Here is a 57,671-nt window from a genome sequence, read left to right as displayed (position 1 = left end):
TATTGATAAATACAGCCGTTACCACAAGAATGACGACGGTACCTATGCTATCAAGAATAAAATGGGCAACCACTGCTGGCGTTTATGGCATTCCCCGGTAATTACCTGGGATGGACTGGTAGTACCTTGTTGTTTTGATAAAGATGCGCAGCATAAACTGGGGGATCTCAAAAAGGAATCATTGAAGGAGTTGTGGCATAACGATAATTATATCCGGTTCAGGACACAGATCCAGCAGGGCCGTAAACATATTGATATCTGTGCGAACTGTAGTGAGGGAACAAAGGTTTGGGGATAACAACGCCTTAATCTTCTTCTTTTTCGGCTGCAGCTTTAGCTTTCTTCTTTTTGCTGCGACCTTTCCGGAACTTGTCAAAGAGATTGATACCCAGCCGAACACCGGCGAATTCCAGTGCTGTCATCAGCGCACTGGTACTTAATGATTTGAACTTACCGCTCTGCCAGGCCACTTTTGCAACGCGCCCCAATACCCCCAAAACAGCGCTATTTTTAGCACTGCCGGGAAGCACAGAGTTCAGGGCCATTTTTCCATAGTTCCCTTTTAAATATTGCACCCGGTCACCTAATTCATGTTCCAATGCACGGGAGCGTTTTTTCAGCCGGTTTATCTCTTTCTGTAACAGGTCTCCGTTGGTTACTTTCACCTTGGGCATGTGTAAAGGTTTATCACTACTCTTTCAATGATTATAATTGTTCGTATAATTCTTCATCTTCTTCCACTCCTTTTCTCTCGTATTCCCTTTCTTCCTCCTTTTTTGGGGCGCTTTCTTCTTCGTCTTTCCCCCCTTCTATATCCATTTCACTCATTAGTTCCCTGATCAGCATATTGGATAAGGGAACCTGGATCAGTGGTTTGCGGAAGATAAGCAGAATGCCCAGCAGCACAATAAACAGGGCAGCCGAGCAGGAGAAGCCAATGGTAAAACTATTGGTCATCTCTCCTATCCAGAACCCGAGTACCATACCCAGAAATACAATGACGAAAAAGAACAGCAGGAAAGCCAGTATCAATGAGAAGAATAGCCCTAAGGCTTTTGATAGCTTTCCTGCTGCCTGGAGTTTGATCAGATCCAAACGGGTTTCCAGGTATTCCCTGGCAACCTTGCCAGTCTGATTGAAGTAATTGCTGAAATTATCTTCCATGCAAATATTTTTTTTGCCACAAGGTGTTACGCCATTTCGTTTTCCAGCGCATCTTCGAAGTGTTCTTTCCTTTTCTTGAACTTGTCTTTCAATTTATCCGCCTGATATTTCAGCTTTTCCACGAGTTCGTCCTTTTTGTCAGAATTCAGGAAATAACCAACGGCTACACCTACTGCGGCACCAACAATGAATGACACAACTGCTTTTGAACTGTTGTTCGCCATAAAATTAAAGTTTTAAAAGATGAACAATGGTTTTATAATTCGTATTATACAGATTACAAACACTATTCCAATAATTTTAATCTTTGTGTAATCACTATTAATAAAATACTACCTTGTATTGGAGCGAGCCCGTTAACCTGTTCTGATTAAACACTTTATGCGGATGATTGGTTTACTTATACCAGCCGGTACTATTGCAGGGAACGGTATTCTTTTTGCACGATCCATTATCATTTACTGACAGAATAACCTCTCAACCTTATGAGCGTAATAGACAACGAGCGTATCAAACAGGTCAGCTTTCTGTTGATCATTGTACTGCTGGCATATGTACTCTTCTCTGAACTGTATACATTTTTCCCCGGATTTCTCGGTGCCATTACCATGTATATTCTTAGCAGAAAATATATGTTCCGGCTGGTGGAAGGACGTAGGTGGCGCAAAAGCCTCGCCGCGGCACTACTGATGTTCATGTCATTCATTATCATACTACTGCCTTTCGGTATGCTCATCAACATGCTGACCAATAAGGTCGGTTATGCAGTCACCCATTCTTCTGAGCTGATTGGCGGCCTTAAAACAGTGAATGACCGGATACAGGCGGCTACCAAAATAGATATCCTATCGCAGGTGAGACTGGAGCGGCTACAGGAATATATAACTTCTGTGTTGCCAGGACTGCTGGGAGCCACATTTAATATCCTAACTGCCATCGCTATACTTTATTTTATCCTGTATTTTATGCTGGTGAACGGCAGAGAAATGGAGGCCTGGCTGTATGAATATATTCCCCTGAAAGATGAAAACGTATTACGGCTCGGGACTGAATTCCATAAACTGGTGATCGCCAATGCGGTCGGAATTCCCCTGATTGCGGTGATACAAGGTATTGTATCATTACCCGGTTATTTCATTTTCCAGGTTCCCCAGCCCTTCTTCTGGTTTGCCGTGACCTGTTTTACGGCCATGCTGCCTGTTGTTGGTGCGGCGGCAGTATATGTGCCTATGGGTGTTTACCTCCTTGCCATCAATATGACATGGCAGGGCATCGGTGTACTGGTATATGGTTTTGCGATAGTAGGCACTTCGGATAATTTATTCCGCCTTATCCTGGCCAAGAAGATAGGTGACGTGCATCCACTGATCACCGTTTTCGGAGTACTGATAGGTGTGAATCTTTTTGGGTTTATCGGGCTCATTTTCGGTCCGCTGCTCATCTCTATGTTCATCCTCCTGCTGGATATCTATTCAAACGAGTTCCTGACCAAAAAACGTGAGGTAAGGATACAGCGGTGATTTACTTATAATAATTATTCTCAGCGATGTATGCCACCACATTGTCGGGCACCAGGTAACGTATTGATTTTCCTTCCTGGATCCATTTACGTATGTCTGTAGACGAAATATCCAGCATCGGCGCCTTCATGATCTCCACCTTTGCGCCATGTGTTTCCGTTACTTCGTGCCCTGGACGCAGGTACACATAAATAGGATAGTTTTTGATGATCTGCTGGTAATTACGCCAGCGGGTGATATTCTGGAAACTATCGCTACCCATAATAATCGTGAATTCTTGCGTGGGAAACTTCTCTGTCAGATAGGTGAGTGTATCAATGGTGAAGGAGGGTCTTGGCAGGGAAAACTCAATGTTGCTGGCCCTGAGCTTGGGTTCATCTTTAATAGCCAGTTCTACCAGGTGAAAGCGGTTATGTTCATTCAGTAATGATCCTGCCGGTTTTAAAGGGTTTTGAGGTGATACCACCAGCCATACTTTATCGAGGTCCGAATTGTATGCCACATAGTTAGCTATAATCAGATGCCCGGTATGTATAGGATTAAAGGACCCAAAATACAAGCCTATCTTCATGCCCCTGTTTTTTGAGCGTGAATGTAATCAATAATAGGGATATGTGATATATGTGGCTACGAGAGTGGCTTAAACTGCTCGAACATCATACCGCATTGCTTACAGAAATGCATGGCTCTGCAGAGGGTAGACCCAAAGGGCGAACGCAGATAAGTGTTTTCACTGCCACAATGCGGGCAGTTCACTTTTACCAGCATATCCAGATTAACATCTCCTTCATGCCTGCCGGGAGGCGCGATACCGAAATCACGAAGTTTCTCTTTGGCCTCAGCTGTCAGCCGGTTGCTGTTCCAGTTCACTTCCTTGTCTACACTTACAAATGCCGGCATTTGAAGGTCTTTCTCAACGGCATTTTTAATGTTTTCCTTAATGAGGTCTATTGCAGGACAGGCCGCAAAGGTAGGGATCATCTTAATGTGCACGCCTTCTATATCCACTTTAACATCTGTGATCATGCCCAGTTCCAGTACGTTCAATACAGGAATTTCCGGATCCATCAACTGCTCCAGCGAATGATATACGGCCTGCAGTGTTGTTATTGTTTGCATAGTTGTTTATTTCTACCAGGTTGCTTCAGGGTCGAGACGGAACACTTCTCCCATTTCATTCAGTAATTGCTGTAGATACGGGGTATGTTTGCCGGTACGGCCACCATATACCGGTGCTGTCATTTCCGGTAATACCAATCCCGCTTTTTCCATAACCGGGGATATGTGACTTAGCCACTGTTTGTATAAAGCCGATTCTCCGGGATAGATCTCTTCTGCTATCAGCAGCTCCTCTGCCGGTCCCGGTTCAAAGATGCCTCCTGCCAGCTGGAAGCTATTATCCAATGCCGCCTGCATACGCTCCCGGCTATCCTTGCCCGCGGTACAGAGTTGTATGATCCAGGCATCAGCATGTAGTGTATGATACTTCAGTTCCCCTTTTGCTTTTCCGGCCAGATGCTGAAAAGGTGCAAACTTGCTTAGTGCAAGGGCCTGATATCGTACTGTTTCGGCATGATCAAAAAGAAAATGCCGCATCAGGCTGAACTCATAAGAACCTATAGGCATTTCCACAAAGTGGCAACACCTGAAGTCTGCTGCATTCCGGAGAAATGCAAACTGGTCAGGATCTGTGCCGCCGAAGTGCTCTTCCAACAGGCGGTAAAGTGCCAATGCATGGCCTATCTTGTCCTGCGCCATGGAAGAAAAGGCAATGTCTTCTTCCATGACAGGGCCTAAGCCAGTCCATTCAGAATTGCGATGTCCGATCACCAGTTCATCATCTGCCATTTTTGTGATCAGTTCCTGTAGTGCTTGTTGTATCTGCATTGGGATGTGGGGACTATTTTGTGTGTGCTTTAAACTTGTTGATCTTTTCCATCACTTTGAAACCGCTGGCATCCCGGTATGTTTTGTCCGGATTGTTGGCAAACATGTCTTCATCTTCCAGGTCGAACGCGAGAATATCCGCGCTACGTACTACCCATAGATTCACACATTTCTTGCGGCGTCCAAATTGTTCCTTGGCAAAGATCAATGCCAGATTGGCGTCAGGGGCATGTACGCAACCTACATGTTCATGGTGCGCCCCTCTTTTTTCCTGGTGGAATACTTCGAATACATTCCAGTTCTCTCCTTCTTCTACTTTGAAGGAGCCGTCATTCTTATCTAACCTGAGCCGGTTAACACGTGGATCTAGTGAGTCATTCATAAAATCGTGGTACTACTATTATAATAATTACGTGGAGGGGCTTTTATGCCACCGGGAGCGCACTGCGTTCCATTTCTTCAGGACGCATGAGCGCCTTTCTGATCCAGCGGCCATGTTCTTCCGCCCATTTCCTTACATCCAGTCTCTCTTTATTGCAGGGACCATTTCCTTTGATCACTTCAAAAAAGAGGTCCCAGTCAGGATCGGAGTATTCCCATTTACCTGTATCGGGGTTCTTTCTCAACAGCGGATCCGGAAGTGTCAACCCCAATTCCCATATCTTGGGGACGTATGCATCCAGGAACTGGTTACGCATATCGTCGTTGCTGGCCATTTTCACCTTCCATTGCATCAGCTTTTCACTGTGGCTGGAGGTTTTATCCGGCGGACCAAAGAAATGCATGATCGGTTGCCACCAGCGGTTCAGCGCATCCTGCAACATCTCTTTCTGGGCCGGCGTACCGGTAGCCAGTTCGATGAAAGCATCATGCCCCTGTTTCAGGTGGAAGCTTTCTTCATAACAGATCCTTTCCAGGGCCCGGCAGTAGGGTCCGTAAGAGCCTTTTGAATTAGCTACCTGGTTCACAATGGCCGCCGCATCGATCAGGAACCCGATCACGGTAACGTCTGCCCAGGTTTTGGCCGGATAGTTAAAGACGTTGGAATACTTTGACTTCCCACTCAGCAGATCATTGATCATTGCTTCCCGGGATTTGCCCAGTGTTTCTGCGGCGTTGTACAACAGTTGTCCATGCCCTACTTCATCCTGCACCTTGGCAATAAGCGCCAGTTTGCGTTTAAAACCCGGCGCCCGGGTGATCCAGGTTCCTTCCGGCAGTGCGCCAATTATTTCGGAATGTGCGTGTTGTTCGATCAGTCGTATGAGCTGTCTGCGATATTCCGCCGGCATCCAGTCGCCCGGTTCAATTTTTTCTCCTCTGGCTATACGCGCTTCAAACGCGGCCAGTTTTACAGGATCATCATGCAGTTGTTCTTCCCGCTGCTGTTTCCTGTTGGGTTCGTCGAAAATGTATCCGCCACCGTACATAGTGCGATTGTTTTGGTAGGTTGTAAGTTACGAAAAAATGTACCTTTAACTCTTAGGAGGTACTATGTTTTTATTCCTTCAGCTCATATGTTGTTGTTTCCTGCATCCTGTCACGCCCCTGAAGGACATGCCCCCGACTACGGTTATAAAAGTCGTCTTCTCGCCAGACAGGCGACCCGAAAATCCCAACTCCGACAGCCTGTTCTACCAGCCTCACCGCAAGCTGCGCTGGTCCGACTTCAAAGCAACGGCTCCCCTACGCGGGCCAAGTGGTGCGGTATCTTACACGAGCTTCGCCTATGAGGGCAGCAGCCTTCAGCGGAAAGATACCCTGCAGATCAATCTCACATTACAGGTGTTCTTTGTCAAGAGCGCTTCCTGGGTCAAATCCTTTGCAAAAGACGAATTTGCCCTGGAGCATGAACAACTGCATTTCGATATTACCTGGCTGGTGGCGCTCAGGTTCCAGCAACGCATTAAAAATATGGAACTGACTGCTGACGATTTCGACAGCATCATTCAGTATCAATATATTGAAGCCTTCCGGGAAATGAACAAGTTGCAGGAAGCCTACGACCGGGATACCAACCACGGACAGGACCCCGCCGCCCAGAAAAACTGGAAACGCTCTATAGGAGAAGCCTTGGCAGCGTTAACACTGGAAGGCGCCCTTACCCCTCATTTTACACCCTTATCTGCAGATTCCAGAACGGTCAGCACTTTTAAAACAGCCTGGTAATAGAAAGATGGCAAGATACCCTTGAACTCATCCGATACCTGGTGATAATCGGGATGGTCTTCCACTCCGAAATAAAGCATGGGGATCTTTAACTTATAAAATTCATAATGGTCGCTCTGGTTGATCCAGTTATTGGAACCTTCCTCTTTTTTATCATGACCGGAGAGCAATTTTACCGGTCCGCCTGTATTGACTGCCTCATCCACATAATTCTTCAACTCGGGGAACTGGGTTAATCCGCAGACATACAATTCGTTCTTCTCATTTCGGCCAATCATATCCATATTAATATTCAACACCATCTGCGTAACCGGTACCGGTGGTTGCTTCACAAAAGCCTTTGCCCCCTGCAATCCTTCCTCCTCTCCATCAAATGCTACAAAGATCATGGTGTGTTCCGGTTGGTGTTTCTTATAATAAGCCATCAGCGCTAATAAGCCCCCTGTTCCGGAGGCATTGTCATCCGCACCATTGTAGATGCTGTCTTTGTCTGGCGCAGTGCCACTCCGTATGCCCAAATGGTCATAATGCGCGCTAACCACAATAATGGATTCAGATTTACCCTTGATGTATCCGAACAGGTTGGTGCCCATGATCTGCTTCTCTCCCTGGTCGAAATAAAAGGGATACTCGTATGTGTTGTGGAATGGCGTCAGCCCCACCTGCTTAAAGCGCCCGATAAGATAGAACTGGGCCTGCCGGCTGCCGCGGGTACCGACTTTCCGGCCTTCATATTTATCAGAAGAAAGGGTCTGTATATCTTTTATTAACTGGGTAGAATCTATTAATGACTGTGCATGTGTACTAACAGCCAATAAAAGCAGCAAGCTGTGGATGACTATTTTCATACCTTATTGTGGTTATAGTGCAATATAAGGTATTTCACTGCGTGCTGTCTGCCAGCCACTTATTTCAACAATTGAAAAGCAAGCAGGCCAAAAAGATATGCCAGTGCGGTCATATACACAAACTGGACAGCCGGGAACTTCCAGGATTTCGTTTCCCTTTTTACAATAGCCAGGGTACTCATACACTGCATGGCAAAGGCGTAAAACAACATCAGGGAGATACCGCTGGCCAGGGTATATACCGGCCGGCCATCCCGCCAGGTGGCATTGCTCATCTTTTCCCGCAGTGTAGCGTCGTCATCCTCCGGAGACTCCCCTACACTGTACAACGTTGCCATGGTCCCTACAAACACTTCACGGGCAGCAAAAGAGGTGATCAGCGCTATCCCGATCTTCCAGTCATATCCCAGCGGACGGATAGCTGGTTCAATGGCATGCCCTAATACACCGGCATAGGAATTCGCCAGTTTATCAGATTGCATTTCCATATCCAGCTTTTCCTTTTGTTCCGGATGGGCAGCCTTTAGCTGTTCATAGTGGGCGGTCACCTGGTGCATCTTCTCTTTAGGGCCATAAGAAGCCAGGAACCATAGTATAATAGAGATCACCATGATCACCTTACCGGCGTCTGTGATAAAGATCTTGGCCTTCTGTACCATGGTAGTACCCACATTCGCCCAACGGGGCGCCCTGTATACCGGCAGCTCCATGATGAAATAGCTCTTTTCCTTTATAGAGATGAACAGCTTTAGTATAGCAGCGATGATCAGCGCCATGACGAAACCCAGTAGGTATAATCCCATCATCACTACTCCCTGAAGGTTCAGGAAGCCCAGTATGGGTTTATTGGGAATCACCAGGGCAATCATCACCGTATAAATGGGCAAACGGGCGGAGCAACTCATAAGCGGTGTGATCAGGATAGTGATCAGGCGTTCCTTCCGGTTTTCAATATTACGGGTGGCCATGATGGCGGGTACGGCACAGGCTACGCCACTGATCAGCGGCATGACCGATTTTCCGTTCAGGCCTACTTGCCTCATCAGCCTGTCAGTCAGGAAGCTGATCCTGGCCATATAGCCGGTATCTTCCAGTACAGTAATGAAGGCAAACAGGATCATGATCTGTGGAACGAATACAGCGATCCCTCCCAAACCAGCAATAATACCGTTCACCAGGATATCCGTCAGCCAGTTGGCCGGCAACACATCCTTCAGCCAGCCGCTTAATGCACCAAAGCCGGCCTCTATCCAATCCATTGGGAAAGACGCCAGCCAGAAGATGCTCTGGAACATGAAGAACATGATCCCCAGCAGGATCACATATCCCCAGAAACGGTGCAGCAGCAGATTGTCAAGTTTTTCTGTTTGCAGCTGTTTCTGCAAAGGATCGGCTTCCACCACGGTATTCTTCATGATGTGTTTGATCCTCGCATAACGCTGCATGATCTCTTCCGCCTGTACTTTGGTCTTATTGAAATGATATGTTTGAAGAATATTTGTAATAGCCAGTTTCTGTCCGCCGTTCAGGAACGGCAGTTCGTGGTGATTCACCGCTACGTGCAGGGCTGCATAATCGCTTTTTACCTGTACATACTTCCTGATTTCCGTCACCACTTCCGGCGCCAGCGCCTGGCTGTCTATAAAGTCGCGGGGTTGCACAGATTGTTTGTCCCTCGCCATCAGGTCAATCATCTTCTTCAGCTCGGGGATTCCCTTATTTTTCCGGGGATTGATGGTCACCACCGGTACGCCCAATTCTCTTTCCAGGCCCGCCTCATCGATCTCTACACCCTTTTTCCGGGCAATGTCCATCATGGTAAGGCCGATAATGACAGGAATTTTCAGGTCCATGATCTGGGAACAGAAGAGCAGGTTCCGCTTCAGGTTAGCGGCATCGGCTATAATGAGGATCATGTCAGGCTGTTCGTCGGCGGAGGGATTTACGAGTACATCGTAGGTAACAAACTCGTCTGCGCTTTTAGGATAGAGGCTGTAAGTACCGGGCAGATCTATGATATTAGCCTGCAGATGGGCAGAAATAGTAGCAGCCCCTGTCTTTTTGTCAACAGTAACGCCTGGAAAGTTGCTAACTTTCTGATTCAGACCTGTCAACGCATTAAAGAGCGAACTTTTCCCACTATTTGGATTCCCTACCAGCGCAATATTGACCGTTGCTTTTTTTGTTGCCTGCATTCCTTAGCCTTATCCTGATAAACGTTTAAAAACGCAAAACTATGAATTAATACGGCAGGGCTGATATCGGATCGGGAAAAAGATCGGACATAAAAAAACCACGGTAAAAACCGTGGTAATGTTTCTTTAACTATTGAACTTATTGTGATGACAAAGTTTTCTCCAGATTCACAGTCCCATCACTTAATCAGTTTATAAAAGCTGTAGGCGATCACGCTCATGCCATCCATAGCTACTGCGCTATGCTGTGCAGCCGGGGCTTTATCTGATCCGCTATCTTCTACAGGTGTTTTGTTTTCCTGTTTTCCTCCCTTGTAGCGATAATTCCTTTCCAGGGAATCGGTCTTGTTGCCGGGAGTGCTGTTATTGTCGGAGTCGTCGTTATCGTCGGAGTCATTTTTATGCTCCGGGTTAAGATCTTCCGGGTAACCGTTATCATTCATTTTGAACTCAACCTGGCCTTTTTGATGGTAGTGTCCCCACTCATCCCAGTCATCATCATTGTCCCAGTGACTATTATAATAGTTCAGGCTTTTGTCCATCACTACGTGTTTATTGGCTGGTACTTTCACAATGAGCCTCACATGTTGTCCTCTGAATTTTGAATTGGTCGGGATGGATATTCCACTGGGTACATACAAAATGGAATCCTTCTGAACGATCTGGTATTGTATTTCTCTGGCCAGTTCCCTCGCCTGGGACACTCTTCTACCACGGGAATAGCGCTCAACATACACTTCAAAGCTGTCTGTGTCGCTCTTTTCCACTTTTATCCTGGCTGTATTGATGATAACGGTGTCTTCGGCTACGCGTAAAATATCATCGAAAAATTCTATTTCGTCGATTCCGGTATAATCGTCCGACTGTTTAATGACTAACTTTCCACCAGAAGGTTGCACGAGCGCAAATTTTTCTTTTATAGGAGTGCTGCCGGTCCGGAAGTCTTTTATTACAGAAACTACCAATATGATGGCGGAAATCAATCCTGCAAACCAGAGCAGGCTGAGGGTATATCCTACATAGCGGTTGGCTTCTTTTATGCCGGTCGCCTTGCGGACAAAGAATATGATCAGTGCCACGATAGGAATACCGATCAGGAACAGAATAGATATCCACAACAGCAGGTTCTGTACAGGCCCTGCCAGTATCAGGTTCTTAAGTGGGAAGAGGGCCGCAGAAGATGCGGTGATGGCAATCCCTACGCCGATGAGGGCAAGCAGGATCACTACCGCAAGAAAATAAAAGAATCCCTTGGTGAGTAACAGCAGGACTTTTCCCAATCCTTCAAAGAGGTTACGGAAAATCCTTTCTATATCACTTCCAAATTGTCTTCCGCGGCCCTGGGAAAAATTTCTCACGTCATTTCCGAAGTTCTTCAGATGACTTTTGGCCGCGTTGATCTCGTCCTGTACGGTGGCCCTGATGTTATTCACATCAACCTTCTCCCCCCGCATCTGCAGCTTTTCAGCTACAGTGTTGGCTTCAGGGGTTACCACCCAAAGGATGAAATATACCAGGATGCCGGAACCGAAGCCACCAATGGCCAGCAGGGCAAATATGATACGGAATACTACAGGATCTACGTTCAGGTAAGCACCCAGGCCACCACATACACCACCCAGTACTTTACTGTCCGGGTCGCGGTACAGCCGCTTGCGGGGACGTATGCTGTCATATGCCGGGTCGTTTGCCGGCTGTTGTTTCTGATTGCTTTCTCCCGCTTCGTCAAACTGTTCAGGAGTACCCATGGCTGCTTTCACAGATTGTACATCCTCATCAGTGATGCAATGGGTCGTTTTTAATTTATTCAGGAACAGTTCGGCTATGCGGCTCTCGATATCACTCACAATTTCATCCCCACCCTCTTCGCGGGCGAAATACCGCGTCAGACTGTCCAGGTATTGCCGCAAAATCTCATACGCGCTATCTTCTATAGCTATGAGGCGGCCTGCCAGGTTTATGTTAATAATCTTTTTCATTTCGAGTCTCTATTTTAGGTTTTGGTTATTGGATGGTATTTGTTGTTATTTACTTGTGAGCTGTGTGACCGCATTTGCCAGCTCGTTCCAGGTTGCTTCCAGTTCCTTGTAGAACAGTTCTCCCTTTTCGGTCATGGAAAAATATTTCCTCGGCGGCCCTGAACTGCTTTCAACCCATCGGTAAGACAGCAATTCTGCGTTTTTAAGTCGTGTGAGTAGCGGGTAAAGGGTGCCCTCCAGGATGTCCAGCTTCGCTTCTTTCATTTTTTCTATAATGTCTGAAGGATAAGCTTCTCCTTGCTTGATGACTGAGAGAATGCAGAATTCCAGCACCCCTTTTCTCATCTGTGACTGTGTGTTATCTATATTCATGGCAAGTGAGCTTTATGAATAAAATGATACTTAAACATTTCTAATGGTGGTTTTTGATGATTACAGTGTAAAGATAGGAACTTTATACTACTATGCAATACACAATACCATAGAAAACAAAATAATTGGCTTTAGATATTACCGCAGTAAGCCGCCGCTTACAGCCATGGTATTGCATTACAGACTCATTTTATCTTGATTTTAAATTTTCCCTTTTGTGATGAATGGTATTAGGCCGGTATGAACGTATCCGGGAAGGATTTACCACCGGAAGATGCGGCTCCTGGAATTCTAAATTCCCCGCTGGTCAAAAGGATCCGCTTAAACGCCCATTAAGAATGCTTATGGGTTCGATCTTTTCCCGTTTCTTCCATATCACTTTGCCGTCATTTCCATATCATTTCACCGACATTTGTATATCGATGGGATATAGATATGACGGTGAAGTGATATCCAGATGACGGTATAGCGATATGGAGATATAGGTATCAGACCATAACCAGAACGGGCTTACATTATAAAGGATCGGTTACAACCATCCATCATAAAAGGCGATTTAACATTTTTTTAAATGGTATATTTACAAAGTCGGCCTCGGCTTACCTATTTTTGTGCGGAACGATGAAAAGAATTATTGGCATATTCCTCCTGGCACTGATGTGCACACAGCTCCTTCCAATAAAGGAGATGGGGAGGCTATTGTTCAATAACCAGATCGTTGAAGAGCATCCGGTTGAAGATGGCGGTTGCTGCGATCTCGTAAAACTGGGTAAGGAATTAAAGTTCCTGAACAACGACAACTCCATTCAGTTCGAACCTTCATTATTGGTAAAAAGTCTTCATTATAACTTCTTTGCAGAAATTCCTCAGAGTCCTGCCCGCGAAATTCACTGTCCCCCACCCAACTGTTAATTATGTTGTGTTTAGGACCTGTCATATGCCTGAAAGGGCATTCCTGACATGTTACTAATACATATGCTGCACTTTCCGGCGCATTCCTCCGCGCTTCACTTACCATTATCCATTTTATTATTCACAGAACAGGAGTACCGTCACTATGCCTTGTAGTACTAAGGCATTCGTATTCCCTGTTTTCAACGCATTGCGTTCTTTAAATCCTTCCGACTATGAGCAGGCAATCTATATTTTCCAACCTGAAAGGTGATTTCTCGGCCGGTCTCGTTGTATTTCTAATAGCGGTACCTCTTTGCCTGGGTATTGCCCTGGCATCAGGCGCTCCGTTATTTGCCGGTATGATTTCCGGTATAGTAGGCGGTTTGGTGATCGGTTCACTGAGTGGTTCCCAACTGAGCGTAAGTGGCCCAGCGGCTGGTCTTACGGCAGTGGTGCTGACAGCCATTACCAAGTTCGGCGTATTTGACGTCTTCCTGCTGGCGGTTGTTGTTGGCGGTATCATACAGTTAGCACTTGGCCTGTTAAAGGCCGGTGTTGTGGCTAACTACTTCCCTTCCAACGTCATCAAGGGGATGCTGACCGCTATTGGTATTATCATTATACTGAAGCAGCTACCACATGCGTTCGGTTATGACGCCGATTCCGAAGGAGATTTCGCATTTATCCAGATAGATGGGGATAATAGCATCACTGCTTTACTCTCCACACTTAATCATATTCATCTTGGGGCAACATTAATCACCCTGGTTTCCATAGCGATCATTCTCTACTGGAATAAGATCCCGAAACTGGGTGTGATCCCTGCACCACTGGTAGCAGTGCTTGTTGGCGTAGGTCTGAATACCCTGTTTATTGCAACCGGCAGCGTATTGGCAGTTGCTCCCAGCCACCTGGTAAGTCTGCCTGTGGCTAAAGACTTCAATTCATTTATCGGCCAGTTCAGCCTACCTGACTTCAGCGCCATTACCAACAAGGACGTATGGATCGTAGGGGCTACCATCGCTGTTGTGGCTTCCATAGAAACATTGCTGAACCTGGAGGCTACTGATAAACTGGATCCGCAGAAAAGGTACTCCTCCCCTAACCGGGAGCTGCAGGCACAGGGTATTGGTAACATCGTAAGTGGTATGTTGGGTGGTTTGCCTGTTACATCAGTGATAGTGCGTTCCTCTGCCAATATCAATGCCGGCGCCCGTAGCAGGCTTTCCACTATCGTACATGGCTCCCTGCTGCTGGTCTGTGCTGCACTAATACCATCCTTACTGAATAAGATCCCGCTGGCAACACTGGCAGCAGTACTGCTGGTAACCGGTTACAAGCTGTGTAAGATCTCCATCTTTAAAGACATGTTCAAGAATGGTAAGTACCAGTGGATCCCATTCCTGGTAACAGTAGTCGCCATCGTATTTACAGACCTGCTGATTGGTATCGCCCTTGGTATGGCAGTAAGTGTCATCGCCATTTTACGTGGTAACATCCGCAGCTCTTATTTCTTCCGCAAGGAAAAATACAGAACCGGCGATAGCATCATCCTGGAACTGGCACAGGAAGTCTCTTTCCTGAACAAGGCCAGCATCCTGCTGACGCTCGACCATATGCCGGAAAACACCACAGTAGTAATAGACGCGAGCAAAACAACTTATATAGACTTCGATGTATTGGAAACAATCCGTGAGTTTAAAGATGTAAAGGCCGTTGAGAAGAATATTACTGTGATCCTGACCGGATTCAGGGAGCAATACAAGCTTCCGAATACGGAAAATATCTCTCCTGAACATCAGGAAAAAATTGCCAGTGGCCATGTGCATACCATCACCGGCAATCATGAACAATTGTTGAAAGAGCTGCAATTGAATTAAAAACAGTCGCAGCAGGAACGGATTAATTCTTAAAACAGTAAAAGTTGAAAAAAATGAAAACATTAAATAAAGCATCTCAGTCCAATATCACTCCCGCTCAGGCTTATGAACTTCTCAGGAATGGTAATGAGCGTTTTGTAGACAATCTACGCCTGCATCGTAACCTGCTGGAGCAGGTAAATGAAACCCGTGATGGTCAGTGGCCAATGGCGGCTATTGTAAGCTGCATGGACTCCCGTACTTCTGCAGAACTCATCTTTGACCAGGGTCTGGGCGACATCTTCAGTATCCGTCTGGCAGGAGCAGTGATCTCTGAAAACGTGCTGGGTAGTCTTGAATATGCGTGTAAAGTGGCTGGCTCAAAATTTATCGTGGTACTCGGTCACACGAAATGTGGTGCTATCAAAGGTGCTTGTGACAAAGTGGAAATGGGTAACCTGACAGGATTGCTGGGTAAGATCACGCCGGCTGTGTATGCAGAAAAGACGATCAAAGAAAACAGAACATCTTCAAACCCTGAATTTGTGGATGCAGTAACAGACCTTCATACGAAGCGTTCCGTACAGGCCATTATGGAGCAGAGCCATATTCTGCGCGACATGATCCTGAACGGCGAGATCGGTATTATCGGTGCTGTGTATAATGTGGAAACAGGTGTGGTAACCTTCCATGAAGACACCCTGGTGATTGGCAGTGAGGCGTACCAAGAGGCTCCTGAGGCGGTAACCGTCTAAGGACCAACAACTGTTGACAAGCCATGCTTGTAGTCATATACAAAGGAAAAGCCGCTCTTCTCCAGGAGTGGCTTTTTTCTTTATACCATGTTTATATCTTTCTGAGTCGTTCTGCCGCCTGTTCCAATGTCTCCTTCTTCTTTGCAAAGCAGAACCGCACTACATGATCGTCTTTCCCGTTTTCATAAAATGCAGATACCGGAATACTGGCCACGCCAAGTTCCTTTGTAATACGGGTGGCAAAATCCTTATCTCCCTCATCAGAGATACGGTCATAGCGCATCAGCTGGAAATAACTTCCTTTTGAGTAGAGTGGCGTAAAGCGGGTATCCTTCATCAGCTCAAGGAAATAATCTCTTTTCTGCTGGTAAAAGCCCGGCAGGGAAAGATAGTGTTCGGGTGTTTGAAGGTAGCGGGAAAGGCCATACTGCATGGGTGTATTCACGGAGAAGCAGAGGTACTGATGTACTTTCCGGTATTCTGACATCAGATGTGCTGGCGCAATACAGTAGCCCATTTTCCAACCGGTGTTGTGGAATACCTTACCGAAGGAGAATGTGACAAAACTGTTCCGCAGCAATTCCGAATAACGCAAGATGCTGAGGTGTTCCTGGCCATCATATATCAGGTGCTCATACACTTCATCGGACAATACAAGCAAGTTATGTGCTGTCACGATCTTTTGCAGTTCTTCCAGGTCTTCCCGGCTGATGATACTGGCGGTAGGATTGTGTGGGGTATTGATCATGATCATCTTGGTACGTGGTGTGATCTTACTACGCACCAGGTTCCAGTCAATGCTATAATCAGGAAAAGACAGTGGGATCAATACGGGCACACCACCATTTACCAGTACATTGGGAATGTAGCTATCGTAAGCGGGTTCAAATATAATGACCTCGTCACCAGGACCAATACACGTAGCAATAGCTGTAAAGATCGCATATGTACCTCCGGGTGTGATCGTAATTTCTGTATCCGGATTTACCTGTTGGCCATACAGGCTTTCTATCTTCTGAGCAATCACTTCCCTTAATGGCATAATACCTGGCATCGGGGCATATTGATTATGCCCTTCCTCCATGGCATCATTTACCAGTCTTTTCAGTAATTCGTCACAATCAAAATCGGGGAAACCCTGTGAGAGATTAATGGCTTTGTGTTGCGCGGCAAGCGCAGACATCACAGAGAATATGGTGGTGCCTACCTTAGGAAGTTTTGACATAAAAAACGGATGATCAATTGCGAATCAATGTCTGAAATTAAAACATGTAATCCGTAATTGATCATCCGTTCCTGGTTTTATTCTTTAAAGGAATTTTTCTCCCTTGTTTCTTTTTACTTCGGCCACATATTCCTTGATCTGTTGTTCGTTCTCCTTTTTACAGATCAGCAATACATCAGAAGTGTCTACCACGATGAATTCATCAAGGCCCTGTATGACCAGCAGCTTTTCCTGGGGCGCCTTCACCATACAATTAGTAGCATCGACCAGCATTACATTCTTGCCCTGTACAGCATTGCCATCTTCATCTCTTTCCAGGTTCTCGTATGCGGATGCCCAGGTACCCAGATCACTCCATCCGAAGTTGGACGGTATCACATATACGTTATCCGCTTTTTCCATGATGGCATAATCAATGGAAATATTGGTACACTGCGGATAGATGCTCTCTATCATTTTCTTCTCTTCTGGTGTATTCAACTTGCTTGTGCCCTGCACGAACAGTTCGTCTATTTCCGGAAGGTATTTATTAAAGGCAGCGAGTATTGTCTTTACGTTCCACACAAAGATCCCGGCATTCCAGAGGAAGTCTCCGCTTTGCAGGAACGTCTTTGCCAGTTCCAGGTTGGGCTTTTCTGTAAACGTCTTTACGGGGTATACGTTATCTGCCACCTGTTGTGTTTCAAACTGGATATAGCCATAACCGGTGTCGGGACGGGTAGGTTTGATACCCAGTGTCACGAGCGCGCTGTGTTTCTGTACGAACATCAGTGCGTTCAGGCAGGTACTGGCGAAAGCGATAGGATCCATGATCAAATGATCCGCGGGAGCGCAGATAATATTTGCTTTAGGGTCCTGTCTGTTTATCTTATGGGAAATATAAGCGATACACGGAGCTGTATTCTTCCGGGAGGGTTCACTGACGATGTTTTCCACCAGCAATTCGGGAAGCTGTTCCCTCACCTTTGCTGCATAGTGATGGTGTGTAACGATAAAGATATTCTCATGTGGAATAAATTGCGCAAACCTCTCGAAGGTCCATTGTAACAGCGTCTTCCCGGTATTCAGAATATCCAGGAACTGCTTGGGGTGATCAGTACGACTATAGGGCCAGAAACGACTACCTATTCCCCCGGCCATAATGGCCACGTAAAAATGCCTGTTCACAGCTGTCATCTTATATAATTCCTTCCCTGATTAAATCATGTAAATGAATGATACCAATATATTGTTTGTCTCTCAAAACCAGTAGTTGTGTAATATCATGTTCTCTCATCTTCTCCAGGGCATTGATGGCTAATTCATCTTCCTGGATCGTTTTCGGGTACTTTGACATGATATTCTCTGCAGTAACGCTTTCTGCCGGTATATTCTTTTCGAGCATACGGCGAAGGTCTCCGTCAGTAATAATTCCTCCCAATGTTCCATCCGGCTCCAGCACGGCCGTTACGCCCAACATGCCGGAAGAGATCGTAACAATGATCTCTTTTAAAGAGCTGTTTCTCTGCACCTGCGGGGCCTTATGAAGGCGGCTCAGATCTCCCACCTTGAGATATAACTTTTTACCAAGTGTGCCTCCCGGATGAAACTTCGCAAAGTCTGCAGCCGTAAATCCGTGCCATTCTATGAGGCAGACAGCCAGCGCATCTCCCATAGCCAGTTGGGCGGTCGTGCTGGTGGTAGGTGCCAGGTTATTAGGACAGGCCTCTTCTCTGACGGTGGTATTCAATACCAGGTCTGATTCCCTGGCCAAAAAAGAGTCCATATTCCCCACCATGCCGATGAGCTTATTCCCAAAGTTCTTCACTAGTGGGACCAATACTTTTATCTCAGGTGAGTTACCGCTCTTTGAAATACATAAGATAATATCGTCCTCCTGGATCATGCCCAGATCTCCGTGGATAGCATCCGCAGCATGCATAAAAATCGCAGGAGTGCCAGTGGAATTTAATGTCGCTACAATTTTCTGACCGATAATTGCACTTTTACCGATACCGGAAACTACCAGTCGTCCGGCACAATGTGCAATCAATTCTACAGCCTGTTCAAAATCACTATTGATGTATTGCCTGAGTTCGGAGATAGCTGCAGCCTCGAGGCTCAGTGTCCGGTTCGCCACTTCGGCAATATTAATAACCGTTCTATTTTTCATGGGCAGCCACAAAGTTAACTAGGATTCAGCAGATTAAACCGATGATATTGTCTTATTTTGTAATAAGGCGCCATTCCAGGCAGATTTTTCCCGATCTCTCATTTTAGCCCTCCTGACGGGACGCTTGCGGGGCAGTTAAATACAGGTTGATCAGCCATTTAGGTAAGTCGCAACTGGCTGAAGCGCATAAAATAATTGCCGGTCAGCGCATTTTTAGTTAACTTCGTGTCCCCTAAAAAACACATAAACAATATCCATAATTTGTTACTTTCTTTAGAGTTTATTTGTTTTAAATTTGAATGCAATGGCTGTTGTAAAGGTAAGTTTGATAGATGCATTACGGGAACACTTTGGGTTTGATTCCTTCAAAGGGAACCAGGAAATCATCATCAAAAGCATCCTAGCCGGTAAAGATACATTTGTTATTATGCCAACCGGCGGAGGGAAATCTTTATGTTATCAATTACCGGCTCTTATGAGTCCGGGTTGCGCGCTGATAGTATCTCCTCTTATTGCTTTAATGAAAAACCAGGTGGACCTGGTCCGCTCATACAGCAGTAAAGATAATGTGGCGCACTTTCTCAATTCTACCCTGTCAAAAGCACAGATAAAAAAAGTAAGGACGGATCTGCTTTCCGGCAAGACCAAAATGCTCTATGTAGCACCGGAAACGCTGACCAAGCAGGAAAACCTGGAGTTCTTCAAGGAACTGGAGATCTCTTTCATCGCTGTAGATGAGGCGCACTGTATCTCGGAATGGGGGCATGACTTCCGTCCGGAGTACCGCCGTCTGAAGGAGATGATAGAACAGATCAATGGTAACCTTCCTATTATAGCGCTGACCGCTACTGCTACTCCTAAAGTACAGAGTGACATCGTAAAGAATCTGGGCTTACGCGATCCGCAGGTGTACCTTTCTTCTTTTAACAGGCCGAACCTCTATTATGAGATCCGTCCTAAACGGAAAAAGGACCAGACCATCCGGGAGATCGTTAAGTTCATCCACCTACATAAAGGGAAAAGCGGTATCATATATACGCTTAATCGTAAAACCACCGAAGAACTGGCAGACATGCTGGTAGCTAACAACATTAAAGCTGTTGCCTACCACGCCGGCCTGGATGCAGGTACCCGTGCCCAGCGTCAGGACATGTTCCTGCATGAAGATGTGGATGTGATCGTGGCGACCATCGCCTTTGGTATGGGAATCGATAAACCTGATGTCCGTTTCGTTATTCACTACAATATTCCGAAGAGCCTGGAAAACTATTACCAGGAAACGGGTCGTGCCGGTCGTGATGGACTGGAAGGTATCTGCGTCTGTTTTTACTCCTATAAGGATGTACAGAAGCTGGAACACCTTATGCGCGATAAACCATTGAGTGAGCGGGAAATGGGTGCACAGCTCATTAATGAAACTGTAGCATATGCAGAAAGCTCTGCCTGCCGCAGGAAGGTAATTCTTCACTACTTTGGTGAAAAGTACGAGGAATCACAGTGTAATAATGCCTGCGACAACTGCCGGAATCCGAAAGAAAAGATCGAGGTGAAGAACCGGGTGGTGATTGTACTCAACGCCATCAAAGCATTGGAAGAGCGCTTTGGTAGTGACTATGTCGTGAACATCATTACAGGAAAAGTGAATCCGCAGATCACCACTTATCAGCATAATCAGCTGGAAGTATTTGGCCAGGGCAAGGAATTTGACGCTCACTTCTGGAATTCCCTCATCCGCCAGATGATGCTGGAAGACCTGATAGAAAAGGATATAGAAGAATACGGCCTGCTGAAGATCACAGAAAAAGGACACAAATTCCTGAAAGAGCCATATTCTATCATGGTATCCCTCAACCATCAGTTTGAAGAAGACGGTGGAGAGGATGACGATGTAGCCACTGAGGCACAGGCATCTGCAGATACTGTGCTGTTCGAAATGCTGAAGGAACTGCGTAAAAAGGTTGCAAAAGAAAAGAACCTGCCTCCTTTCGTGATCTTCCTGGAAACATCCCTTGAAGATATGGCCACCCAATATCCTACTACTGTACAGGAACTCGAAAAGATCCAGGGTGTAAGTAAGGGTAAAGCCATCCGCTATGGTAAGCAATTTGTGGACGTTATCTCCAAATATGTGGAAGAGAACGACATCGTAAAGCCTGACGACTTTGTGATGAAGAGCGTGGTGAATAAGAGTGGTCTCAAAGTATTTATCATACAGAATATCGATAAAAAGATGCCATTGGAAACCATTGCCCGCAATAAGGAATTAACCATTCCGCAGTTGCTGGATGAAATGGAAACCATTGTAGCAAGCGGTACTAAACTGAACCTGGATTATTGTCTGGACGAAGAACTGGACGATTATGCACAGGATGAGATCATGGAATATTTCAAAGGCTGCGAGACCTCGAGTCTGGCGCTGGCACGCGAGGAACTGATAGAAAGCGATTACACCATCGAACAACTGAAACTCATGCGTATCAAGTTCCTGGTGGAATATGGAAACTAATAGCTGAATCTTAACTGTACATGACTGGCATACCACATATTAAAGAAACCATCGCTCCTGTCAGGGAGACTATTATACAGCATCCACTATATTCCGAAATGCAGCGCATAGAAGATATCCGTTCTTTTATGCAGTATCATGTGTTTGCAGTATGGGATTTCATGTCATTGCTGAAGTCTTTACAAAAGCATCTTACCTGTACAGATATTCCATGGGTACCGAAAGGCAGCGCTGCCACCCGTTATCTCATCAACGAGATCGTGACGGGAGAAGAAAGTGATGTGGATCCTGATGGCACACGTGTCAGTCATTTTGAATTGTACCTGCAGGCGATGGCGCAGGCAGGCGCGGATGTTTCGGGTATTACAGATTGCCTGCAGCAATTACAGAACGGTAAACCAATTGCATCGGTATTAGATACATTACCTCACGCAGTACGTTCTTTTGTAAAATACACATTCGACCTGATCACCACTGCCCCTGTACATGTGCAGGCAGCGGTATTCACCTTTGGCCGTGAGGATCTTATTCCTGATATGTTCCTGGCGCTGGTGACAGATCTGGACAGGCAATTCCCCGGGCAGATCAGTCTCTTCAAATATTATCTGGAAAGGCATATAGAAGTCGATGGCGATCATCATAGTCATTTAGGCATGGAAATGGTGCAGGAACTTTGTGGTAATGATCCGGTAAAATGGGAGCAGGCTGCACAGGCATCGAAGGCGGCGTTGGAACAACGAAACATGCTGTGGAGTGGGATACTGGAAGAAATTAAAAGTTTTGTTGCATAAAAATTTGGAAGTTAATTTCTAATTTGCTTATCTTTGCAATCCCTTCACGAGAAGGACACAAAAAAAAGTTGGTGCGGTAGCTCAGTCGGTAGAGCAAAGGACTGAAAATCCTTGTGTCGGCGGTTCGATCCCGCCTCACACCACGAAACAGAAAAGGGTTTGACGCGATAAACGTCAAGCCCTTTTTCTTTGGATAAAACAAGGGAATCACAATTCGCTTCTCCACTTCCAAATAAATGTTTTCGGATCAAGTTACTTTACGGTATGCCAGACAGGCTGCGGATCAAGATCCTTACGGTATTTTAATACTTGTCTTCAAACCAATAACCCCTACCAGGATCAATCCCATGAAAAACAATTGAGACACCTGCCAGGATTGTTTCAGCAGCAGCACTTCCAAAAGAAAAGTCCCTACCAGTACAATACCCATCCATACAGCCAGTGCCACTGACATTGGGATCTGCTTCAAAGACAATGAAAAGAAATACACATTACTCAGACCAAATACAATGTAACCCAGCAGTGGCAACAGCAAAAGAACAGACTCTCCGTCGCTGAAAAAGCGGCTCCACCTGATCGCTCCTATCTTTTTAATGTCCATGAACTTTACACAGAATGTCCAGGCAATTTCCATTATCGTGGCAATAAATATGTAGACCCATGCCATTGTTAGTCTGTTTTAACTTTTCGCCGCATCCATTTCATCAGATTGGGACGCAGGTAATAATACTTGCTGAAAAGGCCGTTTTCCAGCAGTTTCTTTTCATCTACCTTTTTGACAGCATGCCAGTGCTGTAAAAAATAATCTTTGGGATATACATACGGTAATCCAAAGCGAAGGGGTTTGGTATCCGGCAGATAAGCCGTTCCGAAAAGCCAATCCCATATAGCGAGTTTGGTAGAGAAGTTGGAGTAATATACTTCTTTGTGTTCAGCGTGATGCCACTGATGCATTTCCGGTCCGTTAATCCAATATTGAAGTTTTCCGCTCTTAACATTGATGTTCGAATGGATATACATACCCCAGACGGCATCTATCAGCGCCTTGATAGGTACTACAATCGGGTTGGCGCCCAGCAGAATGATTGGTGCAAATTCAATGGTTTGGTTGATCAGGATCTCCAGACTATGCGATCTGGAGCCAGACAACCAATCTACTTCTGTTCCTGAATGATGCGCTTCGTGCGTACGCCATAGCCATTTGGAATGGTGTTGCCACCGATGAAACCAATAAATATAAAAATCATGGGTCACCAGGAAAAACAATACCTGTGCCGCAATTGGCCAATGAGTGATCAATTGAAGCGATGACAGGTGATAATGCTGGTCAATAGGCAGAATAATATAATCGAAGATCAGGATCTTCAGAAAATAACTCTGAATAAGGGTGTACCATACCAGGTCAATCCAAAAGCCATCTCTGAAAAGGGGCAACCCTTTTGTATAAGGATATTTTCGCTCCAGCATCACCAGTATTACCACGCTGAGTAACAGAATGGGAGTGGTATAATAAACTATCTTGTCCATATGGTGATATTACAGCCTGCGCAGCTACACATTCTGCTCAAAAGAAACAACTCTGCGCAATCTCTTTAAAGCGCCCATTTCACTTTCATATACACGCTTAATACCATCGCCAGTCGCTGCTTCCACATCGCGGATGTCACGTACCAGCCTATGCATACCCTGTGGCTCAACGGAAGCTGCCTGGTCAGAGCCCCACATAGCCCTGTCTAATGTGAAATGTCTTTCCACAAAGCAGGCGCCCATAGCTACTGCGGCAACGGTAGTAGCAAGCCCGGTTTCATGACCTGAATAACCAACAGGCACTCCAGGATACAGCTGTTGCAGCGTATGGATCATTTTCAGATTCAGCTCTGCCGGTGGGCATGGATAAGCAGAAGTAGAATGTGCAACGATCAGATTATCCATACCAAATTTGTTCACCGTACTCTCTATCTCGTTCATGGTAGACATCCCTGTAGACAAAATATACGGCCTGCCGGTGGCTTTTACTTTGGCAATCAATGCGTGATCGGTTAATGAGGCTGACGCAAATTTGTATACGCCAGGATTAAACTGTTCCATAAAATCAACAGATGGCTCATCCCAGCAGGAAACAAACCAGTCAACATTATGCTTATTGCAATGCTTGTCGATGGAGGCATATTCTTCGTATCCGAATTCTACCTTGTGGCGGTAGTTGATATACGTAATACGACCCCAGGGAGTGTCCCTCTGCAGGTGCCATTGATCGCGGGGCGTGCACAGTTCAGGTGTACGCTTTTGAAATTTGACAGCGTCGCAGCCTGCAGCGGCAGCTTCTTCTATCAGTTTTTTAGCTAATTCCAGTGAGCCATTGTGATTAATGCCTATTTCAGCAATAATATAGGCGGGCTGGTCATGACCGATGCTTTTGCGGTCGCTTACCCTGATTGTTTGCATATGATATGTGTTTTTAGGCCAATGTTATTTACATCCGGCAACTGATCAGCCATTCCGCAAAATCACGGAATGCCCCGTCGCCGCCTTTTTCGCGGCAGCGGTAATCGGCTACAGCTGTTACCTGTGACATGGCATTTGAGGGACAGGCGGTTAAACCTACTTTACTCATAATACCAAGGTCGTTTACATCATCTCCTATAAATGCGACTTCCTCTGCTTTCAGGTTCTTTTCGGCCAGTATGCTTTCCAGCAGGGCTTCCTTATCCTTAATACCCAGGTGAAGAGAAGTGATATTCAGCTTTTCAGCACGTTTGGCAACGGAGGGCGAACGTTCGCCGGTAACAATACCGGTTTCTATACCGCATAGTTTGCGTAAGCGCTCCACTCCCATTCCATCTCTGATGGAAAAGCGTTTCATTACTTCACCTGCTTCAGAATAATACACGCCATTGTCTGTCAACACACCGTCTACATCAGTTAATAACAATTTGATCTTTATCGCTTTTTGTCGCAGGAGATCCGTCATAGCATTTATCGTTTTTACAAAGCCTCATTATATCGCTGTCCAGCCGCCGTCTACAACCAGGTTAGCACCTGTCGTGTACGCAGAGGCATCACTCGCCAGAAAAATGACAGCGCCTTTATAATCCGTCGCAGCTGCCATTCTTCCCAACAGGGTTTTAGCAGCATAGTTCTGTTGAAAATATGCGTCCTGGTTGTTTTCAACCCCACCTGGAGAAAGTGCATTCACCCGTACATTTTTATTCCCCCAATAGGCAGCCAAATAACGCGTGAATCCTAATACCGCCGCTTTGGTAACAGGGTAGGCTGGTGATTTATAGAAAGTCTGCTCACCGGCTTCATTTCTGTAAATACTTTGGTCGGGGGCAACTATCCCATAGGTAGAAGAGATATTGATGATACTACCGCTTTGCTGGCCGGCCATGACAGTACCCAGTACCTGCGAACAAAGAAACATACCGGTAACATTCACCTGCCACGAACGGTCCCATTGCTCCAGCGGGTAATGCTCAAACATCGATTTTTCTTTAGCCGTCAGCGGGTTTTCGAACATATCGTTAATAGCAGCATTGTTCACCAATACATCAATATGGCCGTATCTGGCCAGTATGGCATCCCGCCCTGCTTCCAGAGATGCGCGACTGGTTACATCCAGCGAAAGCGCCATGTGCTGCGGGCCTAAAGCGGCTGCCAGTTCTTTACAGGCGCCTTCATTCAAATCAGCCACGACTACACTGGCACCCGCTTCTGCCAAGGCCCGGCAATGCTGCACACCCAATAAGCCACAGGCGCCGGTCACTACCGCTACTTTATCGTGCAGAGAAAAGAGAGAATGATCTGCCATATTATACCTTTGAAACCGGCTTGGTGTTGAAATTGCTTACTTTACGAAATACAGCTTCTACAGGTTTACCCTTTAAAGAAGCGCTTACATTGTTATCTGTCACGGCGGCTGCAAGCAATTGCAATACCTCTTTATAAGCCGCCAGCGTATGTTCAATATCAGCGTCTGTATGGCTGAAGCTCATATTATGGAAACCAGACCATAGAATGCCCCTCCTGAACAACTCCTGCTGTACAAATGATTTTACTTCCAATGGGTTACCTGCTACGGCATCAAATACCACCAGCGAGCGGCAATCATAACCCGTGCAGCGTGTATAATTGTCTATACCCAATTCCCTCGCGATATTATTATATCCGTCTTTCAGCAACTTCCCTTTGGCCGCCAGCCATGCAGGCACCTGCTGATCGCGCATTTCATGAATAGTAGCAACAGCTGCTGCTAATGACAGCGCTTCGCCGCCAAAAGTGGTAAAGAAGAATACGTCTTCATTGAATAACTGCATAATATCCTTTCTACCTGTTAACAGGGAAATAGGCATACCGTTGGCACAGGCCTTGGAAAAACAGGCCAGATCAGCTTTTACATTGAAATACTCCTGTGCACCACCGAGTGCGATACGAAAGCCTGTCCACATTTCATCAAAAATGAGCAACGTACCATTGGCTTCGCAAAGCGCCTTTAACTCGTGCAGAAAATTATCTTTCGGTGCCTCAAATACAAATGGTTCCAGGATAACGCAGGCAGTATCCTCGTCCAGGGCTTCCTTAACCGAGTCGATATTATTGTAATCGAAGGTTGCGGTGAGGTTGGCTACTTCTTCCGGAATTCCGCTATTGCGGCTGGTAACAGAAATGTACCAGTCATGCCAGCCATGATAACCACAGCAAAGTACCTTCTTACGACCGGTAAATGCACGTGCAACACGAATAGCAGCGCTGGTAACATCAGCGCCGGTTTTACTGATACGCAGTGCTTCTGCATTGGGTATTACTTCGTGTATCAGTTCTGCCAATACCACCTCCAGCTCATGCATCATAGAAAAGGTGATGCCCTCTTTCAGTTGCGCAACAATGGCCTCATCTACTTTATCATAGCAATAGCCCAGTGACAATGGCCCGATCGCCATATTATAGTCAATGTATTCATTGCCGTCTACATCCCATACACGCGCTCCTTTGCCCCTTTTCAAATACTTGGGAGCTACACCGTTGATGTACTGCCCCGGACCTTTGGCCAATGTTTGAGTTACCGGTGTCATAATGCTTGCAGCACGGGCATACAGCGCATCAGATGCGGCGATAACAGGATAATTATCGTTAAATGAAACAGTATTAGGCATATATTTTATGGTTAAATCATTTGTAATTGTAGCATCACTTTTTCTGCAATGGCATTGGCGGTAAACCCTTCGTATTCCAGCACTTCGCTGAGCAATCCCGGTCTGAACCAACGTTCAGTCAATGCCAGTGGAAATACACGTGACCTGTGCTTGTGCTGTAGCAATATTTCTGCTACAATGGAATAAAGCCCCCCTGTTTGTAAATGATCTTCCAGCGTTACCAATAAGTGCGATTGATTAGCTGCCTGTATAATGGCGTCGGTATCTACGGGCTTCAGAGAACGAAGGTTAATCAAACCAACAGACAAGCCTTTTTCTTCCAGCAGGGATTTTGCGATCAGAGCCTGCTCAAACAGAAAGCCATAAACCAATATGGTGATATCGTCTCCCCTACTGATGATCTCAGCTTTCCCGGGGTCGTATGGTGCATGTGTATAACTGCCTTTTTTATGATTAATGCGAACATACGCTGGCTCAGGCGACTGCCAAACAAATGGCATCATGCGCAAGAGGTCATCTTCATCCGCCGGACAGTAGACCTCCATACCAGGTATGGTTCGCATGATAGATACGTCTTCAATAGCCTGGTGAGTAGGCCCGTTACCATCGGATAAGAATCCGGGAATAAAGCCACTCAGTTTTACAGGCAAATGAGCGATGCCTACATCGGTTCTTATAAATTCAAACGCCCGCATGGTTAAAAAAGGCGCCAGCGCATGTACAACAGGAATACGTCCACGCAGGGCCAGACCAGCAGCCATACCTATCATGGTTTGCTCTGTAATACCGGTATCAATAAAACGATTCCCCAGCTTTTGCGGCATGGAACGCACCAGTGCTCTGTTTTCTGCCGTCATTACGATATAACGTTCATCGGATAATGCTGTTTGCAGCAATAATTCTTCGTAGTTCATTAGCGTACAATTAAACTTTCTGATTCAATCCGGGCTTCTTTATTGCCATGCAGCTCTTCGAGCAACTGGCTGATTTCTGTAGCAGAGAACGCGCAGAACCAACGGTCAGCACGCGCCTCAATACTCGGCAGTCCTTTGCCTCTTACCGTATCAGCAATGATAACATTCACACGGTCACTTGTGAATGGAATGCCCAGAAACGCCTCTTCCAGCGCATCAAAATCATGGCCGTTGATCCTTTTAACTGCACAGCCAAAAGCCGTAAACTTATCTACCAGCGGTTCCAGCGGAATCAGTTCTTCTGTTCTGATATTCGCCTGGAACTGGTTTCTGTCAACAAGTATGGTCAGATTATTCAAGCCGTAAGCGTTGGCCACCAGCAGGCTTTCCCACACCGAACCTTCATTCAGCTCACCATCGCCGGTAATGACTACCACCCGATTCTGCAGCCCTTTCAGTTTGCAGTCCATCGCCACACCCGCCGCCACGGCAGGCAGATGTCCAAGTGAGCCAGAATGGAATTCCACTCCCGGGATAGCCCTGTTCGGATGCCAATAAATACTGTCAGATGCCAGCAGATGCTGTTTTAGGCGCGCTTTTTCTATAAAGCCCAGTTCTGCAAGCGTACCATAAAGAGCCGGCACATCATGCCCCTTGGACAGAAAAAGATAGTCCCGCTCAGGATGTTGCAGGTTACTGCTGTCGATATTCAGATATTCTGCATAGAGATACACCATTAGTTCCACGCAGGAAAGCGAGGCTCCGATAAAACAGCCGCCGCCGGCCGTCATTTCAATGATATGTTCTCTTACTTTCAGGGCAAGGTCCTGTAGGCCGGATAGTTTATCCTTTGTCATATTCGTTGGAAAGCTGTTTGGTTTGATTAGCGGAAATAGTGGTGAGTTCGTCAAGATGATGCCTGTACCAGTTTACGCCTGCAAAAGCCGCATTGATGGCATAGATGTCAGGGCGTTGCTCCAGCAACGTAATGATATCTGATACAGTGAATGACGGATTAATATTATACAGCGCATCATATACAGCCTGTATAAAGTGATAATCTTCTTTATAATCTATAGTAAACCGGTAGCGCATGGAGTAATCATTTCCCCCCGGCATACTTACATTACCTATGCGGAATAACTGTGGATTTTCCCAAAAATAAGGGGTGGTATGCTCCCGCTCCATTGGTTTGCGGGCCTCCTGCCAGGCCTTTGTCAACGCCGCCATTGACATGATCTCCACATCATTGCCGTCGGGCCAGGAAGCAGGATGCAGGTTGCTTACAAAGTCGAAATCATCTGCATGCTCCAGGTAATAACTGAGCACCTCATCTATCACTGCCGGATCAATCAGCGGACAATCGCTTGGCATTTTAATAACCACGTCGGCATTATACTGCAATGCTGCCTGAAAGTGCCTGTCTAACAGATCAGTTGCATGCCCGCGGTAACATAGCAGATTTTCGTGCATACAGGTGGTCTCAATAATCTCATCAGCCGTATCGGTACTGGTAGCCACTACAATGGTTTGCAGGAACCGGGAAGCTTTCATCCGTGATGCCTGCTGCACAAACAACGGCTTGCCGGCAAGAGGCAATAAGGCTTTGCCAGGCAAACGGGTAGACCCCATGCGGGTTTGCATAACCGTTACAATATGTAGATCTTTCGTCTGCATTTATACCTTTTGAAGTCCTGGTAACTGGTATTGACTTAAAAATGATTCTCTGCTTCCCTTATGTTCTACATAGCGGCGGCAGATGTCGGCAATAGTTGTGGCGGATGTTCCATCATTTTGTAAAGGCGCCAGACGTTTCAGTTCATCTACATCAAAATATGAGTGTACTTTTTTGCCCAGTGCAATACCTATATATACTACGGTAGAATATTGTGTGATCAATTCATCGCAATTGGCGATCATTTCACCTGTATTGCCCTCTGTGTAAATAAGGGTATTAGGGGGCGTCAGCGCCTTGATTTCATCAACAGCCCGCTTTTTGTCTTCATTGGGATGAAGCTTAAAAAGCAGCTGCCGGCCGTTGGCAATAGCAACGCAGTTCTGGATAAATGCCTTCCTGTTTTCACTTTTGAAAGTTTCCCTTATATCGGAAGTGGCGACCATTACATAGTCACTATGCGGAAAGTTATTATTGCAGAACGCCCGTATGTTATCGTAATTAGGAATACCGGTAACCAGTATTCGCTTCGCATCAGTGCCGTACCTTATAAACTGTTGCTTATATCCTTCGGAGGCCACACAATATATATCACATTTATTGCCACTGCCATTGAACGCTGTGTTCATAGCTGTCAGGGCTGGCAGCTTCAGAAAATGAACTATTTTGGCCCATAGCGTTACGGGATCAGTCATACCCTCCTGAACAAATACTGTTTTAGTTGTGCAAATGGATCGATCTACCAGCAAGTCTGAGCAACAAACAACCAAGTCATAAGTATTATTATAAATACTAGCTGCATAGTCATTCATCAGTCCATTCTCTCTAAGATACTGGTCAGATTGTTGCTTAAACCTTCCTCCAAGTATCGTATTGTCTAAAAAACCCTTTTTCAGCACCCATTTGACAAAGGGATGAGTACTGTATAGCTGACTAAAAAAACAGTCATAGTCGCGTAATGCAATAGCTATTTGATGCATCTGCGTAGTCTGGTTGGAAGAGCCCACCAGAAAAAGAATTTTCTTTTTCTGCATACGTGTCATTTAAAATACAGAAGTAGTTGTATTTCAATTATTTATAAACTCAGCAGCGCAAATCGGAAGAAAAAATAGACTCTTTTTTAGAAAAATATGCCTGGGGCTCAATTAAGTTACAATATGGTAACATAGCGTAAACGTCGATATTGTAATACATTCTAGTTATTATTCACAACATCAATACCTTAGGCAATATAAATAAATCAAACGGAAAAAATCAACGCATCCCCTACTCTGATCGCAAAAACATTTCTGGTACACAAAAACTCTATTGTTTTATAGCAATTCAGGGTTGACTTTACAAGTCCTTCTAAATAAGATTGGAATAGTCGGAAACTGTGACGCTATCCTTTACCCTTACTCAGCAGGGAACAGGCACCGAAGAAGAAGACATTCTCCAGCACCTGTGTTCCCTATGAGTAGTGGTTAAATGGTTAACTGGTTGTGCTAACAGTAAACCAGCATGAAAAATACCGGTCACTCTTCACAGGCATTCATAGGTATAGGTATGGGACATTTTATAACAGTAAATACGCTTGAAAAATGGTTAGAGTCATGTTTACGTTTACTTGTTTCTCTTAGAATATAATAGGTTTAAAAAGCAGGTACAGTCATGTTTTGCTTACTTTGTTCACGCTCCCTCTTCATAACAATGTTTCATTCACATCATAATGGAAAATTAGATAGAATTCACGAGACGTCACTACCTGCGAAAGACTGTCTTAAAGACACTTTTTAAAATCAAAAATACTGGAACGTAGACACAGTGCGGCCTGGGAGGTTTTCCTCTGGTGAACAATCCCACTTATAAGGACTGTTTTTTTGACATATATCAAAAATTATTTTATGGCGTTTTCTTCCGGGCAGATGTTTTAGCCCGTACCCGGCTTAATGTTTCAATGGTTATTCCTAAAAAAGAGGCTACATAGGTAAGTTGTACACGGTTGACAAGCTGGGGATAAAACTCCTGAAAAAGTGCATACTTCCTTTCCGCATCATGCAGCCTGGTAATATACGCCCTGTTCTCAGCCGAGGTGTAATGGAATTCTGTTATTTTCCGGCCAGTAATATTAAACGAAGGATACTTCTCGTATATTTTATTAAGATCTGCATAACTAATAGCGAACAGCTCACTATCCTCTACAGCCTGTATATTTTCCACCGTCTCTACCTGCAGCAAAAAGCTGCGAATGCCCGATACCATTTCATTTTCCATGGCAAACCAGGTAGTAATCTCTTTATTCTCTTCCTTAATAAAGCCTCGCATTAATCCTTTTCTTATAAAATAAAGACTATCAGAAACTTCGCCATTCCGCAGCAGGTATTTTCCTTTCGGAATACTGCTACAATAAATACTTTTCAACAAATGCAGTTCAATTCCCTTGCCTATAGGATGAAAGGAGTTTAACATTTGCCATAATGGTATGAGGTCTTCTCTTGCGGGTTGTTTTTTTGGGTTCATGTGTGTTCACTTATTCTAAAGTTACAAACATTTGTGTCATTTTTATTATATGTTTGCCCCGTTTATTTTAACTCATATCTTTGGTCATATTCCAACTTTAAAAGCATACTCATGAACAATCCTGTTGTGCTTTCCAAAGGCTGTTACGTGGGATCGAAGGTGAGGGAACATAACATCGGATATATCACCACCAGTGAAACCATCTTCCCTGAGAATCTCATCTCTGACTGGCATTGCCACGAAAATCCTCATTTCTCCCATATTCTTTCCGGCGGCAGCCAGGAAATAAGAGAAAAAAAGGCGGAGCAGCAAATGGCCGGAACAGGGCTGTATTACTATCCCGGAGTGATCCATCAGAACGTACATTACCGTCCCGGAACTCGCATATTCAATCTTGAAATAGATGAACGTTTTTTTAAAACGTTCAACCTGGCTATTCCTCCGGAATCTTTGATGTTTGAAGGGAATGCTGTTATCAATGCCGGTGGATTGATCCGGTTGTTGAAAGAACACTACTATAATGACGAATGCAGCCAGCTCTCAATGGAGCAGCTGTGTATTGATCTGATTAGCACCAACCTCACTACAGAAAAGCATTATCCAGAATGGACCAGACAGATTATCACCGTATTGAATGATGCCTGGAATGAACCCCTCTCCCTCCGGACGCTTGCCGACCAGATAGGAATCCATCCTGTGACCCTGTCAAAATACTTTACCCGATACTTTTCCTGTACGCTGGGAGAATATTTCAGAAGACTCAAAATTGAACGGGCGCTTGTGTTAGTCCGGTCGGCAAAGTACTCCCTCACAGAAATCGCCTACATGTGTGGTTTTACTGATCAGGCGCATTTCACCAAAACCTTCCAACAGGTTACCTCCATGCTTCCTAAAGAGTACAGGAAACTCTGATTTTCCCGCCTACGCTAATACGATACAATTTTGCCGGCAAAGAGCCTTTTACCTTTGTATTACAAGGGTAAAAACGTGCCCGGTGCTTTTATGAAACGACTTTCTTTTACAATCAGCTGCTTCTCCTTTTTATGCTGCTCCGCATTCATTACCACAGCTTACGGCCAGGAGCGCAACACCCGGCTACATCAGCTTTTTGAGAACTACTACCAGGAAAGCCTCCGGCTGGATCCTATCAGTGCAACATTTGCCGGCGATCATCATTATGACGACCAGTTGGCAAATGATATATCCGCGTCCTATATAAAACAGAAAGACCTGTTTGACAAAAAATACCTGCGCCTGCTTTCGGAATATGATAGACGCACTCTGAATAGCGCAGACCAGATTTCTTATGACGTGTTGAAGGAGATCCTTAACATGGATATCGAAAGAATGAAATACCATACGGAGTACCTGCCCATCAATCAGTTCAATTCCCTTCCGCTATTAGTAGGGCAATTAGGATCCGGACAATCAGCGCAACCCTTTGCTACAGTAAAAGATTACGAAAACTGGTTCAAACGCGTTGCTGCATTTGCAGTATGGACAAACACTGCTATCAGCAATATGCGGAAAGGTGCTTCCACGGGATTTGTACTGCCTAAAGTGCTGGTTATGAAAATGATCCCTCAAATGGAAAGCCTCGTCGAAAAAGACACCACAAAGAATTCGCTGTTTCAGCCATTGAATAACCTCCCTCCTGCTATATCCGGTCAAGAAAGGGAACGGTTGAAACGGTCTTTCCTACAGGTTCTAACCACACAACTGCTTCCGGCATACCAGCGTCTTGCAGATTATCTGAAGAACGACTATCTCCCCCATGCCACTGAGGCTGCAGGGCTCTCCGGTATTCCCGGCGGCAAGGAGTTATACAGGTATTATGTTCGGTATTTCACCACCACCGACCGCTCTCCGGAGGAGATTTATGAAACAGGCATAAAAGAAGTAACACGGATCACCGCTGCTATGGAGGAACTAAAAAAACAGAGTGGCTTCACCGGTACCTTACAGGAGTACTTCGTTTTCCTCAGAACTGACCGGCAGTTCATGCCATTTAAGACGCCGGAGGAAGTTATACAGGCTTACCAGCAGATCTATGACAAGATAAAACCACGGCTGCAGACAATGCTTAGCGTGGCTCCCAAAGCCAGATTTGAGATCAGAAGAGTGGAAGCTTTCAGGGAAGCATCACAGAACGGTCCCTCCTATATGATTGGCGCCATGGACGGCAGCCGCCCCGGCATCTTCTATGTACCGGTTCCGGATGCAACAAAGATCAACGTTACATTCCTCGGCATGGAAGCCACCTTCATACATGAAGCCATTCCGGGGCATCATTACCAGATCTCCTTACAACAGGAAAATATGTCTTTGCCTACCTTCAGAAGGCAGATCAACTTCAGCGCTTTCACGGAAGGATGGGCGTTATATTGCGAGTCTCTCGGCAAGGAACTGGGCTGTTATACCGATATACCTCAGCAGATGGGCGCCCTTAATAATGAAATTCACCGGGCCATCAGACTGGTAACAGATGTCGGCATACATACCGGCAGAATGACAAGGGAAGAGGCAATCAGCTATATGTTAAGCCATGAATCCATCAGTGAGGAAGAAGCCGTTACATCGGCAGAGCGTTACATGGCGATGCCCGGACAAGCACTCACTTATAAGATCGGGGAACTGGAAATGCTGCGTTTACGTGAGAAATACAAGAAGCTGTCAGGTAACAACTTCAATATCATCAAATTCCATGATGCCTTACTTGCACAGGGGGATATGCCGCTGAAGGTACTTGAGCATTATATGGACGACTGGGCCGCCAATCACTGATCATAAAAAAGGCCTCTGCAATGATGCAGAGGCCTTGCTATTTTTCTAAAGATTTATGCTCCTATCGCAACAGGTCTCCCTGGATCAGTGATCCACTCACTCCAGGACCCCGCATATAGCTTCGGCGAAGGATATCCTGCATACGCTGATAACAACACATTGAATGCCGCTGTTACCCCTGATCCACAATAAAAGATCACGTCTTCTTTCGCGAAATCAGCTGCAAAATAGCCCCTGACTGCCTCCTGCCCTGCCACTATTCCTTCGGGCGTAATATTCGCATTAAACGGCCTGGAAATAGCCTCAGGGATATGTCCTGCTACCGGATCGATCGTTTCATTCTGACCGGCATACCTGTCGGCGGTTCTGGAATCTATCACACAACTGCCATGTTTTTCCGTTGCCTTCATTACTTCTTCCGCAGTAGCAAGCAGGGAGTCATTAAAATGTGCAGTGAATGTCGCCGCCTCAGGCGTAACTACACCGCTTTCCAATGGGAACCCTTTTTCTGCCCATACCTTTTTCCCTCCATCTAATACGGCTACCTGCTCATGCCCTGCCCATTTCAGCAACCACCACAATCTGGCGGCTGCCATAAATCCGGCGCCCGCATCATAGGCTACTACCTGAGTAGTAGGCGCAATACCCCATGCCGAGAATGTTGCCTCAAGATCTCGTTTCTCCGGAAGAGGATGACGTCCCGTTACGCCTGCTATGATCGCTCCGGAAAGATCCTTATCCAGATCGGCATATAATGCACCCGGTATATGTGATTTTTCATATTCTTTTCTGCCCCATTCCTTATCATTCAGTGCAAAACTGCAATCAATAAAAAGAACATCCGGGGTGTTGATAAGCACCTGTGCTTCCGCCGCTTTTACAAAATTTGTATAGCTCATAGTCTGTCTTTTATGATATGTAATTAGATCCTGCTATCAATAGATAAATGGTATTAACCGCCATGTTCTTTTCCTATAGTCAATATACGCCTGCCCGAAGTTTGATACCAACAGTTCCTCTTCTATTTTCATTCTGTAGAGCACTGCTCCCAGCACCGGCAGAAACCCGATCAGCACTACAATCCAGTTGTTAAATGCCAATGCGTTGCCAAAGAAAGAGATCAGCATTCCCAGATAAGACGGATGCCGCAGATACCGATAGACGCCCGCCTTCACTATTTTATGATCTGTCCGAATAGCTACATCCACAGTGAAATAACGTCCCAATGTGTATATAGCAGTAAACCGGAATAACATACCCGCCACAATCAACCCCAGGCCGACATTAGGTAAAACGGTTGAAGTACTGATCGGCCAGTTCAATTGCCGTGACAACAAATGCGCCAACGGCAATGCGATCATAATCGTGATCCAGATAATACGCAGGGACTGCTTATCAGCCCTTGTTTTATCTGACTGTGATGATCTGAGCAAACGGCTTAGCAGGATCTCTGACGTAACCCAGATAAGAGCAATAAACAGATGGAGGTTTGGGTGCATGGAGAAAGACTGTTATACTATTAAATCGTCTTCACATCACCATTTTCGTAGGCGATGATGACTGTTGGTTGCATGTTGATGAACAGTCCTGTTTCAACAACACCGGTGATCGCCTTCAGTTGATGATGCAGTTGTTCCGGATTTTCAATCGCACCAAAGGCACAATCAAGAATATAATTCCCGTTGTCAGTGATATAAGGTTTATCATCTTTCGTTCTCAGTGTAGGCGCTCCCTGAAGGGACTGTACTGCTCTGAACACCAGCTCCCAACCAAATGGGATGATCTCTATCGGCAAAGGAAATTTACCGAGGGTCTTTACATACTTACGCTCATCCGCCACAATCACCTTCCTTCTGCTGGCCATGGCCACTATCTTCTCACGCAGCAGCGCTCCACCACCACCTTTGATGATCTGCAGGTCGTGGCTAACCTCGTCTGCACCATCTATATCAATGTCCAGTTGTTGAATTTCACTGAAAGAGGTAATAGGAATACCCAGTTCTCTTGCCTGTTTTTCAGATGCAAGAGAGGTGGCTACCGCACGGATATTCAATCCGCCTTTGACCATTTCACCAATCTTTTCTATGGCCCAATAGGCTGTTGACCCTGTTCCTAATCCAACCAGCATACCCGGCTGTACCAACGCTGCAGCCTTCTCTCCCGCTGCTTTCTTTGCTTGTGTGATCGCGTCCATGATTATCCTGTTAATTGTTTAGCAATATAATACTATTGCCCCGATTGTATTATTTTTGAAATCTACCCTCTCATTTCTATAATGAACAATTATCAAAAAAAAGATACTGTCCACCGCATAAAAGCCATCTTCACCGGCTCCATCGGCAACCTAGTTGAATGGTACGATTGGTATGCCTATGCGGCCTTTGCCCTGTACTTTGCACCGGTCTTCTTTCCCAAGGGAAATCCTACCGCCCAGTTGCTGGATACCGCCGCCATCTTTGCCGTAGGCTTCCTTATGCGCCCTATCGGTGGATGGCTGTTTGGCAGTATTGCCGACCGCAAAGGAAGAAAGGCGTCCATGACCCTATCCGTTTTACTGATGTCTCTCGGTAGTATGATGATTGCGCTGGCTCCTTCCTATAAAACCGCTGGCATCCTTTCTCCTGCCATTCTGTTGATGGCCAGGCTCCTGCAGGGGCTTAGTGTAGGAGGCGAATATGGTACATCTGCTACCTATCTCAGTGAGATCTCCACACCGGGAAAGAGGGGTTTCTATTCCAGCTTTCAATATGTAACGCTTATCGGCGGACAACTAACCGCACTGGGTATACAATTGTTGCTTCAAAAAGTCTTCCTTACTCCGGAACAGCTGCATGAATGGGGCTGGCGTATTCCTTTTGCAATAGGCGCCGGGCTATCTCTTTTCGCCCTGGTGATCCGCCAACATATGCAGGAAACAATTGCCACTGAGAAAGAGAACAAAAAACGGGGCTCTGTGCTGATCCTGCTGAAAGAACATCCAAAAGCAGTGCTGATAGTCGTAGGCTTAACCATGGGCGGAACACTTGCCTTTTATACGTATACCACCTACATGCAGAAGTTCCTGGTAAATACCGTACATCTTACCAAAGAAAAATCTACCGTGCTTACCTTCTTCCTCATGCTTATCTATGCCTGCCTGCAGCCACTGTTTGGCATGTTGAGTGATAAGATAGGTCGTAAGCCATTACTACTTGCCTTCGGAATATTAGGTACCTTGCTCACCGTTCCTATTCTGACGGCTATCAGTCATGCAACGGCTGAATGGACGGCCTTTTTCCTTATTCTGGCGGCACTGATTATCGTGAGCGGATATACTTCCATTAACGCAGTTGTGAAAGCAGAGCTGTTCCCTGCCGAGATACGGGCACTGGGTGTTGGTCTTCCCTATGCACTCACGGTAGCACTGTTTGGCGGTACCGCGGAGTACATTGCCCTGTACTTTAAAAAAGTAAATCACGAATCGCTGTATTACTGGTATGTCACCGGTTGTATCTTTATATCCCTGACCGTTTATACCCTTGTAAGAGACACAAAACAGACCTCTTATATGGATAAGGAACAATAAAAATCCCTGGTATGTTACCTTATGCAAATATGCCTTATGGCTTCCCTCCTGCTTTCTGTTATCCGATTACAGAATCCTGCATGATCCTGTTGTTCCTGCTTTCGTTATTACACGCATGGAAAAGAGGAACAGGGCATGTCGCTTATCTGTTGGGAGGGCTGGGCTTTGGATTGCTGCTGGAATATGTCAATGTCATGTCCAACGCCGGTTATAAATATGGCCAGTTCTGGCTGATGCTCGGACATGCTCCGGATAACATTCCTGTTTGCATCGGTATGGGATGGGGTATTATCATTTACACATCCCGGCTCGTTTCTGACAGCCGGGGTCTGCCACTCATCGCTGCCGCAGCGTTTGATGCCTTGCTGGCATTGAGTATTGATCTGAGCATGGATGTAGTGGCTTATCGTCTGCATATGTGGCATTGGGACTGGGAAACCCGCGGACCGGGGCTCTCCCCTCTTACGGCGCAATGGTTTGGTATTCCCTATGGTAACTTCTTCGGATGGCTGTGTGTGGTATTCTTCTATTCCACATTTGCCCGTGCACTTGAAAAGGTACACTTCCGTGGCCGCGTTATTACACGGATCTGGCAGGCAATTACACCGCTGTTATCCATTCTCATTTCTCAGCTGGCATTATGGATCACACTCTTTCCTATGTCAACCTGGTTGCATGAAAAGTTCAATATTGCAAGCAGGGAAAAACTGATCTTCCTGCTTGTCTTATTTCCGATACTCAGCATCTGGGGATTCAAAAAAAGGCACCGCCAGCAGACGGCTAAATTACCAGCCATTACATGGCTGGTACCAGGCTGGTTTCATCTCTACTTTTTCGCCTGGTTATTCATAGGTGATTTTGCCGGTGAAAACCCTTGGATGACCTTCTTTTGTGTGTTGAACCTGCTCCTGGGCATATTTGTTCACTGGTGGACGCACCTCCGCAAACCGGCAATAGGTTCCTAATATTTTAATCCCGAACTTAGCACCCGGATGTTATTTTAAAATCTTGAAGAAGCTATGCAACAACAGGAAAGCAAAGGCCATAAAATCAGTAAAATTGCGGCAAAGACAGCCCTGAGGATCTTTATTATCATTCTCGCCATGGGATTACTGCCGCTCATCGCCGGACAAGGTGAGTCATGGGAAGCTAAAATGGTAAATGCCCATCTGGTGATCCCCAATAAGTGGACATTAGTATTTCCGGCTATTCTATTTATTGGTTTTCTTACACTCGCCATCCTCTGCGTGAAAAATAAATACAAGCAAACAGATATAAACTGGCTGCTTGTCTTAAATTCACTTATCCTGATCACTTACCTGGTGATGTTATATAACAGGATTTATCATGCGCTGCTGGCGTAACATTGTTTGTATACAATACTTTTTAAACATTATATCCATTGCGCCTATCAGAAGAACAGGTGCTTGCATTGGCACCAGATGAACCTTCCAGGAAAGCCGGAAAGGCATTGGCCGGTACTGCCAAATGGGTAAGTAAAGGAGCCGATGAACAAGCCTTATGGGGAGAATGCCAGGGCAGTGGCAGCAAGCCTTATCAAACCCAGATAGCTCTTTCTGATAATCTTGCTTTCAAATGCAGTTGCCCCAGCCGTAAATTTCCCTGTAAACATGGTATAGGACTGATGCTGTTGTATGCACGGCAGCCGGAACTATTTACAGACAAGGTTCCACCCGACTGGGTGAACGAGTGGATACAGAAGCGGACTCAAAAGGAAACAAAACAATCAGATAAGGAAGAAAAATCTGTAGATGAAACTGCCCAGGCCAAAAGGCAACAGGCCCGCCAACAAAAAGTAGAAGACGGCATTTATGAGCTGTTACTGTGGATGAAAGACATCGTGCGTAACGGCCTGCTCCAGTTACCCGAAAAAGGCACCTCCTACTGGGAAACCATGGCCCGCCGGATGGTGGATGCACAGGCGCCCGGACTGGCCGGTATGGTACGCGGACTGTCAGAAATTAACTTTTACGGAGAAGGCTGGCAGCATGAATTCATGGACCAGTTCCTCCGTATTTACCTGGTCGCCCAGGGCTTCCTGCAGGGCGAGACACTTTCTTCTTCCATGCAACAGGAGCTTCGCTCGCTGGTTGGCTTTACACAAAGCCAGGAAATGCTGCGACAACAGACAGGCACAAAAGATACCTGGCTGATCCTCAATAAACAAACGACAGAAGAAGATAATCTCACGACAGAAAAATACTGGTTGTACGGCCTTCACTCCTTTCAGCCGGCATTGGTATTACAGTTCTATGCCAGGGGCATGTCAAGACCGCAGTTGTTATTAACACCAGGCATGTCTATAGAGGCTGAACTAGTCTACTTTCACTCTAATGTCCCTTTGAGAGCTATCATCAAAGAACCTGTCACCAACAATTCGCTACAGGACACTTATGGATTGCCTGGATGGCAGGAACTCGTGGCAGCAGAAACCGGGCTTTCGGAAAAGATGCCTGTCCGCAGTGAAAGGCCGTATATTGTACAACAGCTCACCCCTGTTCAGCACAATATGAAATGGTGGCTGAAAGACCAGCGTGACCAGATCATGCCATTGAAAAATGGCTTTCGGAACATCTGGAAACTATTGTCATTGAGCGGCGGTCATCCTTTGGACATGGCATTACTCGGGAAAGAACAGGAATACGAACCACTGGGCGTATGGCATAACGGGACCTATAAATTATTATAGCAGGACATGTGGAATAATATTATCAACACCGCTTTACTGGGTACTGGAAAAAAACAGTTAACTCCTGCCGATCTTCCGGCAGACCTGGCCACTGTAGCTGAAAAGATAATGAAGGACAAAAGCCTTGATGGAGAAACACAGTTTCTTCACATAGCTGCAGTCATGCTGAACTACAGGCAAAGTGGTGTGAATCCTGTTAACAACAGTGGTGTTCCTCTACAACCCGCTCCTGCAGAAGAGCGTCCCTACTGTAGCACGCAGGCTATATATGCATTGCAGGATGCGCTCGATATGGATCTCCTGCCTCTCGTTACTTACTGGCTGGAAGCCTGTCATGATAAAGGACAGGTCGTAGTGCCGGAATATATTCCTGTACTACTGGATACGGCCGTTTCCCAGAAACGCATACGACATCTCGCTATGACGGTATGTGGAAAACGTGGACAATGGTTGAGCAGTATGAACCCTGACTGGCAATTCCCTTTTGCTGCAAGCAATGAGGACCGCTGGCAAACAGGAAGTGCTGAAGACCGCAGACAGGTATTGCAGGATATCAGGCAATCCTATCCGGGTATGGCGCGCGACTGGTTACAACAGACCTGGGCACAGGAAAACATTTCCACCAGAACAGAGTTCCTGAAGATCATGCGCACCAATATCTCTGATGATGATCTTCCCTGGCTGGAAGCACTACAGGAGAAAAACCAGAAGGTAAAAGATGAGGTCTGGGCACTGTTAAAACAAATCCCATCCTCCTTCATTGTGCAGTCGTACTGGCAGATATTGCAAAGTGCAATATCCCGTGGGCCCGGTCAGTCACTGCATATCTCTTTGCAACTCCCTCTGGACAAAAGGATTATTGACTCTGGTATCGCTACGCTAAGCAACGAAAAGAATATCAGTGAAGAAGCCTACATTCTCTTTCAGTTAATGGGTAGTGTTCCTCCCTCATGGTGGGAATCTCTTTTTAAAGCAGATAAAGAGGAAGTCTTCACACTTTTTGAAAAAGATGATCTTGGCAAGCGTTTCATACCTGCACTGATACTTGCAGCAGGCCGGTTTAAGGATGCGGTATGGTTAAGATTATTGCTTGAAAAAAGCACCGCTTTTTATCCTGATGTGATTCCCTTATTGCCCGCGGCGGAACAGGAAGCATATGCTTTACGCCTGTTCAGTAATTATCCGCAGGATGTGATTAATTACCTGAGCAACCGCACAGATGAATGGGGACTTGAAATTGCCAATGAGGTATTAAGATGGATGGCTCGTAATCCTTACCAGTATACCCGGAATTTCTTTGACAAACATGTATTACAACTCCCTCCGGTCATAACAGAAGAACTGGAAAAACTTGCGCCGGAGGAACCAGCATACCAGGCCACCTGGAGAAATACCAGCGAGCATATACGAAGGCTTTTATCCTGTAAGGTACAGATCAGTAAAGCCTTCAAATAATTTATACATTCAAACGATCACTTTCAAGCATATAAAGATGTCAAACGTACTACGTCAACATGCCGAACAATTGTTCCTGGAAGAACTGGAAGAACTGAAAAAGCAGGATACTGAGAAGCGTCCTTACACCTGGCAGTTATCCCCACAGGCGGTAGTAACTTATCTGATGGGAGGACAACTAAAGAATGGATTTGAAGTACAACCAAAATATATCGGCAACCGCAGACTTATAGAGATCGCTGTTGCTACATTGACTACCGATAGGGCCTTACTTTTATACGGACTGCCAGGCACTGCCAAAAGCTGGGTAAGTGAACACCTGGCTGCTGCCATCAGCGGAGATTCTACCCTGATAGTGCAAGGCACCGCCGGTACTGGTGAAGAAGCCATTCGTTATGGCTGGAACTATGCGCGACTGCTGGCAGAAGGTCCTTCGGAAAAAGCATTGGTAGAAACCCCGGTGATGCGGGCTATGCAGACCGGTAAGATAGCGAGAATAGAAGAGCTGACCCGTATCAGCGCTGATGTACAGGACACACTGATCACAATATTATCTGAAAAGATCCTACCTGTGCCTGAGCTGAATACCGCTGTGATGGCGCAAAAGGGTTTCAATATCATCGCTACTGCCAATAACAGGGATAAAGGTGTGAACGATCTTTCCAGCGCCTTGAAGCGCCGGTTCAACACCGTGATACTCCCCGTGCCAGACTCTATCGAAGAAGAAATAGACATCGTAAAACGACGTGTGGAAAGCTATGAGAAGGTAATGGAGCTTCCTGCTGAAAAGCCTGCGGTAGAAGAAATACGCCGCATCGTGACCATCTTCCGCGAGTTAAGAAATGGTGTTACTACAGACGGCAAGACCAAAATAAAGGCGCCAAGCGGCACCCTAAGCACAGCAGAGGCCATCTCTGTTGTGAACAACGGATTGGCCATGGCTGCTTACTTTGGCGATGGACAACTAAAAGCAACAGATCTTGCTGCCGGCATCATCGGTGCGGTATTAAAAGACCCTGTGCAGGATAAACTGGTTTGGCAGGAATACCTGGAAACAGTGGTGAAAACCCGCGAGGACTGGAAAGATATTTACCGCGCCTGCCGCGACCTATAAACAGATCTTATGTCAATACACATATTAGGCATACGACACCATGGGCCCGGCTCTGCCAGAAATGTGAAAGAGTACCTGGAAAAGACGAGACCAGACATTGTGCTGGTGGAAGGTCCACCTGAAGCAGATGGCATACTGGATTGGGTGGGCAATGAACACCTGGTTCCACCAGTGGCCATTCTCGCCTATCAACCTGATGCGCCTCAAAAAGCGGTATTCTATCCTTTTGCTGAATTCTCTCCGGAATGGCAGGCTATCTTATATGCCCGTAAAAACAAGATACCGGTGCGTTTCATGGATTTACCCATGGCGCATCAGTTTGAACTAAAGGCCAAAAGAGGACCAAAGGTGGACGTCGAAGAAGCGCCTTCTCTGAATAGCACACTCACGCCTCATATACCAGATGCCCGTACTGTAAAATATAATCCTATCGCTTATCTGGCCGGTGCTGCCGGTTTTGCAGATGAAGAGAAATGGTGGGAACATATGTTTGAATACAGACAGGACCCTGAAGAAGTATTTACGGCGATTGCGGAAGGTATACACGCATTACGTCAGGACCTTCGCCTTCCTTACGACAGGGAGGAACAGTTGCGTGAAGCACATATGCGTAAAACCATCCGGCAGGCAGAGAGGGAAATGTTCACAGAGATTGCCGTTGTGTGTGGTGCCTGGCATGCCCCTGCACTCATCCATATGCCGAAAGCAAAGGATGACAACGACCTGTTAAAAGGACTTCCAAAAGTAAAGGTTGCCACCACCTGGATCCCGTGGACATACAACCGCCTCAGTTATAGCAGCGGTTATGGCGCCGGTATCAATTCACCGGGATGGTATGAACATAACTGGTGCTTCCCCGCTGATGACGGCACCCGCTGGATGTCGCGCGTAGCAAGGCTATTCAGGGAACAACAAAAAGATATCTCCGTTGCTCATGTACTGGAAGCCGTTCGTCTTTCTGCTGCTTTAACTGCCATCAGAGGCTTACCGAAGCCTGGCCTGGAAGAACTGAATGACGCTACGCTCAGTGTGCTCTGTAATGGAGAAGACTTTATGCTCCAACTCATCAGGGAGGAGTTAATTGTCAGTGATAAGATAGGAGAAGTTCCTTCAGATATTCCTCGTCCTCCGTTACAGACGGATATTGAGAAGCAACAGAAGAGATTACGCCTGCCACAAACGGCCGACTTTAAAGATTACGTACTCGACCTCCGTAAGGAAACAGATCTTGAGCGTAGTATTCTCTTACACCGCCTTGAAATGCTGGGCATTCAATGGGGGCAGCGGTATGGTACGAATGGTAAAGGAACCTTTAAAGAACAGTGGCGCCTGCAATGGGATCCTGGTTTTTCAATTGACATCATTGAAAAAGGAAGCTGGGGTAATACAGTAGAAGAAGCCACTTCCCAATACGTACAACATCAGGCACGTACCACCACCTCTCTGAAAGAAGTGTGTACCTTACTCGAAACGGCTATCCCTGCTGAATTGCATGCTGCTGTCGAAGTATTGGTTCAGCAGGTGAACAATCTTGCTGCTGCTACTGGAGATGTAATGCAACTGATGACTGTCATTCCAGGCCTTGTACAGATCAGCCGTTATGGTAACGTAAGAAAAACGGATGCTTCTCTAGTTGAAAATATTGTTGCCGGAATGATCACACGTATCTGCATCAGCCTACCCAGTGCCTGTGTTTCCATTGCTGATGATGCTGCAACAGAATTACTGGAACTCATCTATGGTATGAATGATGCCATTCTGATATTGCAGGAACAGGATCTCACTACACAATGGCATCAAACACTCTTCCAGATAGCAGGCAATGATAGTACAGCCCCTATCATCGGAGGTTATGCTACCAGACTATTGACAGACCATCGGCAGATTGCAGACAACGAACTGGTAAAAACATTCAGCTATGCCATGTCTTCAGCTGTGCCACCTGCAATATCTGCCGCCTGGCTGGAAGGATTTCTCAAAGGTAGCGGTACGCTACTGCTTGTTGATAATGATCTCTGGACAGTTGTATACAATTGGATGCATCAGCTGGAAGAAGATGCCTTCAAACAATTACTCCCTTTGCTGCGCAGAACCTTCTCCAATTTCAGTAAAGCTGAAAGAAGGAAGCTGGGCGAAAAAGCAAAAGGCGGTACCTCTGGAACAGGAGGGCTGCATCAACAGAACATAGACAACATAGATGCCGCAAGAGCCATGCAAGGTGTTCCTGTGGTATTACAAATGTTAGGTATTAAATAATATTGTATGGATGATCTGAATAAATGGCGCCTCGTATTGGGAGGTAGTGATGCAGACGGTACGGGGTTTTCTCTCGGCGGACAGGAACTGCAAATGGACAAAACATTGGAGGCGCTTTATGATAGTGAGAAGAAAGGCGGTCTTGGTCCCTCCTCTCCTAACGTGAGTCGCTGGCTGGGAGATATCCGTACCTTCTTCCCTGCTTCTGTTGTACAGGTTATGCAACGTGACGCGATACAACGCCTGAACATTACGCAGCTCTTACTTGAAAAAGAAATGCTGGAGAATGTAGAACCTGATGTACATCTCGTGGCTACATTACTAACATTACGTCATGCCATTCCTGATAAAACAAGAGATACTGCGCGGCAGGTAGTAAAAAGAGTGGTAGACGATCTGCTGAAAAAGCTGACGCAGCCTACTTTACAAGCTATCACTGGTAGTCTGCACAGAAGCATTCGTAACAGGAGGCCCCGTCACAACGAGATCAACTGGCATGCTACTATCCTCAAAAACTTACAGCATTATCAACCTGAATACAAAACGATCATTCCTGAAACTCGTATCGGTTACGGACGAAGAACAACCTCTCTGAAAGATGTTGTACTCTGTCTTGATCAGAGTGGGTCTATGGGAACCTCTGTTGTTTACTCGGGCATCTTTGGTTCTGTAATGGCATCCATACCCGCTATCAAAACCCGTATGGTGGCATTTGATACTGCCGTTGCTGATCTGACGGAAGAGTTGAAAGACCCTGTTGATCTTTTATTTGGCGTACAATTAGGTGGTGGTACTGATATTAATGCCGCACTATCGTACTGTCAGCAGATCATTACAAAACCTGCTGATACAGTGCTTGTGCTGATCACAGACCTTTTTGAAGGCGGCAGTGATGACAACATGCGGAAGCGTGCTGCTGAATTAATCACCGCCGGCGTACAGGTGATCGTATTACTGGCACTGAATGACGATGGCGCTCCTGCTTACGATCATAGTAATGCACAATACTTCTCTAACCTGGGCATTCCTGTTTTCGCCTGTACACCCGACAAATTTCCTGATCTGATGGCGGCAGCACTCAGCAAACAGGATATCAACGGCTGGGCTGCCAGAGAAGAGCTGGTATTGAAAAAGTGATTATTTTACTTTGAGCCATTCGTCATCCTGATAAATAACACCATCGGCTAAAGCTTTCTCAACAGCTTCCTGCAGATCGGCTCTCAGGTCTTCAGTTACACGGGCAAACCCCAGTGTTTTTGCGATAATGGGAATGGCAGCCACCATCGTAATAGCAATAGCATCCCGCACTACTTTTTCAATCACCACCTGTAATTCTTCTGGCGCGATATAGGTCATCTTACGTGACGCAGATGGCAGGTTCATTCTGCTACGCACCAATGGTGTATCCATCGTTGCATCCCAGAGGAATTCTTCTTTTACTATTACTGAATCATTACCAACAGCATCTGCAATAGCCTGTTTCAATACCTCACGTATTCTGTTACCTACACGTGATACATCGGCGGCATCTAGGATACGGCGCGTCACTTCTTCCACATGAACAGGGCTCTCTACGCGCACGACCATTTCCAGCCATGATCTTAACTTTTCTGCTGGATGTTGATGCAGATCTTTCGCCGCTATCTCTTCAGGTAATACCGCCATTTCATACAACGGTACATCGCTTCCCTCGCCTTCATCTTCCCTTATCATCGTGTAATCTTCGGCAGATGTCGTTTCCACTTCCTGATCATCACTATTTCCTCCACGTACGTTTTCAATAGCAGCAACTAATCTTCTCAATTCCCTCGCAGGATGGCGGAACCAGTCGGTACTCCATACATTATAAATGTTCCAGCCCATATTCTCCAATACCTGCTGACGCAATCTATCCCTGTCTTTTGCAGAACGTGCCGCATGATAGGCAGCACCATCACACATAATACCCATAATATATTTACCTGGATGTTCGGGATCAACTACTGCGAGGTCTATATAAAAGCCTTTACTTCCTACCTGTTTCTTTACATTGTAACCAGCTGCTGTCAGGTGTTCTGCAACAAGTGTCTCAAAAGGAATATTCACAGGCTTGCCATCAGTATACCCACTTTGCATGGATCCATGCTGTGCGAAATACAGGAAGTTCTTCAATGTACGTACACCTTCACTTTCTGTTTTACTCAGATCAATATCATCAGCAGTCAGGTTCGTAAATACTTCGCAGCGTTGCTTCGCCCGCGTGATCAATACGTTTAATCTTTTTTCACCTCCTTCATTATTCAAAGGCCCGAAAGATAGATTCACCGTGCCTTCTGGTGTACGACCATAACCAATACTTATAAAGATCACATCACGTTCATCTCCCTGCACATTCTCCAGGTTCTTTACAAAGAATGGTTCATGTGGATGTGCTTTGAAGAACATTTCCACTTCTGGCATTTTTTTTCTGGCTGTTTCGAGTGCCTGTTGTATGGCCTGCATTTGCGCGGAGCTAAAAGCAACAACACCAAGACTCATTTCCGGATGATGCTTTGCATGTTCAATCACCGCTTCGGTAATGGCATCTGCTTCACGCTGATTTGTTCTTGTCTTACCACGATCATATGTTGCATCTTTTAAATGGTGATATACTAATCCCATTTTATGCTCCGCACCAGGACTTGGAAAGATCACTAACTTATCTTCATAGAACTCATGATTGGACATGCTGATCAGCGACTCATGTCTGCTACGGTAGTGCCAGCGCAACATTCGCTGTGGTGCTCCCTGTGCATCACACATACCTAAGATGCTAGGCATATCTGCTGTTACATTTTCTTCGTCATCTACTTCTTTCATTAATGAATCAAAGAAAGTACTTGGTGGCAACTGCTTACTATCACCTACTACCACCAATTGTTTACCTCTCAATAATGCACCCAGCGCATCTACTGGTCTCACCTGGCTCGCTTCGTCAAATATTACCAGATCAAACTGCAGCGCGCCTGGTGGTAAGAAGTTGGCAATAGACAGAGGGCTCATCATGAACACAGGCTTGATCGCTTGTATGGCCAGTCCTGCAGACTGCATGAGCTTACGTATAGGCATGTGTCTCGCCTTTTTGTTAAACTCTGTGCGCAGTACATTCACTTGTCCACCAGCTTCCAATGGCGGCACACCATCCCAATGTTTAAGTGCAGCCCTTGCCCGGTTGTATTGCAGGTTAAGTGTATCTAATTTTACAAACTGTTTCACTGCCGCTTCATGACTTGATCTTTCAAATTTGCGTAGTGAAGCATGCGCTATCAGGGCTTTCTCCCACAGATATTCATACCATGTTTTCTGCAATGCACCTTTTAATGCGGTCACACTTTCCGGCCAATATGCAACTGTATCTATCAGCATCTGTAGTCCTTCTGCTGATGCAGTTTCTGCAAGGTTATTCCATGAAATGATATGATGTATTTCAGGCAATCCTTTCATCCATGATTGCGTCAACAGGATCTGATCTTCATAAGGTCTTTGCAGCAGTGGTGTAATCTCTCGGAAACGTTTTTTCTCATTCAGTGCAAATGCAGTAACTAATGCATCTATAGCAGCACCCTGTTGTTGGAGATGTTTCAGCAATGTATCATAATAACGCTTCGCTGTTTCTACCGGTTCGTTCTTCTCCAGATAATCTAATATCACAGCAGAACAGGAACCATAACTGATCTGCTTATGTACTTCTGTTAAATAGTTAGTGATGCTCTCCAGCATTTCCCAGTTTGCCTGCCCCTTCTGCACACGCTGTCCAAACAACTCTTTCGCAAGTACTTCATGTTCTTGCAGCAACTTACTTAATCGTCTTGCTTCAAGAATTGCATCGATACAGGTTAGTTTTCCCTGCAGGTCATCAGGCGCTCCTGATCTGTATAAAGCGGCCAGCTGACGATTCGTTTTGTTATAATCACCTTTTAAAAATTTATACCACTTATCGCCAAACGCCAGTAAGTTCTGACGCATTTCAAGTACCTGCTGATCCCATGCCTCTGGAATAAGAATCGGATCATACACCAGGTGGATCTGCCGTAGTCGTTTACCCGTTTCGATAAACTCTTTGATATCTTCTTTTTGTTGTAACCACGCAGAATGTTTTAATTGCACACCTGCTATATCCGGACGAATGGAAGCAAGTTGTACAAAGAAAGACAGGTCCATGCTATACTTTCTGGAGAGCGGCATTGGTAATCCTACCTGTCCAGCTATAACAGCGCTTTCGTGTTGTAACGCAACAGTTGTACTTTCTGCTTTCTCTAATACAGGCATTAATTTATCCTGACCTGCTGGTGTCAATACCGTTAACTCACTTCCCCAAAACAACAATGCTGAAGGTATGCCTGTTTCCGCCAGTCTGTTCTCAATCCTTGTGGACATTGCTTCTGCACGTTGCATGCGTAATGCATTCCACGAATCAATATCAGGTATTGCAATGCGTGGCAATTCTATTGCGGCAAATTGCTCTTTCAGTTTTAACAGATACCCCATTAACTGATGAGGAGTAATACCACTTTCTCCAACTGGTGTGTTTACAGCAGTACTATAATCATTCAACTCTTTCCTGTAATCATCGAGTAATGTTACTTCCTGTTGCAGCTGCAAAATAGCAGGCTTACCTAATTCCAATGTTCTCCTTAATTCCTGATGCAGTTCTTTTTTATTCGCTTTATGACTATGCAATTCAAGACATGCCTCCCCTAATTGAATGCTATCCAGCCTGCGTTTCACTACTTCAAGCGCTGCCATTTTCTCAGCAACAAACAACACTTTCTTTCCTTCACCAATTGCATTGGCAATAAGGTTGGTGATGGTTTGTGACTTACCTGTACCGGGAGGTCCCTGTATCACCAGGTTACGTCCTTCCTGCACAGCCAGCATAGCTAACAGTTGAGATCCATCTGCATCAACTACCTGGTGTAATTCATCTGCTGTTGTTTCCGTATCAATAAATACTTCCTCAGAAATATTTGGTGCATTCTCTTTGAATCCATCTCCAAAAAGACCTTGCAGAATAGGATGATCAGCAGGCTTTTCATCAGTGGGCCATCCATCACTATCAAGGTCATGGTATAGCATTAGTTTACCAAAAGAGAAGAAGCCCAGTTCAACAGCATCCGTAACAACTTCCCAGTTCTGCATACCATTGATGGTTGCTGCTACCTGTTTGATGTAATCAAGTACTGCTATTTCATCTGCCTCCGGCATATCTGGTATCGTAATACCAAATTCTGCTTTTATCTTAGTCTGTAAACTAAGATTCATTTCCACTTCACTACCAGTATAGCGTAAACGAAATCGTTCTCTTGCGCTGGATCGTTCAAGAGAAACAGGTATTAATATTAATGGCGCCTGCCGTTGTTCTTTACCATTATCTTTTTCATACCACTTCAGCATCCCCAATGTAAGGAACAGAATATTCACCCCCTGTTCTTCCAGGCTGGTACGTGCAGCATAGTAAGTATTTAATAACCTGTTCTGTAATGCAACAGCAGTTTCAGTTGTTTGCAGACGAGTATCATATACTATTTCCTCCGGTTCCTGTAAAGGCAGCGGGGGTTCAGCAACATCAACTTCTTTTTCTTTCTTTTCTTTTGAATCAGTTTTAGGGAGAAAAGTCATTGCCTTTCCCTGCTTCACCAATACTTCATATATATTGGCAACGCTTTCCTGTTCAATATGCACTCCACGACTAAGGGGTAAACGATAATTCAATAAAGGGTTACGTAGTCCCAGATCCAGTAATTCCCGGCGTGAGGCCTCCAGTTTGATAAGGATTGATTCCTTCATGTACAGTTCGTTGTAAGAACAAAAAAAATGATAATTTATGTTAAGAACGATTGATGGGGATAATTTATTCTAATGATATTACCATTACCTTTATTCTTAACCATTTAGAAAGAAGCTGCGTGTATCAGATATTATATTTCCTCTGGGATACAGACTGGCATATAGCATTGAAAATCACTGGTTATGTGCTCATCTCACTTTCCTTTCTTGGAGTAGTGGGCACTATTTTGCTGGAAAACCGCAATCCGGTCAAGGCGATGGCTTACATCATGCTGCTAAGCTTCGTCCCTATACTCGGACTAGTAGTCTATTATTACCTGGGTAGAGATCTGCGCAAGAAACGTCGCTTCACACTGAAAGGTAGTAAAGATGAAACATTGATGTTGCGATATTGGGAGTCGCAGCGAAAAGAAATAGAACATTTACAAATTCAACTCAGACACCTGGTAGCAAGCAAGCAGGAAATATCTGCTATGTTACTGAATACCCGTCACTCTGTACTTTCGCGTGATAATCGTGTACAGCTCTTACTGAACGGAGAAGAAAAATTTCCCGCAGTGATGGAAGCATTAAGAGCGGCAAAACATCATATACATATTGAGTACTACATTTTTGCTGCAGATGATGTTGGTAATGAAGTAGCCAATATCCTGGTTGAGAAATTAAAAGAGGGAGTAGAAGTCAGATTTATATATGATGATCTGGGAAGTGATAATATCGGAGATATTCCCGATCTGCTGGAAGAGCATGGTGCAGAGGTTTTTGCTTTTTCACCTGTACTGATCAACTTTTATCTCAACGCCAACTATCGCAATCACAGAAAGATCATCATCATAGATGGAGAAGTAGGATTTACCGGAGGTATCAATATGGATGCCCGTTATCTGAACAATGCGAAAAATCCTGTTTTCTGGAGAGACACGCATCTGAAACTGGAAGGCGATGTTGTGAATTTATTACAGCTGCAATTCATGATGAGTTATCGTTACTGCAGCAAGAATACTTTCCCTTTTAACGCTCCTTACTTTCACCGTCCCGATCTCCGGGAAAATTGTTTTGTGGATATTGTGGCCAGTGGTCCTGACTCCGATTTTCCGATGGCGATGCAGACTATTCTGATGGCGATCAATGTGGCACGACGTTCCATCCGTATCAGCAATCCCTACTTCATTCCCAATGAACAAATATTAACTGCCTTACAGATGGCAGCACTGGCAGGTAAGAATGTACAACTGATCTTACCGTTTAGAGGAGATTCTTTTTTTGTGCAACATGCAGCACAATCTTACATCAAGTCCATGCTTGATGCCGGTGTAAAAGTTTACTTCTATCAAAAGGGCTTTATACATGCCAAGTCAATTGCAATAGACGATAACCTTGCAATTGTTGGTTCTGTTAATCTGGATTACCGGAGTTTCTATCTGAATAGTGAACTTGCAGTAGTGATTTATGACAAACAAGTTGTGTATAAGCTAAACTTGGCTTTCGAACAAGATTTGCAAGATTCTGTTCATATTGAACGACGTCTATGGAAAAACCGTTCCATCTGGGAGCGGTTCATCGATGCGGTATGCAGACTGTTGACGCCATTATTATAAATGGTGATCACGACTCATCGTTATCTTCTTCGAGATCTTCATGCCTGTCGCCACCTAAACTATAGTAATTATTTTCTTCATCTTCTTCTCCGATCCGTTCATTGTCGTCATCAAGATCTGCTCCGGGAACATCAAGTCCTTCCTCTTCATCCTGGTCAGACGGATTACCAGATGAATCTCTCGCCAGTTCATTGTTGATGCGGGAAGACCTGGTTACTTTTTCCACATCAAGTTCTTCCTGCTCACCTCTGTAGGTAATATCTTCACTTGCGGGATATGCGGGATAACCTGGAAACTTTTCGTCTTCGTTCAATTCTTCGGACTTTTTATCTGTCGGTTTTGCTGCTTTCTTTTTCATAATCTTTCTTTTTAAGTTCTTCTGAAAAAGTTGTGCCAATCAGACGTACAATAAAATTGTCTTTTCTTTTTACTTACTGCCGATCATTTTCAAACATACCGGTTTCGGGACTTTTATTTCCTGACCGGTAGCTTTTAATAAGCCAGTTGTTTTGTTTCTTTTAAACACGACCACATTATCGGTATTCTGATTTGCCACTAACAAAAAGTTACCATCCGGATCTATCATAAAATTGCGCGGCGCTTTTCCACCGGATGACTGTTCGCCTTTTTTTACCAGTTGTCCATTTTTACGTTCTATGCTATAGATAACAATATTGTTCAATTTATCCCTGTTGGAAGCATACAAAAATTTTCCATCCGGAGAAATGTGAATGTCTGCTCCCGACATAGGTCCCTTGTAGGTAGCGGGTAAAGTTGATATCGTCTGGAAAGGAATCAGTCTTCCCCTTACATAATTAAAGCCAGTAACTTTTCCGTCCAGTTCATGAATCACATATGCCCATTTTCCGTTGGGGTGAAAAGTAATATGTCTCGGACCAGATCCGGGAGGAAGTAACGCATATCCGGTATCTGCCGGCATGAGTGGTAATACATCTCCCTGCCGGTAAGCGTAAATGACAACCTGGTCTATTCCCAGATCTGACACATACAATGATTTATGATCCGGACCGAATACCGTACAATGCACATGTGGTTTTTCCTGTCGTTCTTTGTTCGGTCCCGTACCGGTGTGTTCGATCGTCTGCACGGGTGCATCAATTTTTCCATCCGCCCGAACAGGTAGTACCGATAAGCTTCCTCCACCATAATTTCCTACTATCACATATTTACCATCTTCATCGGTAGTGATGTAACAAGGTGCCGCACCACCGGAAGCTTGTTTATTCAAAAAAGTCAATACTCCACTCGTCGTATCCCATTCAAAAGCACTTACTCCTCCTTCATTATTTTCGTTTACTGAATAGACATGTTTTTGATCAGGAGCAATAACGAGGTAAGACGGATTGTCTACATTTTTAGTAGTGCTCACATAACGCAAGGCTCCGGTGCTGGTATTAAATGCATAAACATTAACTCCCTCTTCCGCACTTTTTGTATAAGTACCTATCAGTAAATATTTTTCCTTGGTTGTATCAGTTTGTGCCGACAGCATAGTAGACGTTAATAAAAGGGTGCAGGTGAGTAAGGCATTGAGCATAAACCAGGACTTTTTAGGTAAGACAAATTACTAAATATGAAATAAAGTAGAAAAAAGCATTTTAAAGCCCTTATTTTTCAACACACCCAATTTTGGACCAATCATACTACTCATTAAGAGATCGTCGAAATTTCAGGAGATAATGAGGTCATTATTAAAACATCTAATTAATTGGTTTTCAATTAATTAATGCTTTTTAGTGTAAAAACGCCCAGTCCGAAGAAACGGACCGGGTACTGTATACTTCTAATTTAACCTTAACTTTATCGGTTATTCATTTTGGTGAATGAATAAATATTATTGAAACAATGTCACATTACATTGAATTGCAATGCTTCATTATCCATGTCGTTAGATCTGTGAAATAGTTTGTTGGTAAATTTTCCAGGAAATCCGGTGGTGAATAAATTCATAGCATACACTTATGTGCTCGTCAGAAAGATTGGCTATAAATAAATTTCAACCTGCTTCATTAGAAATTCTTCGTGGATGAAAATTAGTTCGGTTGCGTCATAGGTTCGGTCTCATTCATCTTCTTTTCAGGGCTCTCATAATTTGGTCGACAAACGAATATAGACAAAAAAAATACATGCTCATAGAAAGCATGTATTTTTTATTTTCAATTCAATGTATTTTTTACCTACCCATATACACCATCAGGATTTGTACATCACTTGGATTTACTCCACTGATCCTGCTTGCTTGTCCTAATGTGCGTGGACGGATTTTATTAAATTTCTGTCTTGCCTCTGTACTCAGTGAAACCAGTTTTGAATAATCAAAACTATCGGGGATGATCAGATCTTCCATCTGGCTCATTCTTTTTACCAGATCAATTTCCTTTTCGATGTACACTTCATACTTGATTTGTATCTCTGCTTGTTCCAAAGTTTCATCACTAAATTCAGCTAATGCTTTTGCCATCTTAGCAACACCATTTTTCATAGAGAAAATATCCAGAGAAGGTCTTAACAAAATCTGGTAGGCACGCATCCTCTGAGGAAGTGGTGAAGAATTTTTTTCCGCCAGCAGGTGATTAATTTCTTCAGGGTCTATTGGCAATTCTTTCAGAATACTTTTTATCTTCTCCACTCCATCTTTCTTCAACACTACCTTATCCAATCTGTTTTGTCTGGCGAGCCCCATCTCAAAACTTTTCTCAGTCAGACGGAGGTCTGCATTATCCTGTCTCAACAAAGTTCTGAATTCGGCTCTCGAAGTAAACATGCGGTAAGGTTCGTCGGTACCCTTGTTGATCAGGTCATCAATCAGTACGCCGATATATGCTTCACTCCTTTTCAACACAAATGGCGCCTGACCACTTGCTTTCAGGTGAGCGTTAATCCCTGCCATCAATCCTTGACATGCTGCTTCTTCATAACCCGTCGTTCCATTAATCTGTCCGGCAAAAAATAAATTCTGAATATGTTTAGTCTCCAGGGAAAACTGCAACTGGGTTGGTGGGAAGTAATCATACTCTATCGCATACCCAGGGCGGAACATTTTCACGTTCTCAAATCCTGGTACCAACTGCAGTGCTTTATATTGTACGTCTTCCGGAAGGGATGTTGAGAAACCGTTCACATAAATTTCAACGGTGTTCCAACCTTCCGGTTCTACGAATAACTGATGTCTGTCTCTTTCTGCAAATCGGTTGATCTTGTCTTCAATACTTGGGCAATATCTTGGACCTACTCCCTGGATCCTTCCCTGAAACATAGGTGATCTGTCAAAACCAGTCTTCAGCATTTCGTGTACTTTATCACTGGTATAAGTGATGTGACAACTTCTCTGTTGTTCCGGTTTGATCTTTTCTACATCCAAATAAGAAAAACCGGTGATCACATCATCACCTGGTTGCTCTTCCATTTTTGAATAGTCCAGACTTCTTGCGTCAATTCTTGGAGGTGTACCTGTTTTCAGACGGTCGCTTTCGAACCCTAAGGAAACAAGTTGTTCGGTGATTCCGGTCGCAGCTTTTTCAGCTACCCTTCCTCCACCGAATTGTTTATCTCCGATATGCATCACTCCATTCAGGAAAGTACCATTGGTTAATACAACTGACTTCGCTTTTATTTCATGACCGAGCCCTGTCACGACACCAAAGCAAACACCATCTTTCACTAACAGTCCCTTCACCATATCCTGGTAAAAGTCCACATTAGGAGTTTGTTCTAATGCCTCTCTCCACTTTGCAGCAAACAGCATACGATCATTCTGGGTACGTGGACTCCACATTGCTGGTCCCTTGGACCGATTCAGCATGCGG

The 57,671-nt window shown here is 45.2% G+C and carries 52 protein-coding genes and 1 tRNA gene (2 of these 53 cut by a window edge); 20 read left to right on the top strand and 33 right to left on the bottom strand.

Going from position 1 to position 57,671, the window contains the following annotated elements:
- A protein-coding gene (locus CLV42_RS01690) for an SPASM domain-containing protein (protein WP_106600168.1) crosses the window boundary here: on the top strand, positions 1-298 show its final stretch. Its footprint begins 728 nt before the window's first position; the window shows 298 of its 1,026 coding nt (coding positions 729-1,026); the start codon falls outside the window, past its left edge; its stop codon occupies positions 296-298.
- A 7-nt stretch (positions 299-305) separates the two neighbouring features.
- Here the strand turns inward: CLV42_RS01690 and CLV42_RS01685 are convergent, their stop codons facing one another.
- The 3 genes from CLV42_RS01685 to CLV42_RS01675 are packed head-to-tail and all read right to left on the bottom strand — an operon-like array spanning position 306 to position 1,388.
- Positions 306-674: a hypothetical protein gene (locus CLV42_RS01685; RefSeq protein WP_106600167.1), complete on the bottom strand. Its 369-nt coding sequence runs from the start codon at positions 672-674 to the stop codon at positions 306-308.
- A 31-nt stretch (positions 675-705) separates the two neighbouring features.
- Positions 706-1,164, bottom strand: a complete 459-nt coding sequence (locus CLV42_RS01680; RefSeq protein ID WP_106600166.1) for a hypothetical protein — start codon at positions 1,162-1,164, stop codon at positions 706-708.
- Positions 1,165-1,190: 26 nt separating this feature from the next.
- Positions 1,191-1,388, bottom strand: coding sequence for a YtxH domain-containing protein (locus CLV42_RS01675; RefSeq protein WP_106600165.1), 198 nt, complete (start codon positions 1,386-1,388; stop codon positions 1,191-1,193).
- A 261-nt stretch (positions 1,389-1,649) separates the two neighbouring features.
- On the opposite strand from CLV42_RS01675, the gene CLV42_RS01670 reads away from it, so the two are divergent.
- Complete coding sequence (locus CLV42_RS01670) at positions 1,650-2,684, top strand: AI-2E family transporter (protein WP_106600164.1); 1,035 nt, start codon at positions 1,650-1,652, stop codon at positions 2,682-2,684.
- A 1-nt stretch (position 2,685) separates the two neighbouring features.
- Here the strand turns inward: CLV42_RS01670 and nadD are convergent, their stop codons facing one another.
- Genes nadD through paaA form a run of 5 tightly spaced genes read right to left on the bottom strand, consistent with a single transcriptional unit; the run spans position 2,686 to position 6,001 of the window.
- Complete coding sequence (gene nadD, locus CLV42_RS01665; protein ID WP_106600163.1) at positions 2,686-3,255, bottom strand: nicotinate (nicotinamide) nucleotide adenylyltransferase; 570 nt, start codon at positions 3,253-3,255, stop codon at positions 2,686-2,688.
- Positions 3,256-3,311: 56 nt separating this feature from the next.
- A complete protein-coding gene (paaD, locus tag CLV42_RS01660; protein ID WP_106600162.1) occupies positions 3,312-3,803 on the bottom strand; it encodes a 1,2-phenylacetyl-CoA epoxidase subunit PaaD in 492 nt (163 codons plus the stop codon).
- Positions 3,804-3,815: 12 nt separating this feature from the next.
- The gene (gene paaC / locus CLV42_RS01655; protein WP_106600161.1) at positions 3,816-4,571 is read right to left on the bottom strand and encodes a 1,2-phenylacetyl-CoA epoxidase subunit PaaC; all 756 of its coding nucleotides are present in this window, start codon (positions 4,569-4,571) and stop codon (positions 3,816-3,818) included.
- A gap of 13 nt (positions 4,572-4,584) precedes the next feature.
- Positions 4,585-4,953: a 1,2-phenylacetyl-CoA epoxidase subunit B gene (locus CLV42_RS01650; RefSeq protein WP_089829587.1), complete on the bottom strand. Its 369-nt coding sequence runs from the start codon at positions 4,951-4,953 to the stop codon at positions 4,585-4,587.
- Between the two features lie 43 nt (positions 4,954-4,996).
- Complete coding sequence (paaA, locus tag CLV42_RS01645; protein WP_106600160.1) at positions 4,997-6,001, bottom strand: 1,2-phenylacetyl-CoA epoxidase subunit PaaA; 1,005 nt, start codon at positions 5,999-6,001, stop codon at positions 4,997-4,999.
- A 64-nt stretch (positions 6,002-6,065) separates the two neighbouring features.
- Here paaA and CLV42_RS01640 point away from each other — a divergent pair, with 64 nt between their 5' ends.
- On the top strand, positions 6,066-6,740 hold the full coding sequence (locus CLV42_RS01640) for a DUF922 domain-containing protein (RefSeq protein ID WP_106600159.1): 675 nt from the start codon (positions 6,066-6,068) through the stop codon (positions 6,738-6,740).
- Here CLV42_RS01640 and CLV42_RS01635 read toward each other — a convergent pair.
- The 4 genes from CLV42_RS01635 to CLV42_RS01620 all read right to left on the bottom strand — a co-directional run bounded on the left by CLV42_RS01635 (position 6,680) and on the right by CLV42_RS01620 (position 12,134).
- Positions 6,680-7,588, bottom strand: a complete 909-nt coding sequence (locus CLV42_RS01635; protein WP_106600158.1) for a M28 family peptidase — start codon at positions 7,586-7,588, stop codon at positions 6,680-6,682. The two genes, CLV42_RS01640 and CLV42_RS01635, sit on opposite strands and share 61 nt — an antisense overlap.
- A gap of 59 nt (positions 7,589-7,647) precedes the next feature.
- Positions 7,648-9,783 carry a ferrous iron transport protein B gene (gene feoB / locus CLV42_RS01630; protein WP_106600157.1) on the bottom strand — a complete coding sequence of 712 codons (2,136 nt, stop codon included), beginning with the start codon at positions 9,781-9,783 and terminating at the stop codon, positions 7,648-7,650.
- Positions 9,784-9,962: 179 nt separating this feature from the next.
- Positions 9,963-11,762 carry a PspC domain-containing protein gene (locus CLV42_RS01625; protein WP_106600156.1) on the bottom strand — a complete coding sequence of 600 codons (1,800 nt, stop codon included), beginning with the start codon at positions 11,760-11,762 and terminating at the stop codon, positions 9,963-9,965.
- A 45-nt stretch (positions 11,763-11,807) separates the two neighbouring features.
- Positions 11,808-12,134, bottom strand: coding sequence for a PadR family transcriptional regulator (locus CLV42_RS01620; protein WP_106600155.1), 327 nt, complete (start codon positions 12,132-12,134; stop codon positions 11,808-11,810).
- A gap of 621 nt (positions 12,135-12,755) precedes the next feature.
- On the opposite strand from CLV42_RS01620, the gene CLV42_RS01615 reads away from it, so the two are divergent.
- The 3 genes from CLV42_RS01615 (at position 12,756) to CLV42_RS01605 (ending at position 15,642) form a co-directional block, all read left to right on the top strand.
- Positions 12,756-13,046, top strand: coding sequence for a hypothetical protein (locus CLV42_RS01615; protein WP_146154293.1), 291 nt, complete (start codon positions 12,756-12,758; stop codon positions 13,044-13,046).
- Between the two features lie 215 nt (positions 13,047-13,261).
- Positions 13,262-14,908, top strand: a complete 1,647-nt coding sequence (locus tag CLV42_RS01610; RefSeq protein WP_106600153.1) for a SulP family inorganic anion transporter — start codon at positions 13,262-13,264, stop codon at positions 14,906-14,908.
- 53 nt (positions 14,909-14,961) lie between these two features.
- Positions 14,962-15,642: a carbonic anhydrase family protein gene (locus CLV42_RS01605; protein WP_106600152.1), complete on the top strand. Its 681-nt coding sequence runs from the start codon at positions 14,962-14,964 to the stop codon at positions 15,640-15,642.
- Between the two features lie 91 nt (positions 15,643-15,733).
- Here CLV42_RS01605 and CLV42_RS01600 read toward each other — a convergent pair whose 3' ends face one another.
- The 3 genes from CLV42_RS01600 to CLV42_RS01590 form a co-directional block, all read right to left on the bottom strand.
- Positions 15,734-16,867 carry a methionine aminotransferase gene (locus tag CLV42_RS01600; RefSeq protein WP_106600151.1) on the bottom strand — a complete coding sequence of 378 codons (1,134 nt, stop codon included), beginning with the start codon at positions 16,865-16,867 and terminating at the stop codon, positions 15,734-15,736.
- 84 nt (positions 16,868-16,951) lie between these two features.
- Positions 16,952-18,043, bottom strand: a complete 1,092-nt coding sequence (locus CLV42_RS01595) for a mannose-1-phosphate guanylyltransferase (RefSeq protein WP_106600150.1) — start codon at positions 18,041-18,043, stop codon at positions 16,952-16,954.
- 1 nt (position 18,044) lies between these two features.
- Positions 18,045-19,019 carry a KpsF/GutQ family sugar-phosphate isomerase gene (locus CLV42_RS01590; RefSeq protein ID WP_106600149.1) on the bottom strand — a complete coding sequence of 325 codons (975 nt, stop codon included), beginning with the start codon at positions 19,017-19,019 and terminating at the stop codon, positions 18,045-18,047.
- A gap of 304 nt (positions 19,020-19,323) precedes the next feature.
- Between CLV42_RS01590 and recQ the strand changes: the two genes are divergently transcribed.
- From recQ to CLV42_RS01575, 3 genes are all read left to right on the top strand, one after another.
- On the top strand, positions 19,324-21,525 hold the full coding sequence (gene recQ, locus CLV42_RS01585) for a DNA helicase RecQ (RefSeq protein WP_106600148.1): 2,202 nt from the start codon (positions 19,324-19,326) through the stop codon (positions 21,523-21,525).
- A gap of 20 nt (positions 21,526-21,545) precedes the next feature.
- Positions 21,546-22,316 (top strand): DUF3050 domain-containing protein, encoded by a 771-nt coding sequence (locus tag CLV42_RS01580; protein WP_106600147.1) that lies wholly within the window; start codon positions 21,546-21,548, stop codon positions 22,314-22,316.
- Between the two features lie 70 nt (positions 22,317-22,386).
- A tRNA-Phe gene (locus CLV42_RS01575) sits at positions 22,387-22,459 on the top strand.
- A 149-nt stretch (positions 22,460-22,608) separates the two neighbouring features.
- Here the strand turns inward: CLV42_RS01575 and CLV42_RS01570 are convergent.
- The 11 genes from CLV42_RS01570 to CLV42_RS01520 form a co-directional block, all read right to left on the bottom strand.
- Positions 22,609-22,983 (bottom strand): DMT family transporter, encoded by a 375-nt coding sequence (locus tag CLV42_RS01570; protein ID WP_106600146.1) that lies wholly within the window; start codon positions 22,981-22,983, stop codon positions 22,609-22,611.
- Between the two features lie 2 nt (positions 22,984-22,985).
- A complete protein-coding gene (locus CLV42_RS01565) occupies positions 22,986-23,843 on the bottom strand; it encodes a sterol desaturase family protein (protein WP_106600145.1) in 858 nt (285 codons plus the stop codon).
- Between the two features lie 24 nt (positions 23,844-23,867).
- Positions 23,868-24,761: an N-acetylneuraminate synthase family protein gene (locus tag CLV42_RS01560; protein ID WP_106600144.1), complete on the bottom strand. Its 894-nt coding sequence runs from the start codon at positions 24,759-24,761 to the stop codon at positions 23,868-23,870.
- Between the two features lie 28 nt (positions 24,762-24,789).
- Entirely contained in the window at positions 24,790-25,287 is a 498-nt protein-coding gene (locus CLV42_RS01555) for a KdsC family phosphatase (protein WP_106600143.1), read from the bottom strand.
- A 27-nt stretch (positions 25,288-25,314) separates the two neighbouring features.
- Positions 25,315-26,127 carry an SDR family oxidoreductase gene (locus CLV42_RS01550; protein ID WP_106600142.1) on the bottom strand — a complete coding sequence of 271 codons (813 nt, stop codon included), beginning with the start codon at positions 26,125-26,127 and terminating at the stop codon, positions 25,315-25,317.
- 1 nt (position 26,128) lies between these two features.
- Complete coding sequence (locus CLV42_RS01545; RefSeq protein ID WP_106600141.1) at positions 26,129-27,469, bottom strand: aminotransferase class III-fold pyridoxal phosphate-dependent enzyme; 1,341 nt, start codon at positions 27,467-27,469, stop codon at positions 26,129-26,131.
- A gap of 11 nt (positions 27,470-27,480) precedes the next feature.
- Entirely contained in the window at positions 27,481-28,383 is a 903-nt protein-coding gene (locus CLV42_RS01540) for a transketolase family protein (protein WP_106600140.1), read from the bottom strand.
- Complete coding sequence (locus CLV42_RS01535) at positions 28,383-29,240, bottom strand: transketolase (protein ID WP_106600139.1); 858 nt, start codon at positions 29,238-29,240, stop codon at positions 28,383-28,385. Before CLV42_RS01535 ends, CLV42_RS01540 begins: the two co-directional genes overlap by 1 nt.
- Positions 29,227-30,060 (bottom strand): cytidylyltransferase domain-containing protein, encoded by an 834-nt coding sequence (locus CLV42_RS01530; protein WP_106600138.1) that lies wholly within the window; start codon positions 30,058-30,060, stop codon positions 29,227-29,229. Before CLV42_RS01530 ends, CLV42_RS01535 begins: the two co-directional genes overlap by 14 nt.
- Positions 30,061-31,092: a hypothetical protein gene (locus CLV42_RS01525; RefSeq protein WP_106600695.1), complete on the bottom strand. Its 1,032-nt coding sequence runs from the start codon at positions 31,090-31,092 to the stop codon at positions 30,061-30,063.
- Positions 31,093-31,939: 847 nt separating this feature from the next.
- The gene (locus CLV42_RS01520) at positions 31,940-32,557 is read right to left on the bottom strand and encodes a Crp/Fnr family transcriptional regulator (protein WP_106600137.1); all 618 of its coding nucleotides are present in this window, start codon (positions 32,555-32,557) and stop codon (positions 31,940-31,942) included.
- A gap of 111 nt (positions 32,558-32,668) precedes the next feature.
- On the opposite strand from CLV42_RS01520, the gene CLV42_RS01515 reads away from it, so the two are divergent.
- Together CLV42_RS01515 and CLV42_RS01510 are read left to right on the top strand one after the other, a co-directional pair.
- Positions 32,669-33,469: a helix-turn-helix domain-containing protein gene (locus tag CLV42_RS01515; protein WP_106600136.1), complete on the top strand. Its 801-nt coding sequence runs from the start codon at positions 32,669-32,671 to the stop codon at positions 33,467-33,469.
- 90 nt (positions 33,470-33,559) lie between these two features.
- The gene (locus tag CLV42_RS01510) at positions 33,560-35,341 is read left to right on the top strand and encodes a DUF885 domain-containing protein (RefSeq protein ID WP_106600135.1); all 1,782 of its coding nucleotides are present in this window, start codon (positions 33,560-33,562) and stop codon (positions 35,339-35,341) included.
- 53 nt (positions 35,342-35,394) lie between these two features.
- Here CLV42_RS01510 and CLV42_RS01505 read toward each other — a convergent pair whose 3' ends face one another.
- Genes CLV42_RS01505 through rpiA form a run of 3 tightly spaced genes read right to left on the bottom strand, consistent with a single transcriptional unit; the run spans position 35,395 to position 37,535 of the window.
- Complete coding sequence (locus CLV42_RS01505; protein WP_106600134.1) at positions 35,395-36,240, bottom strand: sulfurtransferase; 846 nt, start codon at positions 36,238-36,240, stop codon at positions 35,395-35,397.
- A gap of 36 nt (positions 36,241-36,276) precedes the next feature.
- Entirely contained in the window at positions 36,277-36,840 is a 564-nt protein-coding gene (locus tag CLV42_RS01500; RefSeq protein ID WP_106600133.1) for a methyltransferase family protein, read from the bottom strand.
- Between the two features lie 20 nt (positions 36,841-36,860).
- Positions 36,861-37,535, bottom strand: a complete 675-nt coding sequence (rpiA, locus tag CLV42_RS01495) for a ribose-5-phosphate isomerase RpiA (protein WP_106600132.1) — start codon at positions 37,533-37,535, stop codon at positions 36,861-36,863.
- An 81-nt stretch (positions 37,536-37,616) separates the two neighbouring features.
- Here rpiA and CLV42_RS01490 point away from each other — a divergent pair, with 81 nt between their 5' ends.
- Genes CLV42_RS01490 through CLV42_RS01455 form a run of 8 tightly spaced genes read left to right on the top strand, consistent with a single transcriptional unit; the run spans position 37,617 to position 47,578 of the window.
- Entirely contained in the window at positions 37,617-38,906 is a 1,290-nt protein-coding gene (locus CLV42_RS01490; RefSeq protein ID WP_106600131.1) for an MFS transporter, read from the top strand.
- An 11-nt stretch (positions 38,907-38,917) separates the two neighbouring features.
- A complete protein-coding gene (locus tag CLV42_RS01485; protein ID WP_106600130.1) occupies positions 38,918-39,871 on the top strand; it encodes a carotenoid biosynthesis protein in 954 nt (317 codons plus the stop codon).
- Positions 39,872-39,925: 54 nt separating this feature from the next.
- A complete protein-coding gene (locus CLV42_RS01480; RefSeq protein WP_106600129.1) occupies positions 39,926-40,270 on the top strand; it encodes a hypothetical protein in 345 nt (114 codons plus the stop codon).
- Positions 40,271-40,308: 38 nt separating this feature from the next.
- Positions 40,309-41,616 (top strand): SWIM zinc finger family protein, encoded by a 1,308-nt coding sequence (locus CLV42_RS01475; protein ID WP_106600128.1) that lies wholly within the window; start codon positions 40,309-40,311, stop codon positions 41,614-41,616.
- A 6-nt stretch (positions 41,617-41,622) separates the two neighbouring features.
- Entirely contained in the window at positions 41,623-43,071 is a 1,449-nt protein-coding gene (locus CLV42_RS01470; protein WP_106600127.1) for a DUF5691 domain-containing protein, read from the top strand.
- Between the two features lie 37 nt (positions 43,072-43,108).
- On the top strand, positions 43,109-44,185 hold the full coding sequence (locus tag CLV42_RS01465) for an ATP-binding protein (protein WP_106600126.1): 1,077 nt from the start codon (positions 43,109-43,111) through the stop codon (positions 44,183-44,185).
- A gap of 9 nt (positions 44,186-44,194) precedes the next feature.
- Positions 44,195-46,441: a DUF5682 family protein gene (locus CLV42_RS01460; protein ID WP_106600125.1), complete on the top strand. Its 2,247-nt coding sequence runs from the start codon at positions 44,195-44,197 to the stop codon at positions 46,439-46,441.
- A gap of 6 nt (positions 46,442-46,447) precedes the next feature.
- Entirely contained in the window at positions 46,448-47,578 is a 1,131-nt protein-coding gene (locus tag CLV42_RS01455; protein ID WP_106600124.1) for a VWA domain-containing protein, read from the top strand.
- Here CLV42_RS01455 and CLV42_RS01450 read toward each other — a convergent pair whose 3' ends face one another.
- Positions 47,579-52,246 (bottom strand): DUF3320 domain-containing protein, encoded by a 4,668-nt coding sequence (locus CLV42_RS01450; RefSeq protein WP_106600123.1) that lies wholly within the window; start codon positions 52,244-52,246, stop codon positions 47,579-47,581.
- A 119-nt stretch (positions 52,247-52,365) separates the two neighbouring features.
- On the opposite strand from CLV42_RS01450, the gene cls reads away from it, so the two are divergent.
- The gene (cls, locus tag CLV42_RS01445; protein WP_170117355.1) at positions 52,366-53,844 is read left to right on the top strand and encodes a cardiolipin synthase; all 1,479 of its coding nucleotides are present in this window, start codon (positions 52,366-52,368) and stop codon (positions 53,842-53,844) included.
- A gap of 7 nt (positions 53,845-53,851) precedes the next feature.
- Here cls and CLV42_RS01440 read toward each other — a convergent pair whose 3' ends face one another.
- From CLV42_RS01440 to mnmG, 3 genes are all read right to left on the bottom strand, one after another.
- Positions 53,852-54,202 carry a hypothetical protein gene (locus CLV42_RS01440; protein ID WP_106600121.1) on the bottom strand — a complete coding sequence of 117 codons (351 nt, stop codon included), beginning with the start codon at positions 54,200-54,202 and terminating at the stop codon, positions 53,852-53,854.
- A 69-nt stretch (positions 54,203-54,271) separates the two neighbouring features.
- Positions 54,272-55,402: a lactonase family protein gene (locus tag CLV42_RS01435; RefSeq protein ID WP_106600120.1), complete on the bottom strand. Its 1,131-nt coding sequence runs from the start codon at positions 55,400-55,402 to the stop codon at positions 54,272-54,274.
- 636 nt (positions 55,403-56,038) lie between these two features.
- Positions 56,039-57,671: the 3' portion of a tRNA uridine-5-carboxymethylaminomethyl(34) synthesis enzyme MnmG gene (gene mnmG / locus CLV42_RS01430; RefSeq protein ID WP_106600119.1), read on the bottom strand. The gene runs 236 nt beyond the window's last position; 1,633 of the gene's 1,869 nt are visible here — the last part of the coding sequence; the start codon falls outside the window, past its right edge; the stop codon is at positions 56,039-56,041.

Source organism: Chitinophaga ginsengisoli (assembly GCF_003014595.1).
In the GTDB taxonomy this organism is placed as follows: domain Bacteria; phylum Bacteroidota; class Bacteroidia; order Chitinophagales; family Chitinophagaceae; genus Chitinophaga; species Chitinophaga ginsengisoli.
This window is presented reverse-complemented; position numbering and strand designations above follow the sequence as displayed.

What these genes read in the sequence shown, in the direction of transcription:
- CLV42_RS01510 (WP_106600135.1), top strand. Translation starts at nt 33,560, where the DNA reads ATGAAACGACTTTCTTTTACAATCAGCTGCTTCTCCTTTTTATGCTGC.
- CLV42_RS01455 (WP_106600124.1), top strand. Translation starts at nt 46,448, where the DNA reads ATGGATGATCTGAATAAATGGCGCCTCGTATTGGGAGGTAGTGATGCA.
- CLV42_RS01470 (WP_106600127.1), top strand. Translation starts at nt 41,623, where the DNA reads ATGTGGAATAATATTATCAACACCGCTTTACTGGGTACTGGAAAAAAA.
- CLV42_RS01545 (WP_106600141.1), bottom strand. Translation starts at nt 27,469, where the DNA reads ATGCCTAATACTGTTTCATTTAACGATAATTATCCTGTTATCGCCGCA.
- CLV42_RS01685 (WP_106600167.1), bottom strand. Translation starts at nt 674, where the DNA reads ATGCCCAAGGTGAAAGTAACCAACGGAGACCTGTTACAGAAAGAGATA.
- rpiA (WP_106600132.1), bottom strand. Translation starts at nt 37,535, where the DNA reads ATGGACGCGATCACACAAGCAAAGAAAGCAGCGGGAGAGAAGGCTGCA.
- CLV42_RS01550 (WP_106600142.1), bottom strand. Translation starts at nt 26,127, where the DNA reads ATGGCAGATCATTCTCTCTTTTCTCTGCACGATAAAGTAGCGGTAGTG.
- CLV42_RS01515 (WP_106600136.1), top strand. Translation starts at nt 32,669, where the DNA reads ATGAACAATCCTGTTGTGCTTTCCAAAGGCTGTTACGTGGGATCGAAG.
- CLV42_RS01500 (WP_106600133.1), bottom strand. Translation starts at nt 36,840, where the DNA reads ATGCACCCAAACCTCCATCTGTTTATTGCTCTTATCTGGGTTACGTCA.
- CLV42_RS01605 (WP_106600152.1), top strand. Translation starts at nt 14,962, where the DNA reads ATGAAAACATTAAATAAAGCATCTCAGTCCAATATCACTCCCGCTCAG.
- CLV42_RS01675 (WP_106600165.1), bottom strand. Translation starts at nt 1,388, where the DNA reads ATGGCGAACAACAGTTCAAAAGCAGTTGTGTCATTCATTGTTGGTGCC.
- CLV42_RS01560 (WP_106600144.1), bottom strand. Translation starts at nt 24,761, where the DNA reads ATGCAAACAATCAGGGTAAGCGACCGCAAAAGCATCGGTCATGACCAG.
- CLV42_RS01640 (WP_106600159.1), top strand. Translation starts at nt 6,066, where the DNA reads ATGTTTTTATTCCTTCAGCTCATATGTTGTTGTTTCCTGCATCCTGTC.
- CLV42_RS01650 (WP_089829587.1), bottom strand. Translation starts at nt 4,953, where the DNA reads ATGAATGACTCACTAGATCCACGTGTTAACCGGCTCAGGTTAGATAAG.
- feoB (WP_106600157.1), bottom strand. Translation starts at nt 9,783, where the DNA reads ATGCAGGCAACAAAAAAAGCAACGGTCAATATTGCGCTGGTAGGGAAT.
- CLV42_RS01610 (WP_106600153.1), top strand. Translation starts at nt 13,262, where the DNA reads ATGAGCAGGCAATCTATATTTTCCAACCTGAAAGGTGATTTCTCGGCC.
- CLV42_RS01525 (WP_106600695.1), bottom strand. Translation starts at nt 31,092, where the DNA reads ATGCAGAAAAAGAAAATTCTTTTTCTGGTGGGCTCTTCCAACCAGACT.
- CLV42_RS01620 (WP_106600155.1), bottom strand. Translation starts at nt 12,134, where the DNA reads ATGAATATAGATAACACACAGTCACAGATGAGAAAAGGGGTGCTGGAA.
- recQ (WP_106600148.1), top strand. Translation starts at nt 19,324, where the DNA reads ATGGCTGTTGTAAAGGTAAGTTTGATAGATGCATTACGGGAACACTTT.
- CLV42_RS01485 (WP_106600130.1), top strand. Translation starts at nt 38,918, where the DNA reads ATGTTACCTTATGCAAATATGCCTTATGGCTTCCCTCCTGCTTTCTGT.
- CLV42_RS01600 (WP_106600151.1), bottom strand. Translation starts at nt 16,867, where the DNA reads ATGTCAAAACTTCCTAAGGTAGGCACCACCATATTCTCTGTGATGTCT.
- CLV42_RS01465 (WP_106600126.1), top strand. Translation starts at nt 43,109, where the DNA reads ATGTCAAACGTACTACGTCAACATGCCGAACAATTGTTCCTGGAAGAA.
- CLV42_RS01615 (WP_146154293.1), top strand. Translation starts at nt 12,756, where the DNA reads ATGAAAAGAATTATTGGCATATTCCTCCTGGCACTGATGTGCACACAG.
- CLV42_RS01595 (WP_106600150.1), bottom strand. Translation starts at nt 18,043, where the DNA reads ATGACAGCTGTGAACAGGCATTTTTACGTGGCCATTATGGCCGGGGGA.
- CLV42_RS01555 (WP_106600143.1), bottom strand. Translation starts at nt 25,287, where the DNA reads ATGACGGATCTCCTGCGACAAAAAGCGATAAAGATCAAATTGTTATTA.
- CLV42_RS01580 (WP_106600147.1), top strand. Translation starts at nt 21,546, where the DNA reads ATGACTGGCATACCACATATTAAAGAAACCATCGCTCCTGTCAGGGAG.
- CLV42_RS01670 (WP_106600164.1), top strand. Translation starts at nt 1,650, where the DNA reads ATGAGCGTAATAGACAACGAGCGTATCAAACAGGTCAGCTTTCTGTTG.
- CLV42_RS01535 (WP_106600139.1), bottom strand. Translation starts at nt 29,240, where the DNA reads ATGACAAAGGATAAACTATCCGGCCTACAGGACCTTGCCCTGAAAGTA.
- CLV42_RS01490 (WP_106600131.1), top strand. Translation starts at nt 37,617, where the DNA reads ATGAACAATTATCAAAAAAAAGATACTGTCCACCGCATAAAAGCCATC.
- CLV42_RS01435 (WP_106600120.1), bottom strand. Translation starts at nt 55,402, where the DNA reads ATGCTCAATGCCTTACTCACCTGCACCCTTTTATTAACGTCTACTATG.
- paaC (WP_106600161.1), bottom strand. Translation starts at nt 4,571, where the DNA reads ATGCAGATACAACAAGCACTACAGGAACTGATCACAAAAATGGCAGAT.
- CLV42_RS01680 (WP_106600166.1), bottom strand. Translation starts at nt 1,164, where the DNA reads ATGGAAGATAATTTCAGCAATTACTTCAATCAGACTGGCAAGGTTGCC.
- CLV42_RS01530 (WP_106600138.1), bottom strand. Translation starts at nt 30,060, where the DNA reads ATGCAGACGAAAGATCTACATATTGTAACGGTTATGCAAACCCGCATG.
- CLV42_RS01440 (WP_106600121.1), bottom strand. Translation starts at nt 54,202, where the DNA reads ATGAAAAAGAAAGCAGCAAAACCGACAGATAAAAAGTCCGAAGAATTG.
- paaD (WP_106600162.1), bottom strand. Translation starts at nt 3,803, where the DNA reads ATGCAAACAATAACAACACTGCAGGCCGTATATCATTCGCTGGAGCAG.
- CLV42_RS01625 (WP_106600156.1), bottom strand. Translation starts at nt 11,762, where the DNA reads ATGAAAAAGATTATTAACATAAACCTGGCAGGCCGCCTCATAGCTATA.
- CLV42_RS01480 (WP_106600129.1), top strand. Translation starts at nt 39,926, where the DNA reads ATGCAACAACAGGAAAGCAAAGGCCATAAAATCAGTAAAATTGCGGCA.
- CLV42_RS01505 (WP_106600134.1), bottom strand. Translation starts at nt 36,240, where the DNA reads ATGAGCTATACAAATTTTGTAAAAGCGGCGGAAGCACAGGTGCTTATC.
- CLV42_RS01520 (WP_106600137.1), bottom strand. Translation starts at nt 32,557, where the DNA reads ATGAACCCAAAAAAACAACCCGCAAGAGAAGACCTCATACCATTATGG.
- CLV42_RS01590 (WP_106600149.1), bottom strand. Translation starts at nt 19,019, where the DNA reads ATGAAAAATAGAACGGTTATTAATATTGCCGAAGTGGCGAACCGGACA.
- nadD (WP_106600163.1), bottom strand. Translation starts at nt 3,255, where the DNA reads ATGAAGATAGGCTTGTATTTTGGGTCCTTTAATCCTATACATACCGGG.
- CLV42_RS01540 (WP_106600140.1), bottom strand. Translation starts at nt 28,383, where the DNA reads ATGAACTACGAAGAATTATTGCTGCAAACAGCATTATCCGATGAACGT.
- CLV42_RS01460 (WP_106600125.1), top strand. Translation starts at nt 44,195, where the DNA reads ATGTCAATACACATATTAGGCATACGACACCATGGGCCCGGCTCTGCC.
- paaA (WP_106600160.1), bottom strand. Translation starts at nt 6,001, where the DNA reads ATGTACGGTGGCGGATACATTTTCGACGAACCCAACAGGAAACAGCAG.
- CLV42_RS01570 (WP_106600146.1), bottom strand. Translation starts at nt 22,983, where the DNA reads ATGGCATGGGTCTACATATTTATTGCCACGATAATGGAAATTGCCTGG.
- CLV42_RS01565 (WP_106600145.1), bottom strand. Translation starts at nt 23,843, where the DNA reads ATGGACAAGATAGTTTATTATACCACTCCCATTCTGTTACTCAGCGTG.
- CLV42_RS01450 (WP_106600123.1), bottom strand. Translation starts at nt 52,246, where the DNA reads ATGAAGGAATCAATCCTTATCAAACTGGAGGCCTCACGCCGGGAATTA.
- CLV42_RS01635 (WP_106600158.1), bottom strand. Translation starts at nt 7,588, where the DNA reads ATGAAAATAGTCATCCACAGCTTGCTGCTTTTATTGGCTGTTAGTACA.